The sequence below is a fragment of the Stenotrophomonas sp. YJH_SMC_10 genome (assembly GCF_059371555.1).
On the sequence record NZ_JCAFUS010000003.1, the window covers coordinates 56,976 to 112,965 of the forward strand.

Consider the following 55,990-nt stretch of genomic DNA (forward strand, 5'->3'; position numbering starts at 1 on the left):
TGCATTCGCCGTCGGCGTCGGTGGGTGACGTGGTCGGCGACCTCAACCGTCGCCATGGCCGCATCGCCCGCATCGAGGACCAGGACGGTCGCGCCGAGGTCAGCGGCTTCGCACCGCTGGCGCAGCTGGTCGGATATACGACTTCGCTGCGCTCGCTCAGCCAGGGACGCGCGAGCAGCGAGGCGCACCTGCATGGCTACGAGCCGGTACGCGCGGCATGAGCAAAGTGAGGGGAGCCCGTTCGCGGGCTCCCTTTTTTCTGTGCGTCCGGATTTCCGTATCCACGCATGGCGTTGATCTACCATGTGCTGGCGGGTTTCCGCATCCACGCATGGCGTGGAGCTGCCGGGTGACCGGGTCGCGAGCTCTGCAGTAGATCCATGCCATACGTGGAGGCAGTGCTGGCGGCGCGATTTTTGCACTGCATCGCAACAAAAGTGCAGAAAACGCTGGATTAAAGTGATGCCTCACGATAAATTGCGCACCCCCCGTTGCTCGCCGCCGCCCGCACCCTGCCCATGCGTGATGACAAAGACCCCGGAACCCTGGAGCTGACCCTGCCGCGCAAGCGCGGTCGTCCGCCCAAGTTCGGGTACGCGATGAGCGACGCGCAACGGGCCGCGCGCTACCGTGCGCGCAGGGCAGGGCAGGCCAACCACGCCGACGTCCGCTCCTGCAGCGACATGGTGCTGCTGGACAAGATCCGCGCCGCAGTGAGCGCGCGCGACACCGAGCTGGCCGGATTCCTGGTCCACGTACTCTGGCAGCGCTATCCGTTGCAGCTGAAATAGTTTGCCGGCGGGGTGGCCGTTGTCATCGTGCTTGTTGATAATGCGGGATTCAGGTTGTTCCCGCTGGCGTGCCCGGGATGGCAGGCGCGCATGATCGAACGGTTCCCAAGATGACCACCACCAGCGACACCACCACCGAAGCGGCGCCGAGCGGCGCTCCCCTGTTCTATACCCGTCCGGTGCCGCTGCAGGCCGATGTGCACGCCGATCTGCGCATCCTGCCGGGCAAGCTCGAGTTCGCCGCCGGCAACAACGCCATTCCGCTGGTGCTGGGCGAGTTCTCGCTGGCGCTGCACCACTTCCCGATCCTGTTCGCCGGCCCGGGCGCGGTCCCGATGGCTGCGGTGGGCGTGTCCGACCAGAACCTGTTCATCAAGGACGGGCTGTGGGAAGACGAGGCCTATATCCCGGCCTATCTGCGCCGCCACCCCTTCATCTTCATCGACACCGGCGCGGACAATGACTTCCTGCTGGGCATCGACGAGGAAAGCCCGCGCGTGGTCAAAGGCGGCGAAGAAGGCCAGCCGCTGTTCGTTGACGGCAAGGCCACCGAGATGGTGCAGCAGGCGCTGGAGTTCTGCGGCCAGTACACCCGCGAACACGAACAGACCCTGGCCTTCTCCAAGGCCCTGACCGACAACGGCCTGCTGGTCGAGCGCAACGCCACCGTGCGGACCCCGGATGGCCGCGAGTTCAACCTCAATGGTTTCCTGGTCGTGGACGTCGAGAAGTTCGTTGCGCTGCCGGAAGCGACCGTGGTCGAGTGGCACCGCAGCGGCTGGCTGGCGCTGATCCACCAGCACCTGATGTCGCTGGGTCGCTTCAATGACCTGACCCGTCGCCAGGTCGAGCGCCTGGCGGCCTGATCACGGCGCCTGCTGGGTTCCCGCGCCGCGGGAACCCTGTCCGGCCTGCAATAGGTCCAGCAGACGACGTGCGCCGGCCCAGTCCGGCGCTGCGTCATGTGCCAGATCGACCAGCTGCGCAGCGAGGGGCGCCTGCGCGTGTCGCCCCAGCATCTGCAGCGTGCCCTGCAGGCGATGTGCGTGGTGGCCCAAGCAGGGTGCGTCGGCGCGGCCGATGGCCTGCGCGATCTTCTTCAGCTCTTCGCGGATATCCGCGTCATAGGCCGCATCCATTGCAGCCACCGGTGGCACTGCATCCAGCCCCTCCGGCGCCGCAATACCGAGCGCAGCCAGCAGTTGGGCAGCGCGCAGTGGCTTGGTCAGCACTGCGTCGAAGCCCGAGCGGCGGCAGCGTGCGCGGTGACGGCGGCCGGTGCGCGCCGACAGCGCGATCAGGCGCAGCGGCTGCCCACCCTGGCGGCGCAGTTCGCGCGCCAGCGCATGGCCATCGACGCCACGCAGGCCGATATCGATCAGTGCGGCAGCGCGGGGCTGGCGCATCTGTTCGGCCAGGGCACTGGCCGCATCCTCCAGTGCACATACCTCTGCGCCCCAGCGCTGCAGTTGCGTGGCAAGCACGTGGCGATTGAGCGCATGGTCCTCGACCAGCAGCAGCCGCACGCCGGCCAGCGGCGTTCCGCCGACGGGCATGTCCTCGACGTCCTCACCGCTGTCCGCCGGACCGGTCGGCAGGCGCAGGATGAAGCGGCTGCCGCGCCCCAGCACGCTGTGCACGGTCAGGTCGCCTCCCATCGCACGGGCCAGCTCGCGCGCGATGGAGAGCCCCAGGCCCGTTCCGCCGCGCTGGTGGCCGCCGCTGCCCTGCTGGAATGGCTGGAACAGCGTGGCGACCTGGGCTGGCTCGATGCCGATGCCGCTGTCGATCACCTCCAGCAGCAGTTCCCGCGGCCGCGCGGCGGGCGTGAGCTGCAGGCGCAGCTCGATGCCGCCGACGTCACTGAATTTGACCGCGTTGGCCAGCAGGTTGCTGGCGATCTGGCGCACGGCATCGGCATCCAGCAGGATGAGGGTCGTCGCGGTGGACGGCGCATCCAGATGCAGCGTCAGGCCCTTGCGCTGCGCCTGCGGCCGGATCGCCTCCAGCGCCTGCCGGCAGACCTGGGCGATATCACAGGGATGCGCATGTGGCTTGAACGCTCCGCTGGCCAGGCGCGAAAAATCGAGTGCGCGGTTCAGCAGGCCGCGCAGTGATTGGCTGGCATGGCTGGCAGCCGCAAGCAGATCGCGCTCGCCTTTGCGCAGGGGCGATTGTCCCAGCAGCTCGATCGAGGTCAGCACCGCCTGCGCCGAATTGCGCATCTCGTGGCTGATGACCCCGATGGCCTGCGCGCTGCGCCGGTCGCCGCTTGCCTGCCGTTGCCGGAACATGCGCCACAGCAACGGCAGGGCGATCAGCACGGGCGCCAGCAACAGCCAGCCGCGCGGGGGCGCTGACCACATCCAGTCCAGGGCGCTCCCGGCCGCCGCCGGCAGCGTCTGTCCGGCCCAGAGATGGAGCAGTCCGGCATGCTCCTCCAGCGTGATCTGCCGCAATGCCTGGTCGATGCGCTGGAGAAGCTGCTGGTCTTCCTGGCGGACGAGCAGGTACAGGTCGGTGGAAAATCCGCTGTCGAATGGCTGCAGGCGCAGGCGTCCGTTGAAGTGGCGACGGACCAGCGGGCGCAGTGTCGACTCGATGCCGATCGCCATGTCCGCCAGCCCGGATTCGACGGCCGCCAGCGCTGCGTGCCGGTCAGGCATCTGCTTCAGCCGGATCTGCGGATGATGCGCGCTCAGCCAACCGGCGTAAGGCCCGCCTTCAACGACCGCGATGACCTGCCCGTCGAGCTCGCCCATCTGCCGCGGCAGCCACTCGCCAGCGCGCCCGGCCACCAACGTGGCGCCGCCGCGGAAACGGCCGGAGGCGGCGAGGCCGGGGCAGGCCAGCGACAGGTGTCGCGCGCCGTCAAACACCATGACCAGGTCGGCGTCGTGGTGGCACACGGCGAGGATCGAGGCGGCGGTCGTCGGATAGGGATGCTCCAGGAAGCGGAGCTGGGCGTGCCGGGCGACGAGGTTGGCGTAGCCATGGGCGAGCGTGGGCGGCGCTGTCGCATCGATCAGCGTCGACGGCACCGGACGCAGCGAGGGAGCGGTGGCCACCCGCACGCTGCTGCCCGGCAGCCAGCGCGGCGAGCGGATGTCTTCGGCCGACGCTGCGGGCAGAAGCAGCAGCGCCAGCAGGCCGATGGACAGCAGGCGCCGGCGCAACGGTGCCTGGCGGGTCACGGCGATTCCATCCGTTCGCGCAGCGCATAGATTTCCACATCGCTGCGCAATCCCAGCTTGCGCAGTACGGCGACCTTCTGGGTACTGACGGTCTTGATGCTGCGGTGCCGGCGCAGCGCGATCTCGGACACGGTCAGGCCCTGCAACAGCAGGCCCAGTACCTCGCGCTCGTTGCGGCTGAGCTCGCCGCGATCGCCGGCCAGCCGGACGTCCGGCGGCACCCGCAGCAACCCCTGCGACACGCGTACAATGGCATCCGACAGGGCGGCGAGCGGTTCGGCCTTGCTGACGAATCCGTGGAGCCCGGCATCGATCAGGCTGTTGAGGTTGGTGGTGGGCGAGAGCGTAGCGAACCCCAGCAGCGACGTGCGCGGGAAGTCCCGGCACAGCAGCGATACCAGCTCGATGCTGCACAGATCGCCGCGGGCCAGCGTGAGGTCGATGACCGCCACGTCCACCGGCGTGCAGCGCAGGCTGTGGATCAGGTCGCTGCTGCAGCCATGGCTGGCGACGATGTCGAATCGCAGGTCACCGGAGAGGTGCAGGGCGGTACCGCGGCGGACGACTTCATGGTCGTCCAGAAGCGCCAGCCTGAGCCGACGCGGTGCAGGAAATCCATTCATGCGCGGGAGGTGGTCGGCGCCCGTAGGCGTGGCCGCCATTCTGGCGCCGCTGTCGCGTCGAACATCGAATTCGTTGCGTTTTTACGACTATTCCTAAAGATCGATGGCTCTGATCCATCGATCCTTGTTCATTCATGAGCGCTACCTATCGTCAGGGCGGCGCAACACGCGTGAAACGCGGCCTAGCGCACCGACTGCGGCACGCGCCGCAGCTTCCCGGTGTCGTAACCCATGGCCGCAATACGCTGCACTGCCTGCTGGTAGTCGCGCTCTGACACCTGTGGTGTCCGTGCCATGAACCAGACATAGTCACGCTTGCTGCGCGCGACGATGGTCTGGCCATAGTCATCGTCCAGCCAGGCGATCACATACTCGGCCTGGATCGGCCAGATGAACTGCATGCCCCAGATCGCGCCGTTGCCCTCCTTCTCGACCCGTCCGATGGGGTGCATCGACTTCTGCGGGGCATCGAAACTGCCCTTGCGATAGGTGAACGTGGTCTGGATGCGTCCATCCGGTTTCAGCGCATAGCTTTCCACGGCGTCGAAGGCCTCGCGCTCGGGCCATGATGGAATGTGGGCAATGACGTACCAGTCGCCCATGAAGCGCGGCACCTCCACCGAGGGCGGGCGGGGCAGGGGTCGGGTCTCGCTGGAACTGCAGCCGGAACCGAACAGGCTCAATGCCAACAGGGGAAGCAGCGAACGGATGTGCATGTCACACCTCAGCGGGGACGGAACAGGTAATGGGCAACCAGCCATTGCTGGCCGTCGTCGTAGCCGAACAGCTCGGCACAGGCCATCCAGAACATGCGCCAGCGCTGCCACCAGATCTTCGCTGCGGCCTGGCCGTAGGTCGCGACCAGCACCGGCATCACCGCCTCGCGGGATGCATCCTGGTTGGCCAGCCAATGGTCGGCCGTGCGCTGGTAGTGGGTGCCGTCCAGCAACCAGCGCTGGTCAAGCCGCAGGTCGCGCTGGAAATGCAGCAGCGTGTCGGCCGCCGGCATCAGGCCGCCGGTGAAGAAATGGCGGCCCATCCAGTTGTCGCCGCCCTCGGTCTCGAACGGGTACATCAGCGTGCGGTGGGCGAAGATGTGCACGAACAGGGCGCCGTCGGGCTTCAGCCACTGGCCGATGCGCGCCAGCAGGCGCTCGTAGTTGCGCACATGTTCGAACATTTCCACCGAGACGCAGCGGTCGAAGCGTGCGGCGGGCAGTTCAAGCTGGTTGACGTCGCGGGTGATCACCTCGACGTTGTGCAGTCCCCTGGCCTGGCACTGCGCCATGATGTGCTGGCGCTGGCTGTGCGAGTTGGACACGGCGGTGATTGCTGCGTTGGGATAGCGCTCGGCCATCCACAGGGTCAGCGAACCCCAGCCACAGCCCAGTTCGAGGATCTGCTGGCCATCGGCCAGCTCGGCGCGCTGGCCGTACAGCGCAAGCATGGCCTCCTCGGCCTGGTCCAGCGTCTCGCGCCCGGTGGGGTAGTAGCAGCTGCTGTACTTCAGGCGCCTGCCCAGGCAGGCCTGGAAGAACGCCGCCGGAACTTCGTAGTGCTGGCGGTTGGCTGCCTCGGTATGCAGCGCCAGCGGGCTGTCGGCCAGCTCGGCGATGCGATGGCTGAAGCGCGCGGACTGGGCCTCGATGCCGCCCGCCAATTCCTCTTGCAGGCGCTGCGCGCACAGGCGACGGATGCCGGCACGCAGCGCCGCATCGGGAACCAGTCCGCGTTCGGCCCAGGCGATCAGCCCGGTTTCCGCGTCGTCGGCCGGGTTCAGTGACGGGATCGCGTTCATGCGGAATGCTCCTTGGAAGAATGGGGAAACCAGGGAAAGAACATCGGGGTGCTGCGCTGGTAGGCGCGATAGTCGTCGCCACGGCTGCGAAGGGCCTGCTTTTCAGTGAACGGAACACCGCTGAGGTAGCGCAGGAACACGTACATCAGCAGCGGGCCGGTCCACGCCAGCCACCACAGCGGTGAGCCGACGGCGAGCAGGACGTAGCTGAACCAGTGCAGCCACTCAAAGAAGTAGTTGGGGTGCCGCGAATAGCGCCACAGTCCTTCACGGCAGGTGCGGCCCTTGTTTGCCGAGTCCGCGCGGAAGCGGGCAAGCTGGCGGTCGGCCAGGGCCTCGCCGCCGACGCTCAGCAGCCACACCAGGCCTGTGCCCACGATCCACCCGGTCACGCCGGCCTGCGGGTTGGATGCCACGGCGACGAAGGGCAGGGCGAACAGCAGCACCAGCAGCGCCTGCGCCATGAAGAAGCCGAAGATCTTGCCCTGATGGCCCTGCCAGTGTTCGCGCAGGTAGCGGTAGCGGCCGTCTTCCGGTTCGCTGCGCACCCGGTGCCACAGGTGCAGGGCCAGCCGGCTGCCCCACAGGCCACCGAGCACGCCCAGCGCAACCCGCGGCACCAGCGCGCCTTCGCCGAGCAGCGCCAGCAGCACGGCCGACACCGCCACGCCCTTGGCCCAGAGCACGTCGACCACGCCGATGTTCTGCCGGCGGCGCTGCCAGGCCCAGCCCCAGCTCATCATCAGCACGGAGTACAGCAGGACCCACAACAGATGACTCATGACGGTGCTCCGGCCAGCGGGGGTGAGGGGGTGCGTGAACCGCGACGGGCGCACTGGCACAGCAGCGACAGCGCAATGCTCCAGCCTGCGCCCAGCACCAGCAGGCCCTGCCATGCCGGCGCCGTGAACTGCACCGCATCGAACCCGCGCGCCGCGGACAGATAGGCCAGCGGCGCCAGCAGCAGGCCGAACACGGCCGGCAGGACCGGGTGGCGCTGCAGGAAGCGCATCGAGGTGGTCAGCGTCATGGCAAAGGCAGCCCACAGCGCCAGGATCCATGGTGGCGGCGCCCAGCCGAGCGGCGCGGCGGCATAGCGCACGGTGCCGCTGGCGGCGGCGCTGGCATCCACCAGCCAGGCGCAGGCCAGCGCGAGCACCATCAGCCGCAGGTCCAGCCGCGGATGCGGCGAGGTCAGCAGCTGGCTGCCGATGTAGAGCGACGCCGCCAGCAGCGCCGGCCACTGCCAGCCGCGTCCTGCTCCCGCCACGGCACACAGCCAGACCAGCTGGTTGCCAATCAGATTGGCCCAGAACCGGCGCATGTCAGCCGGCCCGGCCCGCTGAGAGGGCTGGCCGATGCGAAGGGCGAGCGAGCAGCAGGTGCGAGACGCCGATCGAACGCTCGAGGAACCCGCCTTCGCAGTAAGCCAGGTAGAACTCCCACATCCGGCAGAAGCGGGCGTCGAAGCCCTGCGCCTGCACGCTCGGCAGCTGCGCCAGGAAGCGCTGCCTCCAGGCCCGCAGCGTCAGTGCGTAGGAGTGCCCGAAGTCCTGCTGGGCGATCAGCTGCAGGTCGCTGGCACGGGTCTTGGCCGCCAGGATCGCATTGATCGACGGAATGAAGCTGCCGGGGAACACATAGCGCTTGATGTAGTCGACGCTGCGCCGGGCCTGCTCGTAGCGATGGTCCTCGATGGTGATGGCCTGCAGCAGGGCCACGCCGTCCGGCTTCAGCAGCCGCTGCAGCGTGGCCATGTAGGTGTGCAGGTACTCCGCGCCGATGGCTTCGATCATCTCGATGGAGACCAGCTTGTCGTACTGGCCCTGCAGGTCGCGGTAGTCCTGCATCAACAGCGTGACGCGGTCCTGCAGGCCGGCGGCGCGCACGCGCTCGGCGGCCAGTGCATGCTGTTCGGCAGAAATCGTGGTGGTGGTGACATGGCAGCCGTAGTGCTGCGCCGCATGCACGGCAAAGCCTCCCCAGCCGGTGCCGATCTCGACCACGCGGTCGCCGGGCTTCAGCGCCAGCTGTTGGCAGATGCGGTCCAGCTTGCGCCGCGACGCCACCTCCAGCGGTTCGTCTTCATCGTCGAACAGGGCTGAGGAATACATCAGGTCCGGCGACAGGAACAGCGCGAAGAAATCGTTGCCGAGGTCGTAGTGCGCGGCGATGTTGCGGCGGCTGCCTTCCCGGCTGTTGCGGCGCAGGCGGTTCCAGCCGCGCAGCAGCCAGCCTCCCACGCGCGCCGGCCCGTGTTCCATGCCGTCGAGCAGATCGCGGTTGCGCACCAGCAGGCGGATCAATGCCACCAGATCGTCGCAGTGCCACTCACCCTGGATGTAGCTTTCACCTGCGCCGACGCTGCCCTGCGCGGCGACCTTGCGGTAGAACGCCGGGTCATCGATGGTGACCGTGACCTGCAGTTCGCCGCGCGCATCGCCCAGCCAGACTTCGCCGAGCGCGTCGCGCACGCACAGGCGGCCGTCGCGCAGCGGCGCAAGCTGGGCCAGCAGGCGGCGTCGCAGGAATGCATCCAACGCGCCGGGGCGCGGCAGCGCGACCGAAGGAGTGATCGAATTCATCGCGGTTTCTCGGCAAGGGTGGGGTGGTCGTGCACGGGATTGCGCTTCAGCCACAGGCGCAGTGCGTGCCAGTGGATGGCGGCCACCACCTGGGTGGTCATCAGTGGATAGCAGGCCAGGACACGGGCCAGCCCGCGACCGTCGATGGCGTGCCGCTGCATGGTCTGGGTGGCGTCGAACTGGCGCACGCCGTCGCGCCAGACCTGCATGTGCACGCGCAGGTCCGCATCGGGACGGTTGAACCGCCAGTCGTAGTGGCAGTCCATGGGCATGAACGGTGACACGTGGAAGCGCTTGTCGAACCGCCAGCGCAGGGAGCTGCCTTCGTCTGTGGCGGTGGCCGCCGGCAGCACATAGGCGTGCCGCTCCTTCCAGGGCGTGTTGGTGATTTCGGCAACGATGCACTCCAGCGTGCTGCCATCGGCCTGGTAGCAGTAGTAGAAGCTGACCGGGTTGAACGCGTGGCCGGCAAAGCGCAGATGGGTGAGCAGGCGTACCGGGCCGGCGGGCCGGTAGCCCAGGGTCACCGCGGCATGGTCGCGCACCGCATCGGCCAGCGGCTGTGCGGGATCGCCGAAGTAGTCGCTGCGCCGGAACTCGGCCAGGTTGCGGCGGTTGACCGACCACAACCAGCGCCCGGCGAACACCGTATCGAGTTCATCCAGATCGAGCAGCAGCTGCGCGATCGGGTAACGGAACGCATGCGGGTGCGGGTGATGCCGGCGGTGCATCACCTGCCCGAAGTAGAGGGCGCTGGCGCTCATGCGGCGACCTCGTCCGCGGCCGACGCCTGCCGATGCGGTGCGCAGGCCCGCAGCGCGTCCACCACCCGGCGGGCGCTGCGGATGCCGTCCTCGTGGAAGCCCCAGCCCCAGTAGGCGCCTGCGAACCAGGTATGGCGGCGACCCTGCACCTCCGCCCAGCGCTGTTGCGCGCGGACTGCGGCGTGGTCGTGGACCGGGTGCGCGTAGTGAAGGGTGCGCAGCACCCTGGCCGGATCGATTGCCTCGGTACGGTTGAGCGTCACCACCAGCGGTGTGTTGCCGGGCAGGCCCTGCAGCAGGTTCATGCAGTAGCTGACCGTGCAGGGTGAGGTGGGGTCCTCCGGCACGTGCGCGTTCCAAGCCGCCCATGCCTTGCGGTTGCGCGGCAGCAGCGATGCATCGGTATGCAGCACGGCTTCGTTGGATTGGTAGCGGATCGCGCCCAGCACCTCGCGCTCGCCGGCGTCAGCATCGGCCAGCAGGGCCAGCGCCTGGTCGCTGTGGCAGGCCAGGATCACCTCGTCGAACGCTTCCACGCCGGCCGCGCTGTGCACGCGCGCGCCCCAGGGCATGCGTTCGACCGCCGTGACCGGGCACTGCAGTCGCTCATGCACCCGCCAGCGGCGGCGCAGCGCATCCACATAGCGTGCCGAGCCGCCCTTGACCACGCGCCAGCTCGGTCGCCCGGTCATCTGCAGCATCTGGTGGTTGGCCATGAACTGGGCCAGGTAGCGGGCCGGGAAGTCCCGCACGGTGGCCGCAGGCGAGGACCACAGTGCCGAGGCCATCGGCAGCAGGTGCTCTTCGACGAAGGCCTCGCCATAACGCTGGCGGTGCAGGTACTCGCCGAGCGTCGGGCCTTCGGGTTCGGCCAGCAGCAAGGGCGCGTCCCGATAGAACCGGCGCAGATCGGCCAGCATGCCCCAGAAGCGCGGCGAGACCAGATTGCGGCGCTGGCAGAACAGGCCATCCAGCGACGTCGCGTTGTATTCCACGCCGCTGCGCTCGCTGTGCATGGAGAAGCTCATCGTGGTCGGCTGCGAGGCCACGCCCAGATCTTCAAACAGCGCCGTCAACAACGGATAGTGCTGCGGATTGAAGACGATGAAGCCGGTGTCCACCGCCATGGGAGTGCCATCCACCTGCACGTCGTGGGTGTGGGTGTGCCCGCCCAGGTAGTCGCTGGCCTCGAACAGGGTGACGTCGTGCTGGCCATCCAGCCACCAGGCGCTGGCCAGGCCGGCGATGCCCGAACCGATGACGGCGATGCGCATGTCAGTACCTCGCCTTGGCCAGCACCCAGTCGGGGATCGGCTTGAGTCCTTTGACCAGGCCCAGCGCCGCCATCGCACGCAGGCCGTACCAGGTCAGGTCGATTTCCCACCAGCGGAAGCCCTGGCGTACCGTGCCTGGGAAGAAGTGATGGTTGTTGTGCCAGCCCTCGCCGAAGGTCAGCAGCGCCAGCCAGAGGTTGTTGCGGCTGTCGTCGCGGGTGTCGAAACGGCGGCGGCCGAAGCGGTGCGCCAGCGAGTTGATGGTGACGGTGGCGTGGAAGAGCACCACGGTGGAAATGAAGAAGCCCCACACCAACAACTGCGGGCCGGAGGTGTGCAGGCCCGGGGCCCAACGTTCCAGTCGCGCGCCCAGCGCGTACAGCGCTGCAGCCAGTACGACCGGCACGGCGGTGTCGAAGCGGTCCAGCCAGCGCAGCTCCGGGTAGCGCGCCAGGTCGGGTACCCGCGACAGGTCGGTGGCAAAAGCCTCGCGCGTCAGGAACCAGCCCATGTGGCTGCGCCAGAAGCCGCCCTCGCGCGGCGAATGCGGATCAAGCGGCTGATCGGCGTGCCGATGGTGATGGCGATGATGGGCGGCCCACCACAGCGGGCCGCGCTGCACGCTGGAAGCACCGATCACCGCGAACACGAACTGCACCGGCCGCGATGCCTGGAACGTGCGGTGCGAGAAGTAGCGGTGATAGAACGCGGTGATGGCGAACATGCGCACCGCGTAGAGAGCGGCTGCGACGATCACCGCGGTCCAGGAAATACCCACCCAGATCACCGCGATGCACGCCAGGTGCATCAGTGCGAACGGTACCGCGCGCACCCAGTCGATCCGCCCGGGGCGTTCATCCGTGACCTCCGCGGCGTTGCCGGTATCGATCCAGCGCTGCAGGGTGCGCAGCAGGCGCCAGCGTCGACGGGGAAGGGGCGCTACAGAGGCCATGGCGGATCTCGGCGGGTTTCGTGTCTTCCTCTACGCGGCAGAAGGCGCACTGGATGCGGAGCACGGCAGGAAATTTCGATTTCACCTGGCGGTAACGGCGCAGCGATCTGTCAGCGGCTGTGCCCAGGCCTGCTGCCAGTCGCTGGCGGGGCGACCCGCCGCTGCAGCGATGAAGCGCACCGTTACCTGTGGGTAGGCGCCGCGTTGATCGCGCAGGTTGCTGGTGCCACGGAACTCCAGCAGGCGCTGGTCGGCGCTGGCGTACACCAGCGCAAGGCGTGGCGCGATGCCGCCGTACCAGGTGTCCAGGCTGACCTCGATCGACTGCGCATCGATCCCCTGCCAGCGCTGCGGGCCGGTGCGCCTTACCTGTACCGGGAAGTAGCGCTGCCGGGCTGGGACCAGGAAGGGCAGGGTCACACGCTCGCCACGCATGAGCGCCTGCCAATGCAGGCGCACCGCCGCGTCGAACCCTGCGTCGATGACCGCGCCCGTCGGCAGGTCGAGCTCGCGCTGCACCGGCGGGCTGCCGGCATCCTCCTTCCACGCGATCGAGACCCTGCCGCTGGCGGCCTCGACTTCGGCCTTCTGGCCGCTGCGCCGGTCCTCCAGGGTGTAACCGCGCGCCTGTGGGTTCGCGCTGGCCGGCAGGTGCTTGCGGGCGAAGGGCCGCCCGTCCGCGCACTGGTACAGCACCCAGCGCTCGGCCCCCTCGGCCGCATCGCGTCGCCAGTGCACCTCGCGGTAGAGCAGGTCGCCGCGCGCCGACGTTGCTACCCCCTCGCTTCGCAGCCAGGGCGCAGCCAGCGCGACATGGGGCAGGCACAGCAGCAGCCAGGCGGTACGCATCGCGTTCATCCGGAAAAGGAGGGCTGAGGTCATACGGCGGGGATGGGCGGTTGGATGCGCCTGCAGCGGCTGCATCCAATCACGGCCCCCGCGCGTACAGAGGACAGACCTTCACCCGCCCGCCGCGAACGCCGATGTACCCTGACGCCGCCAGCCACCCCCTCAACTTCGATACCGCACGCATCGTGTCCAGTTCACAGCAGCCGAGCAGCGAGCCGACGAACTGGGCCGGTGACATGGACGGCGTGGCGCGTCTTCGCGACCGCGACTGTTTCATGCGCATCTATGATTACTTCATGCCGCGGCTGTGCGTGTACCTGCGTGGCCTGGGCGTGCCCGACGCGGTAGCCGAGGAGCTGGCGCAGGAAAGCCTGTTGCGCCTGTGGCTGCGGGCGGCCGATTTCGATCCGGCGCAGGGCGCGCTGAGCACATGGCTGTATCGCATCGCCCGTAACCTGCACATTGACCGCATCCGCCGCGAGCGCAGCTGGATGCAGGTGCAGGCAGCCGTGGAGGACGCAGCAACCCTGGACGTGATCGAACGCAGCAGCGCCGAACAGTTTGCCGACCAGGCCCGGCTGCGCCAGCGCATCAACGAACTGCCCGCCGTGCAGGCGCGCCTGGTGCGCATGTCCTATTTCGAGGCCAAGAGCCACAGCGAGATCGCCGAGGCGATCGGCATGCCCTTAGGCACGGTCAAGTCGCATCTGCGGCGCGCGTTCCTGCAGCTGCAGGCCAAGGTGGGAGGTGCGCTGTGAACCCGCACCACCACCTGCACGAATCGACGTTGATGAGCTATGCCGCAGGCGCGCTGCCCGCGCCACTGAGCGTGGTCGCGGGTGCGCATCTGGAGCAGTGCCCGCACTGCCGCCAGCGCCTGCGCGAGGCCGAGGCGATTGGCTCGGTGCTGCTCGAGCAGACCCAGCCGCCGGCGCCTGAGCCGCGCCGCGAACAGCTGCGCGAGGCCATGCTGATGCGGCTGGCCACGGAAACGCCGATCACGCTGGCGGCAGCAGCTCGCCCGGCGCCGAGCGAGCGGCCCGAGGCCGATCCGGACCACCTGCCTGCCTCGCTGCACCCCTATTTCGGTGCGTCGCTCAGTGGGCTGCGCTGGCGCTGGATGGCGCCGGGCGTGCATTGCATCCGCGCCGAGCAGATGCCTTCGCTGATCATGCTGAAGATCGCCCCGGGCAAATGCCTGCCGATGCACAGCCACGGGCGCAGCGAGCTGACCCAGATCCTGCGTGGCTCCTACAACGACGCGCTGGGACTGTTCGCCCCCGGCGACGTGGCGGACCTGGATGAAGACGTGGAGCATCAGCCGGTGACCGCGCCGGGGGTGCCGTGCATCTGCGTGTCGGCGCTGGATGCACCGCTGGTGTTCAGCGGGTGGCTGGCGCGCAAGATCCAGCGGTTCGTGAAACTCTAGCGCGGCCCTGGCCATGGCTCAGGCACGGACATTGCGGATTCTCCTGACCGGCGCTGCAGGCCTGGTGGGGCAGGGCGTTGCCCTGGCCTGCCAGCGCTCGCCGCAGGTTGCCGGCCTGACCGCGCTGGTGCGGCGCCCGGGCAGTCTGCGCGGGCCCGGCAGCGAACGGGTCGTCCCGGATTTCCTGCACATCGACGCGCAGCGTGATGAACTGGCCGGGTACGACGCATGCTTCTACTGTGCCGGTGCGCCACCGGTCGGCACTGCCGAGGCCGAGTACCGGCGCGTGACCCTGGACACCACACTGGCAGTGGCCGGCGCTTGGGCTGCGGTGAATCCGCAGGGGTGCTTCCTGTATGTCTCCGGCGCAGGCGCGGACCCGCAGAGCCGGCTGATGCCGCTGCGGGTCAAGGGCGAGACCGAGGTGGCGTTGCAGGCGCTGCCGCTGCGCGCGGTGATGCTGCGTCCGGGTGGGGTCAGGCCGGTGCCGGGGACCGGTACCCGGCATGCCGTGCTGAAACCCCTGTACTGGGGCGGCGCACCGTTGATGAAACTGGCCGGTGCGCTCGCGCCCTCGTTGATGACCAGCAACCTGGCGCTGGGCATGGCCATGATCGCCCTGGCCGGAAGAGAAAACCCGCCGGCCACCATCGAGTGCGCGGATATCAACCGGATCGCGGCGGGCGTGCGCGATCCGTCCGCCTGACCTCAGCGCGGCGCAGCCTCCAGCGCGGTCCGCACTGCCAGCGCCAGGTCACTGCGGGTAAACGGCTTCGGCAGCAGGGCGGCTGCACGCCCCTGCGCGCCAACCGCATCGTGGTCGCGTGGATAGCCTGACGTGAACAGGACCGCGATTGCCGGCCATCGCTCACGCACTTCACGCACCAGCTCCCAGCCGGACATGCCTGGCATCACTACGTCTGAGAACAGCAGGTCGACCTTGGTGTCCGGCCGTTCCAGCAGCCGCAACGCCGAGGGGCCGTCGTGCGCTTCCAGCACGCGGTACCCCAGCAGGCGCAGCGCATCGACCGTATGCGCACGGACATCGTCGTTGTCCTCGGCCACCAGCACGGTTTCCTCGCGTGGCGAGTAGCCGGCCAGGCCCGTCTGCGGGACGCGAGCCTCGCTAGGCAGCGCCAACGGCGAGCGCGGGAACATCATGGTGATGCTGGTACCGCCGCCTTCCACCGAATCGATCAGCACGTGGCCGCCGGACTGCTTGACGAAGCCGTGCACCATCGACAGGCCGAGCCCGGTGCCGCGGCCGACCTGCTTGGTGGTGAAGAACGGCTCGAACACGCGCGCCAGGGTGGCCGCGTCCATGCCGTGGCCGTTGTCGCGCACCCGCAGCATCACGTACTCGCCGGGGGACGCATCCGGGAACAATGCGGCGTAGTCGTGGTCGAGGTGGCTGTTGTCGACTTCGATCACCAGGCGGCCGCCGTGCGGCATCGCGTCGCGCGCATTGACCGCCAGGTTCAGCACCGAGGCTTCCAGCTGGCTGATGTCGATCTCCACGCACCAGATGTCCTCGGCGGTGCGGATGTCCAGTTGCACCAGTTCGCCCAGTGCCCGCTGCAGCATGTCCTGCATGTCCAGCAGGCACTCGTTGAGGTTGGCTGCCTGGCTGCGCAGCGGCTGGCGCCGGGCAAAGGCGAGCAGGCGCTGGGTGAGGCTGGCGGCACGGCCAACCCCCTTCAGGGCATTGTCCAGGGCGCGGCTGGCCATCGCGCCGGGCTCGCCGGCCCGTTCGCTGAGCAGCATGGCGTGCTCGATGTTGCCGGAGATCACCGTCAGGATGTTGTTGAAATCATGCGCGATGCCGCCGGTGAGCTGGCCGACCGCCTCGATCTTCTGCGACTGGCGAAGCGCATGCTCGGCCTGCCGCCGCGCAGTGGTTTCCACCGCCTCCGATACCACGGCGGTGGCCACGCCGTCGGCGTCCAGCAGCGGGCGCAGCGAGACATCAAAGCTGCGCCGGCCGGTGGGCAGCTCCAGCTCGAGGGAATGCAGCGAGCTGCGACCCTGTGCCGCCGCGGCGACGGCCTGGTCAACCACCGCGCCGACGCCGTCGGTGTTGGCGAACCACAGGGATTCGCCGAAGCGCTGGCCGACAATGTCCCTCTTGTCCGCCAGCACGGCGGCCAATGAGGCGTCATTGGCATCGACCACGCGCCCGGACAGATCCAGCAGCACCTGATGCTGGAAGCTGGATTCGAAGATCGCCTGCAGCCGCCGCTTGCTGGCCCGGAGTTCGGCGGTGCGCGCCTGCACCTGCTGCTCCAGCGCCTGGTTGTCCTCACGCAGGGCCAGTTCGGCCTGCTTCAACACCGATACGTCGCTGCCCATGCAGATGTAGCCGACCACGCTGCCGTCGGCGGCATGCTCCGGCACGCAGTCCATCTGCACGAATCGTGACTCGCCGCTGCGATGCACGAGCTCGACCTGGAAGCTGGTGCGCTCGCCCTGCAGCACGCGTTCCAGGCTGGGGAGGGCATGTTCGAAGGCGCTGATGCCGCTGACATCGCGGGCAAGGCGGCCCAGCAGTTCGGCCTGGCTCACGCCATGCCAATCCAGGAACGCCTTGTTCGCGAAGCGGTAGCGGTGGTCCTTGTCGAGCCGGGCGATCAGCGCCGGAACGGCGTCGGTCACCTGCTGCAGCTGCGCCTGGCTTTCATTCAGCGCAGCCTGCGCCTGCACCAGCTGGTTGCGCTCGTGGGCCTCCTGCCGCGCGCGACGGATGGCATCCGGCAAGCGCTGCAGGCGCTGCTTCACCACATAGTCGCGTGCGCCGCGGGTCAAGGCCTGCACGGCCAGCTCTTCGGTCAGGGTGCCGGAGACGAAGATGAAAGGCGTGTGCGGGATGCGCTCGCGCGCCAGCGCAAGGGCGGCATCGCCATCGAATCCGGGCAGCACGTGGTCGGCCAGGATGATGTCGAAGGGGCGATTGTCGATCGCCTCGATGAACGCATTGCGGGTCCACAGCCGCTCGGCCTCGAAGTCGAGGCCTGCACGCTGCAGCTGTGCGCTGATCAGCTCCGCGTCAAGCGCGCTGTCCTCCAGCATGAGGATGCGCAGGCGCTCGCTGCGGCGCGATCCATCACGCATGGTGCTGCCCCGAACCGTTGGGCCGGTGCGGCGGCGGCTGGTTGGTGATGCCCCAGAACATGCCCAGCCCCTGGATGGCATCGAAGAATTCCTTGAAATCGACCGGCTTGACCACGAATGCATTGACGCCCAGTTCGTAGCTCCGCACCAGGTCCTGCTCCTCGCGCGAGGAGGTCAGCATCACGATCGGAGTGCTGCTCAGCTGCGCGTCGGCACGGACCTGCTCGAGCACCTCCAGGCCGTTCACCTTGGGCAGCTTCAGGTCAAGCAGCACCACGACCGGGCCGCCGTGCATGGCGCCGGCGAACTTGCCTTCGCAGCGCAGGTAGTCCAGCGCCTCGGCGCCATCGCGCACGTGGATGACGTCGTTCAGCAGCTGGCAGCGTGACAACGCGGCCATCGTCAGCTCGGCGTCTTTGGGGCTGTCCTCGACCAGGAGGATCGGCCGCAGGTCCCTCATGGGTGATCTCCTGTGGAACGGGGTAGGGTGAAATGGATCGTGGCGCCCTTGCCGGGCTCGCCCTCGGCCCAGGTGCGGCCGCCGTGGCGACCGATGATGCGGCGCACATTGGCCAGGCCAATGCCGGTGCCTTCGAATTCCTCGACGTGATGCAGGCGCTGGAATACGCCGAACAGCTTGTCCACGTAGCGCATGTCGAAGCCGCAGCCATTGTCGCGCACGAAGAAATGGTCTTCGTCGTCGTTGCGCTCGTGGCCGATCTCGATGACCGCCTGCTCGCGCTCGCGGGTGAACTTGATCGCGTTGCCCAGCAGGTTCTGCCAGACCAGGCGCAGCATGGTCGGATCGGCCTCGACTTCCGGCAGCGGCGCCAGCGTCCACTGCACGTCGCGGCCGGCATAGTCCAAGGCGAAGGACCTGCGCACGTCCTCGGCCAGCGCAGCCATGTCCAGCCGCACCCGGCCCACCGTCGAGCGGCCCATCTGCGAGAAGCTCAGCAGGTCATCCACCAACGTGCCGGCCGATTTCGCCGATTCCACGATGGTGTCGAGGAAGCGCCGTTCGGTGTCGTTGAGACGCTCGCCCGCAGAGCTGCCCAGCAGCTCCGAGTAGCCGACGATGTGGCGGAAGGGAGCGCGCAGGTCGTGGCTGACCGAATAGGAGAACGCTTCCAGTTCCTTGTTGCTGCGCACCAGCTGTTCGTTCAGCTCCGCCATTTCCTCGGCCTTGCGCAGCACGATGTCGACAATGGCGGTGCGCATTTCGTGCGCGGCATCGCAGTCGGCGTCACTCCACGGCAGGCTGCGCTGCTGCACGGTCTCCTTCCACGCCTCGAACGAGTTGCGCGGCGACAGGGCCACGCCGGGTGCCTCGGTCTTGCGCGGGTCGCCTCCCCAGCGCACGGTGCGCACGACCTCCGGCCGGAACCACATCAGGTAGCTGTGATGGAGCTGCGAGATCGACACCGCCAGCAGGCCACTGGCCACGTCGGTCAGGCGCGCGGCAGGCGGCCAGTCGGCGGCGAGATGATCGGTGCAGTACATGTCCTGCCCGGCGTGCTGGTTGGCCAGCCAGTCAGCCAGGGCCAGCACCTCGCTGGTGGGCGGGCACTGCCCCACGCGCATGCAGTCCCCCTTGTGCACGATGGCCGCGCCGGCCGCGCCGGTCAGGGACAGCAGGCTGGCCTCATCGTGGCGCAGCGCAGCCATGAACTCTTCGTCCCCGGCCATCCGTGCCAGCAGCTTGACCAGCACCGAGCGACGGGCCACGCGTTCCTCGATCGCGCGCGCGCGCTCCTTCAGCGCGATCTGCAGCGACAGGATCTGGCCCATGAACTCACAGGCCGTACGCACGTGGTACGGCAGGCGGCGCGGCTGCACCGTGTGGCAGGACACCAGGCCCCACAGCCGCCCTTCGTGCACCAGCGACACCGACATTGATGCCCCGGTGCCCATGTTGCGCATGTACTGCAGGTGCACCGGCGAGACGCTGCGCAGCACGGCCAGGCTCAGGTCGGTGGGAGGCGCGTCGCGATGCGCTTCCGCGCGCAGCAGCGGCGCAGGGGTGTAATCGCTGTCTGCGATCAGGCGCACCCGGTTGCGGCGGTACAGCTCACGCGCCTGGGCGGGGATGTCCGATTCGGGAAAGCGCAGGTCCAGATAGGAGGGCAGCAGGCCGTTGCCGTCCTCGGCCACCACCGTGCCATTCCAGCCTGCATCGAACTGGTAGACCAGAGTGCGGTCGAAGCCGGTGAGGCGTCGCACATGCGCGGCGGCCAGCCTGCACAGGTCTTCCACCGTCGCGGCGGCTTCGATGCCGGACATCAGCTCGCGGATCGCCGGGTACAGCTCTTCCAGCGAACCGGGCTGGCCTGGAACCGGTGCTTCCAGTTCAACCAGAAGGTCGGTCGCAGACCGGTGCACAAGCAGCTGGTGGCGGCCATGTCCATCCAGATGCACCGCGCCCACGTGCGCGCTGCTGCCAACCGTGGCCTGCTGCAACACCGCCTGGAACGGCGCCAGCACGCCACCCAGCACCTCGGCGACGTGGTGCATCAACGGCTCGCCGAACTGCTGCAGCAGGCCGGGGTGGCTGATGGCGCGCTCACGCACCTGCAGCGAGTGCGGTTCCACCACCAGAAGCACACCGTACGGCTGGATCGCGCCGGGGGTATGGATCGGTTCGCGCGCGCAACGCGACAGGGCGGCGTCGTGCGTGGGCTCAGCAGAAGGCATCAAGGGCGGGACTCATGATTCGTGAAGGGCAGGAAAGACCCAGCGGTGTATCCGGTAACCATGGATGGTGAAGCAAAAGAGCGTATCCGCCTACCTCCCTGTGCATGGGGCGCGTCCTCCCTCTGAAACTGAATTCTTCATACAAGCAGCGATGCACGTGCGGCAGGCGCCTTTGCCGGCTTCGCGGCCAGTGCATCTGCGCTGCACGCCAGCTCGACAGCGGCTGCCCTAGGGTGGCTCGACTTCCGTCGGATACCACGCCCGTGAACCTGCAGACCCTGCCTTCTACGCCGTACCGCATGCTGGCTGACAGCTGCCAGTTCGAACTGCTGGATGTGGATGCACTGCAGGACCCCGCCAGTGGCCGGTTGCTGCACCTGTATTCGCTGGTGGCCCGCTGCCTGTCCTGCGAGACGGTGTTCAAGGCCGAAGAAGGACAAGGCCTGGTCAGCCATTCGTCGGCGCGCGTGGTGCGTTGCCCCACCGGCTGCGGGCAGCAGGCGTTCAAGCCGGCGCTGCTGAGGAACTGGCGCCCCCAGGTCGTGGCCCAGGCGTAAGCGATGCGACGCGCTGTCACAGCAGCCCGGGGTTGGCACGCCAGACTGCGAAGTTGAGCGCAGAGGCGAACGAAATCCAGGCCAGGTAGGGCAGCAGCAGTACGGCTGCCATTGGGCGGACGCGCACGAACGCGAGCATGGTCGCGCACACCAGCGCCACCAGCACCAGGATGTCGACGAAGGCCAGGGCGCCCAGCTTCCAGCCGAAGAACAGCCAGCTCCACAGTGCATTGATGGCCAGCTGCGCCAGGTAGAGCCACAGCGCAGGCCGCGCGCCGCGCCAGCCGCGCTCCCGCCAGACCAGCCACGCCGCAAGCGCCATCATGGCGTACAGCAGGGTCCATACCGGGCCAAACAGACCGGCAGGCGGCCCCCATGCCGGCAGGACGAGCGTGGCATAGAAGCTGGCGGCGGACGTCGAGGCCCACGCGCCCAGTGCGGCGGCGGCGAAGGTGATCGCCCCCCATCCCAGAAGGCCATAGGCCTGTGTGCGCTTGTTCATTGCGTGCAACTCGTCGATTGGGGCGTTGGTGTATACGCACCGGGGCCGCCAATGGATGCAGGCGATTGCCTTCAGTCCGAAGAGCCGACGGCGCCCGTGCCCTGGCCCGCGGTCAGCAGGGAAGGCTGCTGGTCAAACCATTCGCGTGCCTTGGCCAGATGCCATTGGCGCCGGTCGCCGTCCAGCTCGATCCCTGCGCCCAGCAGCCCCCAGCGCAGGTAGAGATCGCCGCGCTTGCGCTGGTCCAGCAGATCCAGCCGCGCACGCACCGAAAGGCGATCGTTCTCGGCCTGCAGCCCGTCGATGACCAGATGGCCCGGACGCCAGCGCAGCGTCGCCTGGGCCTGTACCTGTCCGGAATCCAGCAGGGACAAGGTCCAGCGCGGGTAATCGGTGCGCTCTGCGAACAGCGCCAGCAACGGTCGTGCATCGCTGAGATCCAGGTCCGTGGTCGCATCCACCTGGAACGGCGACTGCGCATCGATGCGCCCACGCTTGAAGTCCACGCGGCCTTTCCATGCCGTCGAGCCCTGCGTGCCCGCTACCTGCACGTTGCGCAGCTCGACCGTGGTGCCGGACAGATCGAAATGACGCTGGCTGAAGTCACCGCGGCGCAGGGTTGCGTTGACGTCGATATCGCCGCCCATGTCCAGCCCCGCAACCCTGGCGCTGGCGTTGCGCCCCAACAGCCGGGCCGTGCCATGGCCGACGCGCCCGTCGGTATCGAGGGTCGCGTCACCGCTGACGGTGCCGGTGCCACGGAGCAGTCTCACCTGGGGCGAGCCCAGGTATCGGTTGTAGGCGGTCAGATCCGGGATGGTGGCTTCACTGAAGCGTAGCTGCGCGCGGACGCCTTTGCGCAGTTCCTGCAGGCGGCCATCGCCGGTCAGGTCCAGGGCCAGATCCCGGCCGTCGAACAGGCGCACGTCCTTGGCATCGGCTGGTCGCGCAGTGAAGCGGGGCAAGCGGACGGCCAGCCGCGCTTGGCTGGGCGTTCCTGCCTTCAGTTCGCCGTGCGCACTGGCCGTGCCCGCCAGGCGCACACCCGCCACCTCGGCCACGGCTTCGGCCGCAGGAATGTCCACGGTGCTGCCTTCGGTCAGTTCGCCGTTGCGAAGACGCAGGTCCGCCTTCAGCGTGCCGCCACCGTCCAGTTGCAGCCACGGCTTGCGCACGAACAGGGCAGGGATCCAGTTGAGGGAGGTGAACGCCCATTCGCCGCGCACGGTACCGGAGCTGCGCTCCAGCAGCTGGGCAGGTGCCTGGAACGGGATGTCGCGGCCGCGGATATGCAGGTCGGCATCCACTTCGCTGCCCGAGCCGGGGCGCGGGGGCAGGCGCGCCTGCAGGCGCAGGTCGTTGGCTACGTTGAGCTGCAGGGCCAACAGGCCGCGATCCGGGGCGCCATCGCCCAGATAGAGGGGCACCTGCCAGAGTGCATGGTCGCCGGGCTGCAACTGCCCATCGATCAGGTGGAGTGCGGCCTGCAGCCTTCCGGGCACTGGTGCGCTGGAGATCCTGGGCTTTGTGGCATGGGTGTCCATGCGCAGGCCCTGGCTGCGGGCATCCACCTCGAGCTGGGCATGCAGCAGCTTCAACTTGGCCAGGCCCGGCGCCTGGTCCCGATAGTGGCGCGGATAGCTGAAGCGCGCGGTGAGATTCATGGCGCCCAACAGCTGCACGCCGTCGAAACTGGTGTCGGCATCGCTGAATGTCACCTCGGATTCGAACAGTTCCGACGGACCGCCGCGCAACTGCTTGAGGAAGCCCACCGTGCCCTGGCCCTGGCCGATGATCAGCAGCTTGCCGAAGCGTGCGCTGCGAATGCTGTCGCTGTGGATGGCATCGAAGCGCAGGGTCCAGCCGCGGTCGCTGCGCGCCGGTGGCGGGATGGCGTCTTCCACGCGGCTGATCTCGGCCGAGACCCCGGTTGCCTGCAGCCGGGGCACCCGCACCTCGCGCCGGAACAGGGGCAGCACTGCCAGACGAGCGCTGGCGCGGTCGGCATGCAGCACGTAGACCGTGCGGTTCACATGGCCGCGCATGTGCACGTTCCAGGCGATCACGTGGCCGGGCAGCACGGTAATGGCCGGGCCGGTGGTCATCACGAACTTGTGCGGCTTGCGGTTGGTGACCTGGTCGAACAGCGGTGTGTTGAGGAAGATGTTGCCGGCCAGCAGGTACAGCAGGTAGATGCCCAGCAGAACGTAGGCAGGGACCCTCCACCGTCGAAGCCGGTGCGGGATGTGCGCGGAAACAGGGGGCATCTACTACTCTGAGGGCCGGAATATCTGCAACTATTGCGGAGCCGATGGCGGTGGCGCGTGAAGCAGCTACGGGGCAGGGGCTGGATTCTGGTAGTGTCCGGCCTGGTCATGGCCACAGATCTGCAGGAGTCGCATGGATATCCGGCCCGCCCGTGCAGGCGATTTCGACGTGATGTGGGGCATGTTCAAGCACGCCATTGCGACGCAGGATGCGCTGCCTTTTGCTGGCACGTTTGAGGTCGAGACCTTTCGCGCGCATTGGTTCCAGGCCCAGACGCCCTATGTGGCCGTGCTGGAGGACCGGGTTGTGGGCATGTACAAGATGGGCCCGAATTTCCCTGACCTTGGGGCGCATGTGGCCAGCGCTACGTATGTGGTCGACGCTGCGGCACGGGGGCGAGGCGTGGGCCGGGCACTGGTGGAGCACAGCCTGGAGCGGGCGAGGGCGGAAGGATTCCTGGCCATGCAGTTCAATTACGTGGTCAGCACCAACGGCCCGGCGGTGGCGCTGTACCGGAAGCTGGGGTTTGCGGTGGTTGGGACGCTGCCAGAGGCCTTCCGGCACCGGGAATCGGGACTGGTGGATGTCTTTGTGATGCACCGGTTCCTGTAATGCGCACAGGACGGCGTCACTGAAGAGTGCGGTCGGCGTGGCCAACGTCGCGCGTTGAGGTTCAATGATCCGTCGCTGACGCCGGCATCACGTCAGGTGCCTCAATAATTCGGCCCTGCGCGACACGCGCTGGCAGCGCCAGCGACTTTCGAAGGGGGTGACTGCCTTCATCGAACGCTCATCACTCGGCCAGCATCAATCGAAGGAACGCAAAGATGAACAACGGTGCGCGCATGCCTCGTGGACATGTCCTGGGCATCCTGGTGGCTCTCACGCTGCTCGACTCCGGCACTGCACTGGGTTCCAGTACTGCTGCTTCGCAGCGCACCCCGCCAGCGAGCGCGAGCAGGGCTACCGAGGACCTCAACCGTCGCGTTCTCTCCGAACTCGATTTCAGTGATCGTGCAGACTTCGACTCGGCCAATCGCGGATTGATCGCTCCGTTTGACGGGATCATCCGTGGCGACAAGGGCCAAGTCGTATGGGATATGCACTCCTACGCTTTCCTGCATGAAGAAGCAGCGCCGGCCACAGTGAACCCCAGCCTGTGGCGGCAGGAGCGCCTGAACCGCATTGCGGGACTCTTCAAGGTGACAGATCACGTTTACCAGGTGCGCGGGCTGGACCTGTCGAACATGACGATTATTGAGACGCCCAACGGGCTGGTCATCATCGACCCCCTCGTCTCAACGGAAACGGCCAAAGCTGCGCTGGATCTCTATCGAGCCCATGTAGGGCAGCTGCCCGTAAAGGCGGTGATCTACTCACACTCCCATGTTGATCACTACGGTGGCGTAAAGGGCATCGTCGACGAGCGTGACGTTCAGCGGGGGAGCGTTCGGATCTATGCGCCGGCAGGCTTCATGGAGCACGCGGTTTCCGAAAACGTCTATGCGGGCAATGCCATGACCCGCCGCGCGCAGTACATGTACGGCGCGTTGCTGCCCAAGGGCGTACAAGGCCAGGTGGGTGCGGGACTGGGCAAAACGACGTCGCGCGGGACTGTAAGTCTGATCGCGCCGACCGATACCATCGGCTCCGGCGGGCAAGCAGTGGAAAGCGTGACCATTGATGGCCTGCAGCTCGAGTTCCAGCTGACGCCAGGTACGGAGGCGCCAGCGGAGATGAATGTCTACGTGCCGCAGTATCGCGCCCTTGGCATCGCAGAAAACGCAACGAGAACGCAGCACAACGTGCTGACCATTCGTGGCGCCCAGGTCCGGGACCCAAAGGTCTGGTCGGAGTATCTGGACCAGACCATCAGCCGCTATGCAGCACGTTCGGACGTGGTATTCGCGCAGCACCATTGGCCCACATGGGGTGGGGCGGAGATCACCACCTTCCTGTCCGACCAGCGGGACATGTACCGGTACATCCACGACCAGACATTGCGGCTGGCCAACCGTGGCATGACGCCACTGGAGATTGCCGACACCCTGAAAGAACTGCCCGAGCCGCTGCGGAAACGTTGGTACAGCCGCGGATACTACGGCACGCTGTCTCACAATGTGAGAGCGGTCTACCAGCGCTATCTCGGCTACTACGACGGCAACCCCGCCAATCTCAATCCGCTGCCACCTTCGGATGTCGCGCAGCGTTACGTTGATTTCATGGGGGGCGAATCGGCAGTACTGGAGAAGGCACGGCGTTCTTTTGAACAGGGTGACTATCGCTGGGTCGCTGAAGTAGCCAAACACATTGTGTTCGCCAATCCGGATTCGCGCGAAGGACGCGCACTCCTGGCAGATGCGTTGGAGCAGATGGGATACCAGAGCGAGGCGGGCACATGGCGCAACGCCATGTTGATGGGAGCACTTGAGCTGCGCGATGGCGTACCGAAGGGCGGTGCCACCACCGCATCACCTGACGTGCTGAAGGCAATGACCGTCGGCATGCTTTTCGACTATCTCGCGATACGCCTGGACGGACCTGCGGCGGCAAGGGCAGGGAACGCGACCATTGCCTGGATCATTCCAGATTCCAAGGACCGCTACTTGATGACGCTGCGGTCGGGCGCGCTCTCCTATCGGCCGCTCGCTAACCAGGACCAGGCAGACGCGACCTTAGAGCTTCCCCGGAGCACACTCAACCAGCTTGTCATGGGGGCGCAGCCGGCGCACGAGCTGCTCGCCGGGCCGGCCGTGAAGCTGCATGGCAAGCGATCCGCAGTCGAGAACCTGTTTGCGAACGTAGAAACGTTCGACGTCATGTTCAACATCGTAACCCCATGAGCACCTGCCTCCGTCCCCTGGCCGCGCTCGCCGTTGCGCTTGCCGCAGTCGGGGCGCAGCCCGACGCGCGCGCCGATGGGGCGCGCGATTGGGAGAACGTTCCCATAGATACCAACCTGCTGTTCGTCTACTACACGTATGCGCGCAACGAAATCGCTTTCGACCCGTCGCTTCCGGTCGATGGCGCCCAGATTGAATCCCAGCTGGGAATCATTCGCTATGCGCGCACCTTCGCTCTGGGCGACCGCATCGCGGGCATCCAGGTCTTGGCGCCCTATGGCAAGGTAACCGGCAGTATCGGGGGCACACCGCTGCGCACATCCGCCTCCGGCATGGGCGATGCCACGGGGATCTTTCTGGTCAACGTGTTCGGGGCGCCCGCACTCACTCCGCAGGAATTCCGGGCCTGGGACGCGGGCGCCTACCTGACCGCGTCCGTCGCCGTGACCGCGCCCACGGGCAGCTATGACCGGGATTCCGTCCTGAATCTGGGAAAAAACCGCTGGTCCTACAAGCCCCAGTTGGCGTATGGGCTGCCTATGGGTGATGGGACACTGCTGGCCATCAACGGCAACGTTCAATTCTATGGTGATGCGGAAAAGCCCGGAGAGGCTGCGTTGGAGCAGAGGCCGCTCTACGGGTTGGATCTGCATCTAAGCAGGGATGTGGGCGAACGGGTCTGGCTGTCGTTAGATGCCAATTACGCACACGGTGGCAGGACCGGCTCCGGCGGCGCATGGAAAGACAACGGCCAGCGGACCTTGAAGATGGGCGTGAGTGGCAATTACGCGTTTTCGCCTCGAGTCGGGTTGAGCGTATCGGCCAATCGCACCGTTCTCAGGCGGGATGTCACACCGGCAGCGACGACTGTGTCGGTCAACTGCAGCTTCGTGTTCTGAGGCTGCACCGGACTCATCCTGCAGATACGGGGCGCGCAGGATCGTCGGTATTAACGTGACGCATCACGGCCATCAGGCGGCGATGGTCCCGGGGACTCCCAAAATCCTTGGTCCTGAACGCAAGGGGCCAAGCGCATGCGCGACTGGAGCCCCCGAAGTCTCGACATCAAGCTGGTGCAAGTTGCTATTCCGGACAGGCGCAGCTTTAGCGCGTACCGGCAGGCATGCCGAACGCGTTCTCGGGTGCTCGGCGGCCAGCCCAGCAGAGGCGCAGGAGCGGTAGAGTGAGGGGAACTTCGATCAAGAGCCGTAATCGCCAGGATCGGGGCGGGCACATGCCGCCGCAGGGCGGTGGCTGAGGCAAGAGAAGCTCACAATGGCTTGCTGGCCTGAACATAATATACATTATGCGAAATGCTGTATCGGGCTGCGGCCGCGTTCGTGTTCTCGGCGTGGCAATGGTGTCAGTTTTCTTGGTTCTTGTCCTTTTGCTTAGGATCGTGCCCCTTGTTGATTCTATTGAGAATTTTGAGGCGCTCAGGGACACGATCCTAAGCGCGCCATTGCCGATACACGACCGGCGATTCCTCACGATCAAGTGGTGGCGCGTGTGCAGGCGAGAATCGATGCGGCCAGGATACGTCGGAAAGCTGCAGAAGATTGATGCATCTCTTCGAGAACCCCTGGGCGGTTACGCTCACGTCGACTTCGGGCTCTGCCGCCGTGCGCGCGACGTTGGGGCCGCCGCCTTCGGTGCGTTCCGCTTAATGGCTGCCTCCAGCTGCGCCGGAAGTTCTCGCAGGCTGCTGAGTTGCTGCTCAAGGGCCTCGCATCTGCCCCGGAGAACATCAGTAGCTTGACCGGCCGAGATGGCTGCAGATTGGGCTGCATGCAGCTCCTTGCGTAGCTGCTCCTCAATTGCCCTCTGGGCTTTAGCCTGATTGTTGAGTTGAGTCTGGAGATCTTTCGCCTCCTGGCGAGATCGATCTACTTCGCTGAGCGTTCGATTCTCGACAGATCTGACGTACTCGGTCCAGTCCTCTCGCTCAGATTTCGCCGTTTCCAGCGTTTCATTAAGCCGGGCATCAAGTTGCTGTCTTGCTGCCTCAGATCGATCGGCTCTCCGAAGCTCGAGATCCCGCTGCTCCGTGAGCTCTGAGATCTGCAGGCGCAGCTGATCGACCAGCCGCTCCAGTAGAGTCGCCTCCCTAGCGTGCTTCAGCGCCAGCTCCCACCATTGCCCAGCCAGTTCCGCCAATACAGCTGGTGCGTCATCAAAGTCCGAACGCCGTGGCTGCAGGCGCGTGCTGAGCCGGTTCCACCACGTCTCCAGCCAGCGAGTGACGGTGTTCGGAGAGCCGGTCCCCAAGTGAGCCCGGATTCGATCAACGGTTGGGCGCTCGCCCTTGGCTACCAGCTCGTCGGCGGCGGTGTGAACGTCAGATTCGGTGATGCCGCGGGCCATGCGAAGTCTCCTGTACCGGCGCCCTGCTCTAGCGGCGGCGCAGCGAGATCGCCGCGGCCGACCTGCGCGACCTGCGCGACCTGCGCCGGATCGGTGAGGCGGGCTACATCTACCGCCTGGAGCACAGCAAGACCCAGCAGGCCGGCGTCACATCGAGCTCGACGCCGGACAAGCCGGTCCTCGATCGGGCCGCCCTCGCCCTGCAGGACTGGCTAGACACGGCCGGGATCACCGAAGGGGCGATCTTTCGACGTTTATGGAAGCAGCGGGTCGGCCCTGCCCTGTCCCCGGCTGCTGTCGGGGAGATCGTGCAGCGACGGGCGCGCCTGGCCGGGCTAGAGGGGGATTTTGGCGGGCACAGCCTGCGGTCGGGATTCATGACCGAGGCCAGCCGTCAGGGCGTGGCGCTGCCGGCAATCATGCAACTCACAGAGCACCGCTCAGTGTCGAGTGTGGTGGGGTACCTTCAAGCAGGTGGATCAACAGCCAATCCAGCTGCTCGTCTTCTGGAAGACTAAGAGAGTCCATGTTCTTTCTTTTGTAGAACGCGTCAGAAGTGAACTGAACCCAACCTCTTTAGGTTTAAAGAAAGCTGCTGCGTTACCTCGGCAGAAGGTACTTGCCACAAGTCACTGAGGGCCAGCACCGCACGCGAAGCCTCCCATGGCAGGATAGACCTGCCTTCGATTTGCACAAATGGGCCGTCAGATTCGGTAAGCACCTTCTCTCGAGGCATGTGATCCACTAGAGCACGGCCCTTCGAACTACTGAGCATCGCTGGGCCCACACTGAACCAACATCCCTGCTCCACCGCCTTGTCGACCTCTTTCACCGTGCCGCTGAACCAATGAAGGATAGGGATTCCAGCCCGCGGATGCTTTGCCAGCCGATTCAGAACATCTTTGCTAGCGCGGCGGCTGTGTAATGAGAGGATCCTGCCGCCCGCGCTGGAGCAAGCTGCAAGGATTCGCTCGAAGACTTCCACTTGGTCATTCCAGTGCGGTTTGAACTCAGGCGCCCCATCCAACCCAATCTCGCCCACGTATCGCGTGTGCCCCACCAACTGTTCGAAGAGCGGCAGCTCCGATTTGCGCAGATGGGCCACTTGGGGATGAAGCCCGAGGGCAGTTCTGATACGGCTCTTGCCCAACGCCAAGGCCGAGGTGCCATTCCAAGCCGATGGCGTGGTGGTGACCGACAGGACGTAGAGGCCCCGCTCCTGGCACGCCGCCGCGACCGCGTGCGGATCCGGATACAGATCCAAGTGGCAGTGAAAGTCGATCACGTTACACCAAGCTCGTTGTGCAGGCTCTCAAGCTCAGCGAGCCCACGTTGCACGAGCGCTCGGCGTGGTGCCCTGTCCCCCATCCGCGGATACGACAAGGAGGAAGAGAGCCAAGCATCGATTCCATCCGCCTTCACTTCAGCAATGGCCATGGCGACGGATCTTACGTCATCGAACTTCGCGTGATCGGTGTCCTTTCTGCCCAGGTTATTGAATTTGTAGCCCGTACCGTCCACATGCTCCCAGGCATTGATGGCCGCCCGACGGACCTGGCAAGGAACGCAGCGCCCGCAATGCTGGTAGCCAAACACGCGGTAACGGCCACAACTGACGGAAGAGAGAGCAAGTTCTTCGAGCAAGGCTTGATCCTTGCATTCATTCAACATCTGGCCTTTGGTCTTGTCTTCGTAAGGGTTCTCCAGCCGAATCCTCAGCCCCGCTGCTGCCAGAAGATCACGCAGCCTGTTCAAGAACTCAGGATGCGCCGTGCGGGTGCTCAGGCTACCCAGTCGCGTATGAGTGAGAGATGGATTAAGGGCGATGAATCCGTTCTCGCAGACAAACACGGGGACTTCCTCGCCTTCGTGATAGCGCTCGAGCGTGGTTGCCGCGACAACGGCGAATGCCAAAAAGATGATGGATCGAGCACGCTGTGAATCTTCCTTGTCCCACGGTGGGGTAGCGTTGTGATTGAGAGCTAAGCGCTTAAGGCCTCCACCGATACGCTCAGCGAAAACGCTCTGATTGTCCGCATCGCCTCGGACCACATTGCTCACCGCCATGGGCGAATAGCCCTTCTCCACCAAGTCGATCGCACCGACCAAGCTATCCAGCCCCCCAGAAAGCAACACCACGCAGTCTTCCTTGGGCCGAACCAACTTCGATGGCGCCTTGGGTGTGTGCCCACCTTCAACAAAACCGATGCTCCAGCGATCCGTGGACAGAAAGCCCAGCATTGCTTGGATGGCGTCGGATTGGGTGGACCAGAAACCAGGATCCGAAACGGCAACGACCAGCTCTATCTGGCGCGTCCACCCATCGGGGCTGTCACTGCGTGTCACCGAGACGTCTGCAGTCACCACCGCCAATGCCAGCGAGAGAAAGTCCCAGGCGCGTTGATCCGGCAGTAGTCCAGCGCGGTAAATTTCCCGCTGGACGGCTTCTCCCGCACTGCCCTGGTGATCGTTAGACCGGTTGCGCTGGCCGTAAAGCAGGACCTCTAGATCGTGGCCTTGCGGGACCGGACAACCCTTCGGTGCACAGAAGATCTTCAAGACACATACTCCTCGAACACCGTGAATGTCTCCCGCAGCGCGTCCCTCACCACTTGGGCGACCCTACCGGAACTCAGTTGGCGTCCTGCCTGCTTTAACGTCCGAAAAGAAGCGGACACCGTCTGCTTGATGTAGCTGCGAATTTCCTTAAGCCTCGCCAAACCCATAGTGGTGGTAGGCGCCTTTTCGATGATGACTTGGCCCGTATCGAGCTCGAACCGACGCACGATGTCGTTTGCCGTGAAACGCTCAATCGCGAATTCCCGTTGTTCGTCCGTCAGCTGCAGCAAGTTGGCGTTCTCGTAGCGCGCCAAGAGCTCGGACAAAGCGTCTCGAATCGCTGCTCGTGAGGCTTCCGCATCCTGGGTGCCGTCCACCGGCCGCACGGCTTCGACGATCGCATCCATGATCTCGTCGGCGTTGCGTCCGACCAGCAAAGCACGATCCAACACCGCAGTGGGATCGCGCGTCGCCCCTCCGGCCAAGCTGCTGAGAGCTGTAGACAGGGCCCCTGCGGTTGTTGCGGTGCTGCCCATCCGGCGAGACGCTGTGCCGGATCCTCCATACCCGCTACGCACATACCCTTTCAGCGCCCTACGCATCGACCTGCTGTCGCCGGTTTGCGCGTAGTCGCCCAAGTTCCTGCGGGTTGTCCCCCACCTACCCGGTGGTGCTGTCGGGGTGGGAGTGGGCGTGGGAGTTTCACCCGGCTGTCCGTCCTGTCCTGGGTCATCCCCAGGTGGATCGCTTGGCGCCGAGCCGTCCGCCCACGGTGGAATCATCGGCACGCCCGATCCAGGCCCTTTACTGCTCTGAGAGGTTCCCATCAGCTCGTCCTTTGCTGGATTGCTTTCTTCGCCGGACCACCGACGCCTTGTTTGAGCCAGTGCTCGAAAAGACTATCCGCCCACGGTTGGCCATCGACCTTCGGCACGATGCTGGCTTGGATTTGCGCGATCGGCCGATCACGAAGGAAGGACGCCAGACGCAGCCCCTGGGCAGAATCATGCTCCCCAACGACCAAGCAAGCTTCCAAGATCTCTGGGACGCCCCACTGTTGCTCCTGCCGAGCCCGATCCAAAAGGCGATCCATGATGATGGCAATCTCGGGACGGCTGATGACCGCCAAGCGTGGTTTCAGTGCACCCGCCATGTCTGGGCTCGCCAGCAATCCAGTCAACACGTCCGCAGCGTCTGACGACAGCCTGTCTTCGGGCATGATCAGAGGCGCATGCTCCCGGCCAACGTATAGCGCGCCACGAAGGTCTTCTTTGGCCAACGCAGGCGGCAACGTCAACCACTCTTGCACGAAAGACCCTTGCCAAGGTGCAGACAATTCAACAGCAATACCACTGGCAGCCTTCTCCTCCCATTCCGCGAGGATCGTTGGGTGACCGCTGTCATGCGAGCTCACCGAAGCAATGAGTTGGCCGTAAGCCTTTGGATCGCCCAGGCGCTCAAACAGCAGCAACTTAGCGAGAACGGCCTCATCGACGCCGACTCCTTGAGCCTTCGAAATCGTCATTCGTATCGAAAGCGCGTTGAGAAACCGCTTAATGAGTCGCGGATTGCCCGAAATGTCCGACGCGGCAACCATCAAAGGCGCCAACCGATCCGCTGTGTCCAGCTGACCGAGCAAACTAGGGGGAAGGTCAAGTTCCAGCGATTGGATGAAAGCACGATCCACGCGCTTTCCGAGCCAGCTCTGGCGCAGACGTTCTCCGACCTTCTGGTGGACAGTCTCCTTGACCGATGCTTCGAGCTCGCTGTTGTCCACGAACAACATCATCATGTATGCCCGAACTTCCTGCGTCCCCAGTGCAGGCACACGAATGGGCACCTGAATCAGCTTGTCGAAGTAGTTGGTGACCAGCGCATCGTCATCAAGACCCTCGAAATGCTTACGCACCGCGTGCTTGATCATTCCATCATCGGCAGCGATCACAAACGCCGTGTTCTTCAAGAACAGGAAGAGCCGGATAGCCTCAAGCGTCGAGATGGTGGTGGGCGGCAAGCACCGGTCCAGGTCGTCGATCAATACGACGAGCGTGATACCGAGCTCTTCCAGAGCTTCCTCAAAGCTATCGCGAAGCGCCTGAATTTCCTTAGGAGGTGAGTCGTCGGGTTTGGGCCCCAGTAGGGAACCTGCCTCGTCAGCTGCTGCCTTGGCTTGCTCCTTACCCTGCTCGAACTCCTTCTGACTAACGCCATCGGCCATGCCTTTGGCCGTGCGCCAGAGCCCGCCCAGCAGGCCGGTTGGAGCCAGTCCAAAGGCCAAGGCAATGGCGTCTCCAGTTACCAGCTTGGCTGCGCGAAACCACTTGATCCGTTTAATGAACTCTAGGACCTTGCTCTTGCCCTTCCCCCGCTTTTCAGCCTCGTCCTGCAACTTTTCGGCAATGACGTCCATCAGTGCCGCACGTGCATCGTCGTAGCCCTGGTAGAGCCACGCATTGAACTCCACGAAAACAAAGTCCCGATCACCGTTCTTCTTAGGACGGCCCGCCAACGACGCTCGTGTCAGTTTGATCAGCGAAGACTTACCCCTGCCCCACTGCCCTGATACGCCGATTGAAATCGGCTTACCCTGAGCCTGCGCGATGATTTCGGCAATGGTGTCCGCCACGCCGGAAAAGTTCAGGAAATCCCGTTCGGTTTCGTTATCTGTCCACATCGAGTACTGCTCTCCCCGATCTCTATACACCCTCGAAATGGCAGCCACCAGCTACAGCCCTATCTACCTTACTTTATCCAAGACTGGAGCATGAGTCACCGGTTCGGCTGACCGCTTATCTTCGAGTATAGTAGCTGATTACCTCTTGCGCTCCTCTTAGCGCCATACTTTTCATCGGACCCGGACCCGGACCCGGACCCGGACCGAGGCCACGTTCTTGTCTTCAACAGACGAATCGTCACTGCTTTGGGTATCCTGCCCCCGATCAGACCTCCTAACCCACTCGCTGGCACGATGTTCGCTTATTGTTGGGTGCTCGGCGCATCTATCAAAGCAGCCGCATAAAAGCCCACATACCTAGCTCCGTTGGCAGAAGATCTAGTTAAGGAGTAGTTAGGATATACGACGATCTGCGGCGAGCCGCGACGCCGATTTAGTCCCCGCAGCCGCAACAGGCCCAACCGAACTTACTAGGGCTCTGCTTCGAGGTCCGCTTTGGATCGACAGTTGCCATGCCCCTACCCCCGGTAAATCTTTCTAATCCCAGCGCGGCTGACGTCATATTCGGCCAGTTGAAGGCGCTTGAGTTCGGATTGATACAGCCGGCCGAACTTTTGCGCCACACGCAGAACGTCACTTCCGCGATGCTCATCTTGCGACAAATCTCACCGAATGCCGTCCTCAACTCGGCCTGCTTCAGCGCTGACGCGATTTCCTCTTCAGTAAAGCCGGACTTCTCAAGTCTCTGCTTCAATGGCCCCGTTCTCCGGTGGCGGGGGCAGGTCAGACCGCTAGACGCTAGCGGTTAGTCAAGATGTACAGGTCGTACGCCATTCAATTGAACGCATGCCGACGTGGCCTGCCCCGACCAGGCCCGACTAGACCCTACCCCGCCAAGGAGGCACGACAAGCGCACGTATGGCCCATCCACTCCCCTGCCGAAGCTCGCCACCGACGAGGCTTCGCTCGCCGCAATGTCTCCGCTACACTGCCGTTGGCCCACCCCGCCTTCGAGGCATACTTCCACCGATCGCCCGGTCGGTGGCCGCGTTTCCTAACCAACTTTGAAGATGTTGACGGGGCGGACTGACTGCCGAACATGCCCATGATCCTGAAAAGCATAAGCACATCCGCCCGCGTTTTCGAATCCCCTTTCGTCTTTTGTGGGGATGATTCACCATCGGATCCCGACCAGTCGTGGATCACGGTCCTCATCGGCGAGAATGGTAGCAAGAAGAGCCTGGCGCTCAGGGTTCTGATGGAAGCGGGTCTGGGTAGGACGGAACACCGCGGCCATGGTCATCCGCCCATCGAGTTTACGCCACAGTTCGAGGGCCCGCGCCCGTCGAACGTTATTGCCATCTCCAACACGCCTTGGGATCGCTTCCCTCGCGGCTACGAACTCAGCAGCCTATCAAAAATCGTGTCTACCGACGGCGGGCGCTACGTCTACATCGGGCAAAGGGCGGGCACCGGAAACGTCAGCCTGCGAAATAATGAAAAGCAGCTCGGGTACAGCCTGATCGAGAACGCCGCGTTTCTCGGCGAACGGGCAGCGGACCTTGAGCCGATTTTCTGGAAACTCGGCTTGGAGTTGTGTGCAGGCATTCGTTTCGTACCGAACAGGACCATCGGCCGACCTGATTTCGGCCCTTGGGATCGCCGATCCAAACAGGGGTTCGAGCACTACCTTTCCAAGTTACCTGCGGTCGTCCGGCAACTGCAGAAGGATCGCAGCATCTCCGCGTCGGACCGGGCCGCCGTGACCGCATACGCTAAGTCCCTGCTTGAAAATTCCAGCGAAGTCGAACGTGTTCGCGCGTTGCTCAACTCGCTGGTTCCTTCCAAGATCGCGTTTTGGTTGCGTCCGCGGGACCACAAGATCTTCTTCGGATACGACACGATCCTCGAGTGGCGCTACCTTCTATATCTGGGTTTGATAGAGATCGAGGGCATCAGCTTGATGCCGCTCGGCAAGCAGCATCTCGCGGACAAAGCCAACGAGGCTAAACGCGACAGCGATCTAAGTTCCGGCCAGTGGAACTGGCTGTTCAACTTTTCCAACCTGGTGTTCGAACTCAGGGACGACTCACTGGTGCTCGTCGACGAACCGGAGAACAGCCTGCATCCTGGCTGGCAGCGCGAGTACCTGCCCACGCTGCAAACGGTGCTGTCCACCCGGGCTGGATGCCATGCAGTCATCGCGACCCACTCGGCGCTAATTGCGGCCGGGCTCTCGAATAGCTGGGGGAGCATCCGCCGGCTTGAACCAAGCGAGACAGCAGATGGGGCCGTTCGCACGCGTCCTCTTGAAAGCCCGTTCGCATGGTCGTCCGACGATGTCTATCGGGACGTCTTCGGCATGGAATCTAGCCGGGCGCCTGAGTTCATCCAGGCGGTTGACCAACTCCTCGAACTCATAAGCAAGCCGGCGCAGGAAAAGGCTCATGCGCCCGAGTGGGCCATCGCCTACCTCCGCCGCGCCTTGGATGAGTTGCCGCCCCACGACGCGATGCGAAACGTCGTCGCCGCTATCCTGAGGCACTTCCAACAAGGCGCCGGACGTGACTAGGCCCGGCAGAAACCTCCATATCAGGGTGAACATCGGTCAACTCGACCGTTCGATTCAACGCAGTGTCCGTTCCAACCGGGGGAAGGCGTGGTCGACGACCTTACCCGGGATGTATGCGCTGAGAGAGTGGCTACTCGAGAAGCAGAATTTCCGCTGCGCCTATTGCCAGATGCCCATCACGTCCATGAGGCTGGGTCATTGCGAGCTAGATCACGTCCTGCCGAAGGCGCCTTCTTCCAATCTGAACAGGGAGCTAGCCCGTAGCAATGCTCTGGAGCATCGCTATCACACCTTCGGATACAAGCGATTCAAGTTCGTTCCGCAGAACTTGGCGGTCACCTGCAAGCAGTGCAACACGTTCAAGGGAAGTTTCGACCCCCTTTCCGATCGCGCCAAATCGCCGGGCAAGCTCCCGTACGTTGCCGATGCGTACTGCTGGGTCCACCCGCAGTTGCACAACTACGCGCGACACATTTCGATCGATCAGGAATGGTTTTACAAGGGTCTTTCGAAGCAGGGCAGCAACACTATTCGCGTGTGCAAACTGGACAAGGCCGAGGTGGTCTCGCGCAAGCGGCAAGCCGACGCGCTTGTCGCCCAAAGCGACGATCTTGAGGATTTCCTCATCAAGTATGGCGCCCAGTTCGAGAACATAGGAGCCACCCAAGGTATTGCTGCCTTGACGTCGAGCTACGGAATCGATGAGACGACTGCGGATGTTATAACCGCGATGTTCGCGGACTACAGCTTGTCCAAGGGCGCCGAGGCGTTTTGCCGAACACTTGCGGCCGCGTTGGAATGCGTGAGAAATGCTAGCGCCGCTGCGGCATCGCCACAGACCGTCAACGGGCACTGAAAGGACCGCGGGATGCTGGCCGACGCGTTGCTGGACGAATTGCGGAGCAGAGGAGAAGGTCCTCAGCTAGACTACAAGGCCGAGCGTTATGCTTTCGCCAAAGCCACTGCGGAGCGGAAGTCCGAGCTGCTCAAGGACATCCTGGCCCTGGTTAACACGCAGCGCAGCGGCAACGCCTGAGGACGACTGACCCCTCATCGTATTGGGCTCGACGACGGGCATCAGGATTTCGGGCGCGAGGCCCACGGTGGCGCCGACGACGCGTCCAATCTAGAACAAGCGCGGGCCTGTCTGTCTGCTAGCAGTACAGCTGGCCTTCCGCGCTAAGCAGCGCAACCAACGCATCAGTTTCTTCTCGTCAGTAGCGAGCACGCATTCGAGCTCACCTAGAATCACGTCGTGCGCTTGGTCTGCCCCGTTCTTACTGACACTTACAAGAAGGCCATTTCAGGTCATGAGTAGTGCTTCTTGCCCTGAGCTAGCGACCTACTTGGGTCGAGAGATACCCCTCCCCTACCCTCGATAAACATCCCTTATCGCTACTGCACTGATTTGGCGGGCAAAAAGGGTTTTCGCGCGAGCTCCAGCCTGCTCACGTCAGCCACAGGCACAAGAATTGCAGCCTTCTGCTCCGGCGCCCAAAACACATAGCTGTCCCCCAAGCGCCCCACCAAACCCAGGCTACCTTGCACCCTCTCATCAATAGTCACATTGACCGTGTGCTTGCTGCTGCCAGAAGTAATCGCCTTGGCGCGCTCGAAGCCAAGCCAGTTTGACGAGATCGGGACATAGACAATCATCACGAGCGCATAGACCAGCCATGGCGACTCCTTCACGGCGGCCGGCAACACTGGAGACAGGCGTACTGCCATTGCACATATGCCCGTCAGCGCCACACCTATCAAAACGGGCCAGGCATTGGACCACCAAAGCAAGGCACCCATTCCAACAAAACAAAGAGTCAGGATCAGCCACATCAGCAGATTGGCTTGGGACGGCGTCGTTGTCACCTTCCCCTCGACCCACCCTCCAAGCAGCAGCGCAATCAGTATGAAGAACAACACCATGCCGATCCCCGCAAGCCCTGCAAGCGCAAGCTCACTCACCGCAACAAACTGAAAGGGATCCAGGCCGAAGTGGCCCCAATACGCCTTCAGGTAGAAGGCGCCTTGAATCAATCCAAAGGTGACGAGCGCCGAACCCCACCCAGCAACATCAGCCATCGTTAGCGTCTTCTGCGTACGTTCCATGTATCCCCTTCCATCAATGCAGCCCCGCCACATAGTGGCATGCAGCGCTCCGTCCTGCAGAACCCACCTCATTAACGTGACGCGTCACGCTCGATACCCCGCCCATTGGCGCCCCACCCCTCCCCCACTACAGTTCCACCCCTCACAAGGACGAGGCGGCACACATGCCCTATATCGGAATCGGACTCCACGTACTGGCAGCCATCTACTTCGCGGTGCACGCCATCCGCTCGGGCCAGAGCCTCTATTGGCTCATTCTGCTCTTCTCGTTCCCGCTGCTCGGCAGCGTCGTTTACTTCCTGGCGATCTACTTTCCCGAAATCCGCCACTCGCGCGGCGCGCGGCAGGCAATCCGCTCCGCCAAGCAGCTCATGGACCCGGGCCAGGACCTGCGCAACGCGCGTGCCGAACTGGCGCGTACGCCCACCGTGCAGAATCGGGTTCGCCTGGGCATGACACTGCTGGATGCTGGCCAGGCGGAGGAAGCCAGAACCCTGCTTGAGCAGGCAGCCAGCTCGCCGCTGGGCGACGATCCCTACATTCTGACCGGCCTGGCGCGTGCCCGCCTCGATTCCGGGCAGCCCGCGCGGGCGGCGGAGACGCTGGACGGCCTGTTCGCCCGCCATCCGGATGTGCGCCGCAAGCCGGAACAGACCCTGCTTTACGCGCAGGCACTGGCGGCTGCCCAAGCGCCCGGCACCCGTGCCGCGTTCGAGCGAGCCGTGGAATGCGGAAACGATGCCGCCGCCCGCTGCCTGTACGCCGAGTGGTTGATGGCACAGCCGCAGCCCGACGACCGTGAGCAGGCCCGCAGCCTGTTCGCCAGCATCATCGATGATGCCCAGCACTGGTCGCGTCACGCACGCAGCCACAATGCCGCATGGCTGGAGCGGACCAAGGTCGCGTTGAAGGGCTACTGACGCCTGGCGACCTTTGGCAATCCTGTCGCATCTGCCTCGCTCACAGCCCCGCCGGGCAAATGCCGACACTCGTCAGGCTTGCACCACCGACATCGCCGACAGCCTTGCAGCGCAACGCTCCAGCCTCATTGCGCCATATGCAACGATTCTGAAAATGTTGAAAGTGGTGACGGCATCGGCCCTACTGCATTGGCATCGCGCACAACCGGGCGTATTCCTTTGCGTGCCACCGGAAACGGGTGGCCGGGATTCGAAACCCCGGTAGTTCGCTGAAGTAAACGCTTGCCAGCCGGCATCACCCTGTGTGGTGCCGGCTGGCAATCCGTCGGCCGGCTATGGCGGGCGGTGCGTGGAGGCCTTGTGCCTGCCGGTTTAGCGAACACCGGGTTTCGAACCTCGCACCGTCCGCCACCTTTATCGGTGGCGGCTTCTGCATGCACGCAAGGAGCCCAGCCATGACCCAGCCCCACTCCCCTGCCTCGCACCCGATCCACGACGCGCCCGCCAACGGTCCTGCCTTGGACCCGAACACGCTCATCGCCCTGCTGCACAGCATCGGCGCCGGTGCCGCCTCCGATGGCCAGCCCTGGCCGGAACGCCATCAGATGCCCGGCCGACGCATCGCCCTGGCAGATACCGATTGCTCGCTGGCGGGCCTTCGGGTGGTGCTGGAGATCCTGCTGGCCGCGCAGCGCGCCCGCGAGAACGGCGAGCTGGAGCAGTACGTTGGCCCGCGCGTGATGGAGGGCCTGATCATGGCCGGAATCGGCCTTACCGCACACGCCAGTACCCGGCTGCATCCGGAGGGCTGAGTGGCGTGGTGCCGCTGGGCGGCCAACGCGCTCTGTCTTGTGGTGGTGGTTGCGGCACAGGCGCAGTGGCCGGCGACGCCGGTGCCCTCGCCTGTCGCGTTCCAAAGCATCAACGACGATCGATTCTCACAACTGCGCCGCCAGGCGATGCAGTTCGTGGAGTCTCGGCCACGACAGGGCTTCCAGTTCGTCGAGCGGCGCCGAGATGCCGAGTTCCAGGTTCATTGCCGGGGCATACCCGTGCTGTGGCTGGAGAGGCGCTCGCACCATCTGCTGTTGCAGGGCTCACTGGACGCGGAGCAGCGGGCGCCCGCCGTTGTGCAGCTTGGCACGTTGCTTCAATGGCAGCTGGAGCCGGTGGGCTATCTGGAGCAGGTGCTGGCTGACGTGCCGGAACCTGTTCTGTTGGATCGGGTGCTGCAGATGTTCGGGGGCGAGGTGCCTGAGGGCGCGCGATGTGGCCCGCACTAGTCACCTGCGCGACAGGCATTGGCCCAATGACCATGCGGGTCACCTCCCGGCATCGATCCAACCCGCATCGCGCGCACGCGCAAGATCTTCTGGCGTATCGATATCCAGGCCCAGTTCCGGTGCCTGCAGGACATGCACCGTATCGACAGGAAGTTGCCGCAGGCGCGCTCCGAAACCGCGGTCACCGGATGCACCGACAGCGGTGAACCAGGCGCGCGGCACGACTGCGGGAACGCCAAGCGCATCTCCGTGGCGGGTGCCCGCGCACGTTGACGCTGCGGCGCGGGCACCCAAAAGCAGCGCCTGCAGATGGGAGCGCTCGATTGCGGGCTGGTCGCATGCCAGGATCATCACCGCGGTCACCGTGGGCAGCAGGTGTGCGCCGGCAACCTGCAGACTGCTCGCCAGGCCACGCTCCCAGTGGTGGTTGGTTACCGGAGTGGCATCCAGCCCGTCAATGCTGGATGTCACGGCCTGTGCGTTCGCGCCCACCACGACCAGTACCTGCGCTGGCGCGACCTCCCCCGCCAACCGCACCACGCGATGTACCAGGGTCTCGCCCTGCCGGGTGAGAAGCTGCTTGGGCTGGCCAAGTCGGGTGCTCCCGCCGGCAGCAAGCACGATGACCGCATGCGCGTCAGTCACCTGCCGTGCGCGCTTCGCCATTGCTGCAGCTGCGCGGCGATGCTGAGCGAAATCGCCTCTGGCCCTCGGCCGCCGATGTTCAGGCCGACCGGTGATCGAAGTCGCGGGGAAAGCCGGTGGCGCTGATCCGGTGTCAGCAGCTTGAACAGGTCCTCGCGCCTTCGCCGCGGACCCAGCAGTCCAATGAACGCGACGTTGGTATCAGCCAGGGCCACCAGCGTATCCCGGTCCAGTTCGAAATCGTGATGCATCACCAGTGCCGCGTCGCAACGGTCGCGATGAAGGGCATCGGCCGGGCTTGTCTGAAGATGCGCATCCGCGCACTGCCCGGCTGAGGCCCAGCGCGCTCGCCGTTCGGCCACGCTGACCCGCCACCCCAGGCCCCGCAGCAACGGAACCAGGAAGGGCGTTTCGGGACCGCCCCCCAACACCAGGGCCCGCGGAAGCCGGGGCAACGGCAAACGCCACGCACCCTCGCCAAAGGGCTGCGTACCCTCCATCGGATGCAGCTGCCACGCCTGCTCGCGATGGCCGGCACGGAAAATGACCTGCCCCGACGTGCGAAGGTCGCGCTGGAGTGACACACCCTCGCGCAACCAAGCCTCGATCACGTCGTCGATGCCGGCCATAGCACGCAATGGCAGGAGCGCAATCCGAAGCCGGCCGCGGCAGCCGAGCGCGGACCCGCTCAACAGGTCGTCGTCACTGCGGGTGTCGATCTCGATCCAGTCGACCCGTCCTGCCGCACTTACCTGCTCCGCGCGTCGCGCGAGCTCGGGCTCCAGGCATCCGCCGCTCAGCCAGCCGACCTGGCTGCCGTTGCAGAACAGCACCATGTCGCCGGCACCGGCGTAAGTGGAGCCATCGGTTTCCAGCACCAGCGCGAGCACGGCGTGCTCCCCCGCGCGCACGCGCGTCAAGGCCGTCTCGAGTACGCCGCGCGGGCTGCCTTCGGCGAGGAAACCCGGCGCTGCGGACAGGTCCTCGGCAAGATCGCCGGGCTCCCCTCCGCCTGCGGCGGAGACCTCCAGAATAGGCGAGGCTGCGGGTCGGTCCATGCGCACCGTCAGCCTACGTCGGGCAAGCCGGGCAACAGCTTGTCCAAGGTGATGGGATAGCTGCGCACGCGCACGCCGGTTGCGTTGTAGATCGCATTGGCGATCGCGGCGCCAACCCCGCAGATGCCCAGTTCACCCACACCCTTGGCCTTCATCGGCGAGATCACTGCATCCAGCGTGTCGAGGAAGACCACCTCCTGGTACGGGATGTCGGCGTGCACGGGAACCTCGTAGCCGGCCAGGTCGTGGTTGATGAACAAACCAAGCCGTTTGTCGACCACCAGCTCCTCCATCAGGGTCGCGCCCGCACCCATCACCATCCCGCCGATGACCTGGCTGCGTGCAGACAGCGGATTGAGGATCCGGCCGCCATCGCATACGGCAAGCATGCGGCGAATGCGTGTCTCTCCAGTGTAGGCATGCACGGCGACCTCGCAGAAATGCCCTGCATAGGTGCCGACGTCGTAGCCTTGTTTGAAGTCGCCGAAGGCAATGCCGTCCTCCGCCGACAGGGTTCCCGCCTCCGCCAGCTTGATGGTCCGACCACCCGCCTGGATGCGGCCATTGGCGAAGTCTGCGGTGTCGCCGTCGAAGCCGAGTTTCTCGCCCACCTTGCGGCGCAGGCTGACGCACGCCGCGTACACGCCCGCGGTGGAGCTTGCCGCGCCCCACTGGCCGCCGGAACCGGCAGAGGCAGGATGACGGGAGTCACCGAGGGTGACCTGGACCTGGTCCAGCGGCACGCCCAGGGTCTCGGCTGCCGTCTGCGCGATGATCGTGTAGGAGCCGGTGCCGATGTCGGTCATGTCGGTCTCGACAATCACCCCACCCTGGCCGTCAAGCCGGACCCGCGCCGCCGACTTCATCGTCGGTGCGCCGCGATAGCCCGCGGACACGCCCATGCCGACCAGCCAATGCCCTTCCCTGACCTGCGCCGGCCTGGCGTTGCGCTTGTTCCAGTTGAAGCGCTCCGCGCCTTCGCGCAGGCAGCGCACCAGGTTGCGGTCGGAGAACTTCTTGGACGGATCGCCGGGCACGACCTCGGGCTCGTTGAGGATGCGGAACGCGATCGGGTCGAGACCCAGCCTCTCGGCCATTTCGTCCATTGCCACTTCCAGCGCCATGTGGCCCGGTGCTTCGCCCGGTGCGCGCATCGCATTGCCTTCGGGCATGTCGAGCGTGGCGATGTAGTTGGCCACCAGGCGGTTGGCGCCTGCATAGAGCTTGGGCGTCTGCAGGGTGCCGTTCTCGCCATCCTCGCCGTTGATGTTGCCCGACCAGTTCTCATGGGCGATGGCGGAGATCCGGCCATCCTTTCCGCAGCCGATCCGCACGCGCTGGAGGGTGGCGTGCCGGTGCGTGGTGTTGTTGGGCATCAACGGGCGTTGCAGCGCGATCTTCACCGGTCGCCCGACCTGCTTGGCGGCCAACGCGGCCAGCACCGCGTCGGCACGGATGAACAGCTTGCCGCCGAAGCCGCCGCCGATATAGGGCGAGTCCACGCGCACCTTGGCAGGATCGATGCCGAGGATCGCCGCCATGCCCTGCCTGGCCCAGTCGATCATCTGGTTCGCCGTCCACAGCGTGAGCGTGTCCCCCTCCCATGCGGCGATGGTGGCGTGCGGCTCCATCATCGAATGACTTTCGTCGGAGGTGTGATAGGTCTCGTCGAGCTTGACCGCGGCACTCGCGTAGGCGGTGTCGAAATCGCCCAACGTCTGCCGGTCGGGCTTGCCGTCGCGCCCCTTTGCCAGCGGTGCGGACGGTGCCAGGGCCGGGAAATCGAAGCGGCCCTTGCTGCGCTCGTAGCGGGTGCGGATCAGCGCTGCGGCGGCGCGGGCCTGCTCGAAGGTCTCTGCCACCACGCAGGCGATGGCCTGGTGGTAGTGGGCCACTTCGGGTCCGCCGAACAGCGGCGCATTGTTCCAGTTCGATTTGCCGACCGGCTTGGTTTCCGGTGCGGTGATGACCGCCAGTACGCCGGGCGCGGCACGTGCGCGGGAGGCATCCATCGAAATGATGCGCCCCTTGCCGATGCCCGCACCGACGATGTAGCCGTAGGCCTGGTTTGGGGCCACGTCGTGGCGCTCGTAGGCATAGGGGGCGGTGCCGGTGGTCTTGCGTGGACCGTCGATGCGCGGCGTCGACTTGCCGACGACCTTGGCCTTGTCGAACAGGTTGTCGCCGGCGGGGGCGTTGAATTCAAGGGGCATCAGCGCTCTCCTTCCACCAGCACGGCTGCGAGGGTGCGCTCGGCGAGCGCGATCTTGAACGCATTCTCCCGCGTCGGACGGGCACCGGCGAACACCTGCCGGGCCGCGGCCTTTACGCCGTCGCGCAGCAGCGGTTCGGCTGCCTCGACGCGCCACGGCTTCGGCGCAACTCCACCGAAGGCGAACCGCGCCGAGCCGTCTCGCTGCACGACCGCGGCGACCGACACCAGTGCGAACGCATAGGACGCGCGGTCACGTACCTTGTGGTACACGTGCCGACCGCCCAGGGGCTTCGGCAGCGTGACGTGGGTGATCAGCTCACCGCGCTGCAGCACGTTGTCCTGCTGCGGCCTGTCGCCGGGGGAACGATGGAAATCGGCAATCGGGATGCTGCGCGTACTGCCGTCACCGCTGACGGTCTGGATCGAGGCGTCCAGCACCCGCAGGGCCACCGCCATGTCGCCCGGATAGGTCGCGATGCAGCTGTCCGAGGTGCCGATTACGCCCATCTGCCGGGAGAACCCCTCGAGTGCGCCGCAGCCTGATCCGGGCAGGCGCTTGTTGCAGGGCAGATGGGGATCGTAGAAATACGGGCAGCGCGTGCGCTGCAGCAGGTTGCCGCCGGTGGTGGCCTTGTTGCGCAGCTGCCCGGAGGCGCCTGCCACGATCGCGCGGGTCAGCACCGCGTAGTCGCGGCGCACGCGCACATGCGAGGCCAGCGCGGTATTGGTGACCAGCGTGCCGATGCGCAGGCCGCCCTCGTCGGTGGGTTCGATCCTGTCCAGGCCGATGTCCTGCACATCGACCAGGTGCGCTGGCGTCTCGACCTCCAGCTTCATCAGGTCGAGCAGGTTGGTCCCTCCGGCCAGGAACTTCGCGCCCTCGGTACCGGCGACGGCCTTGGCGGCCTCGGCCGGGGATTTGGCGCGTTCGTAACTGAAGGCCCTCATGAGCGCCTCCCTGCAGAGGTTACGCCAGCGACTTCTTCCATCGCCTCGGCAATGTTGGAATAGGCCCCGCAGCGGCAGAGGTTGCCGCTCATGCGTTCGCGCATTTCCATGTTGGTGGCCCGGGGCCGTGCACTGACGTCCGCCTGTACATGGCTGGGGACACCCCGCTTGATCTCGTCCAGTACCGCCACTGCCGAGCAGATCTGCCCTGGCGTGCAGTACCCGCACTGGTAGCCGTCATGCTTGATGAAGGCGGCCTGCATCGGATGCAGGTCATCGGGGGTTCCGAGGCCTTCGATGGTGGTGATGGCATCGCCCTGGTGCTGCACCGCCAGGCTGAGGCAGGCATTGATGCGCTCACCGTTGACCAGCACGGTGCAGGCACCGCATTGACCGTGGTCGCAGCCCTTCTTGGTCCCGGTCAGCTTCAGATGTTCGCGCAGCGCATCGAGCAGCGTGGTCCGGGTGTCGAGCTCAAGCTCCCGCCGGCTGCCGTTGACGGTCAACGCCACCGTGCTGACGACCGGCGGCCTGGGCGGCGGGGGCGTCGCCAGTTCGGCGGCGAGCGATGCCGCCCCCGGTGCGGCGGACATTGCCACGGTCGTGACGCCGCCGGCGATCACCTGGCGACGCGTCAACTTCACTCCTTCATCACAAATTGGCACAGTGACCTCCTGGCGTTCGGGAAAATCCCGTGGCTGGATGGACGCGCTCACACTACCCAAGGGGCACTATGCCCATCTGCGGAGTACAGGCCTGTGAAGTCGGCGAAATGTGCGACCCTGCCAAGGCAGGCAACCGCGACTTTTACTCTTCAGCGCGGCACTCTTGAGCCATGCGCATGCCTCATTGGATGGCTCACAGTTCTGCTTGTCTCTCACGGCGCTGGCTTCGAGGGTTCGGGCTCGTGGACGGAGCCCTCCAACAAGGCAACGTAGGTATCCAGCCGGGTGCGAAGGCCGATCAGCATCCAGCCCAGCAGGTACAGCAGCACCATGGCGAAGATAAGCAGTGCGCCTAGCAATCCAACATCGAAAGCGCCCGCCCAGTCGCCCCATTTCCATCCGCGGAACTGCAGGTAGAGGGCAATCAACAGCGGGAATGGCCCGAGCCGCTGCAGCCCGCCATACATCATGCCCATGCGCTCAATCATGTTTGTGCGCAGGGTGCTGACGAATTTGAGTCGCCGCTCGCGCTGGACGCGCGGGAATCCGCGAAGCTCGGTCACCACCGATTGCCAGTGAGCGAAGTCTTCATCCATCTCCCGGGCGTGCGAGAGCCGCGGTTGGCTGAACTGGCGGATACCTCTGCGGGCGGCCAGGACGCCACCGACAATGAACCCTCCGATTTCGATTGCCAGGCAGGCAACAACCACCTGAAGCACTGCGCCAACAGGCAGCCATCGATCCGGAAGCTGGCCAGTGAGAATGCCGATGACCGCCGCACCCATGCCGATGCGGAACGCCCACGTCTCCACCCTGCCCGCTTTCGGGTAGATGCTGTGCTCAACCAGCCCCTGCACCCGCTGGTAGAGCCAGTGGAATGTCAGTTCCTGCGAATCGGTCGTTGCCGGCGGATCGACGCCGCCCCCTGCCTGCATGTCCATTGCACCCCTGCCCCGGCCGGCGCAGATGCCGGCCGCCCCATCGTACCTGAGCACGCTTCGAAAGGCGCCCCAGCGGGAATCACATGCCCAGCTCCGACAACCCCGGGTGATCATCCGGGCGACGCCCCAGCGGCCAATGGAACTTGCGGTCGCTTTCCTTGATCGGCAGGTCGTTGATGCACGAGAAGCGGCGCTGCATCAGGCCATCCTCGCCGAATTCCCAGTTTTCGTTGCCATAGGAACGGAACCAGTTGCCGGAGTCGTCGTGCCATTCGTACGCGTAGCGGACCGCAATGCGGTTTTCAGTAAAGGCCCAGAGCTCCTTGATCAGGCGGTACTCGAGTTCCTTGTTCCATTTGCGTGCCAGGAACTGCCGGGCTTCCTCCCGGCCGTTGGTGAATTCGACACGGTTACGCCACTGGGTGTCGAGCGAATAGGCAAGCGCCACCTTGTCGGCATCGCGGGAATTCCAGCCATCCTCGGCAAGACGCACCTTCTGCGTGGCCGATTCGAGGGTGAACGGAGGAAGCGGCGGACGGGGTTGTTCTGCGGACACGGGGAGACCTCCAATCGAAATGGATACACGGGTTGCTTCAAAGGATCTGGCGTACCCAGGCGCTAACGCTTGGCCTGTTCCAACAACAGCTTCGCGACATCCTTCGCGGTGTCTGCGGCGTCGAGATCACCCATCACGCGCGACAGGGTGATGGCGCCTTCCGTCAGGATCAGTAGCTGGCGGGCCAGGTCCGCCGGCTGCTCCACATCCAGTTGTTCGGTAAGTTCCAGCGTGTAATCAAGCAGCTTCTGCTTGTGATTCCGCGCGATCTGCCGGATCGGATCGGCCGGATCGCCGACCTCCCCCGCGGTATTGATGAACGCACACCCGCGATAGCCCTCGGACTGGAACCAGCTCTTGAGCGCGGTGAACATGCCGAGGATGCGCGCTTCCGGGCTGTCGGCCTTGTCGCACTCCTGCCGGAACCAGGCCAACCAGCGCACGTCGCGCGCCTTCAACGCGGCGGCGGCCACGTCGTCCTTGTTCTCGAAGTGGCGGTAGATGCTCTTGCGCGCCACGCCCGAGGTCTTCACCAGCAGGTCCATGCCGGTGGCATGGATCCCGTTCTGATAGATCAGCGCCTCGGCCGTGGCCAGGATCTTCTGTTGCGTGTCGGTGGTGACCTTGCTCATGGCTGCAAGGTAGAACGGTCGTTCTACCTTGTCAACAGGCAATCGCGAGCGATGGGCGCGCACATCCATGCAAGACGATCTATCAAGAAATCCGGACACTTCATCACCCGGACGCCTGATCACAGGCGCAAAGTACGTCTCACCACCCACCCATGAGAGTTCCCGCATGAACACCTTCGCCCGTACGCTGGCGGTTGCCGCCCTCGCCCTCTCGGTCCAGGCCGGCCTGTCCGCGCAGGCCGCCGAACCGGCCAAGCCGGCTCCGGTCACCGCCATCGCGCGCACCGCCAGCTACATCACCACCGCCGACGGCGTGCAGCTGTACTACAAGGACTGGGGCCCGAAGGACGGCCCGGTCGTGACCTTCAGCCATGGCTGGCCGTTGAATTCGGACAGCTGGGAGTCGCAGATGATCTTCCTGGCCAACCATGGCTACCGCGTCATCGCGCATGACCGTCGCGGCCACGGGCGCTCCAGCCAGCCATGGGACGGCAACGACATGGATCACTACGCCGATGACCTGGCCACGGTGATCAATACCCTGGACCTGCACGATGTGACCCTGGTGGGCTTCTCCACCGGTGGCGGCGAAGTGGCGCGCTACATCGGCCGGCACGGCACCGGGCGGGTGAAGAAGGCCGTGCTGATCAGCTCGGTGCCGCCGTTCATGCTGAAGACCGCCGACAACCCGAACGGCCTGCCGATCGAAGTGTTCGACGGCATCCGCAAGGCACAGATGGAGAACCGCGCGCAGCTGTACCGCGACATTCCGTCGGGCCCGTTCTATGGCTTCAACCGCCCGGGGGCGAAGGTGTCGCAGGGGCTGATCGATGCGTGGTGGGCGCAGGGCATGCAGGGCGGCCACAAGAACACCTACGACTCGATCGCCGCGTTCTCGGCCACCGATTTCCGCGCCGACCTGAAGAAGTTCGATGTTCCTACCCTGGTGATCCACGGTGACGACGATCAGATCGTGCCGATCGATATCTCTGGCCGTCAGTCAGCGAAACTGATCAAGGGTGCCAGGCTGATTGTCTACCCGGGTGCGCCGCACGGCCTGACCGACACCCACAAGGACAAGGTCAACCAGGACCTGCTGACGTTCCTGCAGGAAAAGTGACTGGCCAGGGCTCCGGCGCCGTGCCGGAGCCCTCCTGTTGCCTGGCGCCCACCTTCATGTGCGCGCCGCGGTCGGCATCTGGAATGTGAACATAGTGCCGTCGCTCTCACTCGACCGCACGTCCAGTGTTCCGCCGTGGGACTTGGCAATTTCCGATGCAATGTAGATGCCCAGGCCAAGCCCTGGCCTGGGCAGTTCGCCCTGCTCACGCGAAAATGGGCTGAAAATCGTCCCCAGCCGCTCAGGCGCAATGCAGCCGGCGTTATGCACATCCAGCGTGAGGCGATGGGATGCGGCCTGGACTCTCAGCGTGACAGGCGCGGAGCGCTCGCCGTGCTGGGCTGCGTTGGTCAGCAGGTTGGCCAGCAGCTGCGACAGCCTGCCGGGATCGCAGACCACGCTGCCCTCGATCCGCATCTGGACGTTGATGTCCTGCCGACCGGTAGCGATCGCCACTTCTTCTGCAACCTGTTCAAGCTCCGCCTGCAAGGTGTGGCTTTCCTGGAGCGAGACCGGAATGCCTCCTCCCAGCCGCCCCCTGGCGAAATCAAGCACATCACCGATGAGGCCATCCATCCGGGTGACGCCGGCAGCGATGTGCGCGAGCATCCGCTGCTGGCGCTCGGATGTTGCCTCACGTTCCAGCGAATCGGCGGCCACGCTGATGGCCTGCAGCGGGCTGCGAAGGTCATGGCCCAGTACCGCGATGAACTGATCGCGCAGATCGGAAACACGCTGTGCCGTTGAAAGTGCTGTCTCTGCCTCCAGCAGCTGATCCTCTTTGTCGAGGTAGTTGCCAACGAGGTCGGCAAGCAGCTCCATGGATCGCTGGACGTGCGCCTCATCGAAGTTGCCCGGCGACGAATCAATGGCACACAGGGTGCCGAAGAAGCTGCCATCCGGCCGATGGATCGGCACGGAGGCGTAACTCTCCAGCCCGTAGATCCTGGGCGTATGGTGTTCGGAATACAGCGGGTGTGCACTGGCGCGCGCGAACACCACGGAGGTCGATGACTGCCTGATCTCGTCACAGAGGGTGGTTTCGAGGACCAGTTGCCCGCCCGGAACGAGCCCGAACCCCAGGGTATCCAGGGTGGCGCAGGCGGTCCACGTGGTTTCTGTCACCCGGGCAATCGCGGTGAATCTTGAGCCTGTGATATGGGCGACGGTCTCAAGGATGCGCGGCACTGCTTCAATACGACCGATCTCAGCGATGTCATTCAGCAGGTGGGGATCGGTCAGTGTGTGCATGTAGTGGCAGTCGGGCGCAGTGGTGCATCATCCCACGAATCAGCCCGGGCAGCAGACACGCCCCTGGATGCCTGCTGGACTGCGGTGCTCGCTGGCGCGCCATCAGATGCGGGGTCGCCGCATCTGATGGCGGACACCGGCGGCTCGCCCTTACCAGCGCACCTGCAGGCCGAGGTTGCCGAACGCGCCTTCCCGGCTGGCACCACTGCCGTTGCCCATGGAGCGCTCGCGCCCACCAGAGATCTGCAGGTTGAAGCGCTCATTCAACCGGACGTTGACGCCAGCGCTCAACGACGCTCGGTTTCCACCCGCCTCCAGGGGAATCTGGTCCTTGCCGGCGTACGTCACTGCCGAGCGCGCATCCGATTCATGCCACACATCGGCGGCGAGGTACGGCGCCCACTGCACGCCGCCCGCGCTCTGGAACTGCCAGCTGCCGTTGATGCCCAATCGCCCGCTCAGCCCCTGGGTGCTGCCAAGCGACACCCGCCCTGCAGCATCCTGCCCTGCATCGAAACGCACCTTCTGCCAGACCAGCTGGACTTCAGGCTGCAGCGTGAACTGCCCGGTGCCGGCCTGCATGACAAACGGATAGCCGGCCTCGAGCGATGCCAGGTAGCCGTCGCCACGGGTGTTGAGGCGAACCGGGCCCGCGTTGGCGGAACCGCCGTAGCGGGTCAGCTGGACGACGGCATCCAGATAGCCGCCTCGGCTGCCAACGCCGGTCAGGGTCAAACCAGCGCTGGTGGCCTGCAGCTCGACGTTGCCGGTCGCCCCACGCACATAGCGGGTCCGCTCATCATTGGTATAGATGCCGTCGACCTGCACATTGCTGCTCGCGTGCGACAGGTAGCCGCCCGCCTGCCAGCGGGCGCCTGCCGACGGGACGGTCTGCCAGAAATCACTTCCAACCTGCAGCGCGTTGAGCCTGCCCTTGGCTTCCGGCGCAACCATGGATTCGTACCGGTTGTGCAGGTCGCGGGTTGCCACACGCACCCAGGCAGCACGCGGCCTGTCGCCCGCAGCGGCGGCCTGCGCCCTGTCGCGCCGGTTGCCCATCGCCAGTGCACCCAGTTCGCGCGCCAGCGGCTGGACCGTACCGTAGGTCGCCAGCTCGCGGCCGAAGATGGGCAGGGCCACCGGAGGCACCGGGTTGGTCGGGTTGGTCGGGTTGGTCGGATTGACCGGGTTGATGGGATCGACCGGATTGACCGGATCAGTCGGATCGACCGGCTTGATCGGGTCAGTCGGATTGACCGGGTCCGTCGGATCGACCGGCGGCTGCACGACGAAGGCGTTGCGCAGGTACCAGTTTTCGGCCGACTTGCCTTCTAGGTCGCCGCGGAAGAGTCCATACCCGAATGCGCCGTTTCGTGCATAGTTTCCGAGCTTGAAGGCATCGGCCGACGTGGTGGCGCCATTGATGGCGGCAACCACCAGGATGCCGTCCCCGACGGTGTGGCCTTCGGTGCCGCTGGTGTTGTGAACGCGCACGGTGGTGCTGCCGCTGGCGCTGCCGCCATCGATCACCAGCTGGCTGCTGGGCGATGCGTCGTCGCCCAGCCAGGTGTTCAGTTCCAGCTGCCCCTGCTGGCCCACGTAGTTGCCCTGGATGGTCAGGCGACCGTAGTCATTCCCGCTGCCCGGACGGATCACGCCGGCGTTGACCACGTCACCGTGAATGGTGCCGTTGCCGCTCAGGGTGGCATTGCTGGCCACTTCGGTCGCCGACCGGAGGCTGCCATCGACCTGAAGTGCACCGGCAAGCACACGGGTGGCACCGGTGTAGGCCTGGTCATCGGCGATGCGCAGGGTCCCCGTGCCCATCTGCACCAGGCCGCCCGTTCCGCTCACCGCATTGTCCAGCAGCACGTCGTCGCTGCGGTTGAATTCCAGCCAGCCCTGGTTGTCGATTGCACCGGTCACGCTGCCGCTGGTGCCACCGTTGCCCAGGCGCAACGCACCGGCCGCGATGAACGTGCCGCCGGCGTAGCGGTGGTCAGCGTCCAGCACGGTGGTGCCCGATCCGATCTGGCGCAGCGCGCCATCGCCGGCGACACGCGCCGAGAGCAGGAACGTATCGCTGCGGTCCACGTCCAGGTAGGTGCCACCGGCCAGGCTGACATCGCCGCCCAGCGTGCCGCGCGAGCCGCCGTCACCGATCTGCAGGGTGCCGGCCGCCACCCGGGTGCCGCCGCTGTGCGCGACGTCGCCGGACAGCACGACAGTGCCGCCACCTGCCTGCAGCAGCTCGCCGCTGCCGGCGATGTTGGCGGACAGGGACATGCGGTCACCGCGGTTGAGGGTCAGCCGCGCGTTGTTGACGATGTCGCCCGCCACGTTGCCGGCTGCGCCGCCATCGCCCAGCACCAGTTCACCCTGTTCGATGCGGGTCACGCCCGTGTGGGTGTTGTCTGCGGTCAGGGTGAGCGCGCCTTCGCCGCGCTTGATCAGCTGGCCGCCTTCGCCGTGTAGCGCCGTGGCCAGGGTGACAGCGTTGCCGTTGGTGTCCAGCACCGCGCCCGCAGCCCCCAGCGCTTCCAGTCGCGCGGAGATGTCTTCGTCGCTGCCTGCGGCCCACTGCAGGCCGCCGCCATCCAGGACAATGCTGCCGGCGCCCAGGTTGCTGCCGGACTGGAATCGGATCAGGCCCTGATCGACGCGCGTCGAGCCGCTGTAGGTGTTGGCACCGGTCAGGGCCAGCACGCCCTCGCCGGTCTTGGTCAGGGTGCCTGCATTTCCGCTGACCTGCCCGCTGACGGTCATCACGGCATCATTGCCATCGACGCGGAACGCATGCTCGCCGCTTGCGGCCAGCACCACCGGAACATCAACCTGCATGTCCTGGCCTGCGGCACGGTTGCCCAGCACGCCATCGTTGAAGTTGATCACGCGCGTGCCGGCGCCGGCGCCCGCCAGGATGCTGCCAGCATGCAGCGCACCCCCGTCGAGGGTGATGTTCGAGGACACGGTCCCTCGGGTGCCGGTGCGGTTGCCCAGGGTGATGGCATTGGCCAGCACGGTGCCGCCCTCGCCAATGGAGAGGCGACCGTTCGAACCGCCGGTGCCAGCGGTGCTGCTGCGTTCGCCGATCATGATGGTGTTGGCTTCGAGCACGCCCCGGCCCAGGCTGAGGGTGCCCGTTGCGGTGGCATCGCCATAGGGCGCGCCCGCGATGTTCAGCGCGTCCACCTTTGCATCAAGCACGCCTCGGCGCAGGTCGACAGTGCCGGTGGCACCGGTGTAATTGCTGCTGTTTCCCGTACCAATGTTCCAGGTGCCTACGGCGCTCTCCCCGTCGGAGCCACGCAGGGTGAGGGTTCCGTCCTTGACCGAGTCCTGGAAGACCAGGGTGCCGCCGCTCTGGTTGCCGCCGAGCGTGATGCTGTCGGCGTTGATCGTGTTGTTCTGGCCCAGGCGCACGGTGCCTTGATTGGTCGCCGCTGCACTGATGTTGCGGCCGACATCGCCAATGCCAAGGTGCGATGCGCGGATGAGGTTGGTATCCGAAGCCAGCACGACCGTACCGGTGGTGGTCCCGGTCTGATCCCGTGTGCCGCCCATGACGCGGCCACCGACGTTGAAGTCGAGGCTGGCATTGTCGAACACGTAATGAGAGAGCCCGCTGAGGTCCAGATTCTGGGCGGCGCGGTTCGCGGTGCCGCCGATGTAGAAGGCATTTCCCTGCTGGACCAGCGTACCGCCGTTGCCAACGACGACGCCGGTGGCGCCATTGGCAACAATGATGTCCTCGACAACCCGCGTGCCATCGGCAACATCAACCGGGGCGCCGGGGAACTGCAGCGTCTCTGCACCTGCGGCACCGCCCCATGCCAGCGCGACAGCGACGGCCAGCTGCAGCGGGCGAAGCACGGTACGGCTGCCCGCGTGGGCGCGACGGCGACGGGTGGCGAATTCGGAGGCGACGACCCATCGACCGGCGGCCGCATTCCAGACGATTGAATGAATCTTGTTCATGAGGCTCTCCTCGAAGTGAAATGAAGGCTGGAGGGCTTCCTGGAGCGTTCGGAGGAACCGAAGGGGAAGCACTCAGCGGACACTTGCGAGGTTAGTGAGGGCCACCTGGGAGTCGAATCGGACTCGTCCCAAAAGCGGGGGGACGCGGCGCTTCAGGCCTGCCCGAGGCGCTGCGCGCGTGCGCCGCCCGCCCCGGCAGATGCCACCAGGGTGCGTTGCAGCGACCATGCCTGCTGGCAGACGTCAAGAATCGTGTTGAGAAGCGTTCTGCTTTGCAGGGCCCCGTGCCGGGCCCGAAGCTTGGCCCGCTTCGCTGTCACTGCAGCGGTCCTGCCATTGGCGGCGCAGCGCTCGGCGCAACTGCGGCGAGGCAAACAGGTACTGATTGAGGCAGTCCAGGAAGCTCGCCTGCGAGCTGGCCGAAAGCTCGCTGAATCGAAGCAGCAGCAGCGTTACCAGAAAATTGGGGTCGGGCACGTGGTCACCGGTTACAGGGGTGTGCCCCACCGAGAATACGAACGCTGCAGCGCAAGACCATCGGACAATGCCTGAATCAGTCCGATTCTCCACCGGCGCCTGCACGGGCGCTCTGCGATGCCTGGACTAGCCCATGCGCCAGCGCGTACTCGAACACGTCCGCGTCTCGCTCCAGGCCAAGCTTGCGCATGGCCGCCATTTTCTGCGTGCTGACGGTCTTGCTGCTGCGCCCTACCCGCTCGGCGATTTCCCGGATGGTCAATCCTTCGGCGAACATGCGCAGCACTTCTGTTTCCCGCTTTGACAGTGCGGACGCACCAGTGGCAGGTGCTTCGGCCACGTGGGCGAGCAAACGCTCAATGGCCGGAGAGACGAACGGCTGGCCGGACCGGGCCGCATGCACCGCAGGAACCACGTGCTCGAGCGAATCGCTCTTGCTCACGATGCACGTCACCCCGGCGGCCTGGATGGAGCGCAGGACCAGCGGACTCTCCATGCCGGTGAGCACCACCAGCTTCAGGTTGGGAAACCGCCGCTGCAGGAATCTGAGCAGGGTCACGCCATCGCCGTAGCGCCCGTTCGGCATCGAAAAGTCACAGACGGCCACGTCCACCGATGCGGCGCTCAGCAGCGCAACCAGTCCGGTCGAGTCGCTGGCCAGGCCAGCGACCGCGATGCCGGGTTCGGAGCGCAGCAGCATTTCCATGCCGGCCAGCATCACGGGATGGTCGTCGGCAACGACCAGGTTCAAGGCCATACAGTCATCCTCTTGGTTGCAGGTATCGCCGAGCGTGC

General features: G+C 65.3%; 51 protein-coding genes and 1 pseudogene (1 of these 52 running past the window's edge). 18 read left to right on the top strand and 34 right to left on the bottom strand.

Annotated features, from left to right (window positions below):
• The 3 genes from fusA to AC5P9C_RS05905 all read left to right on the top strand — a co-directional run.
• On the top strand, positions 1-221 hold the end of the coding sequence (gene fusA, locus AC5P9C_RS05895) for an elongation factor G (RefSeq protein ID WP_197639169.1). The gene continues 1,816 nt to the left of window position 1, outside the view; the window shows 221 of its 2,037 coding nt (coding positions 1,817-2,037); its start codon lies beyond the left edge, outside the window; it ends in the stop codon at positions 219-221.
• A gap of 297 nt (positions 222-518) precedes the next feature.
• The gene (locus AC5P9C_RS05900) at positions 519-791 is read left to right on the top strand and encodes a hypothetical protein (RefSeq protein ID WP_005409616.1); all 273 of its coding nucleotides are present in this window, start codon (positions 519-521) and stop codon (positions 789-791) included.
• 110 nt (positions 792-901) lie between these two features.
• Entirely contained in the window at positions 902-1,657 is a 756-nt protein-coding gene (locus tag AC5P9C_RS05905; RefSeq protein ID WP_049467690.1) for a SapC family protein, read from the top strand.
• Here the strand turns inward: AC5P9C_RS05905 and AC5P9C_RS05910 are convergent, their stop codons facing one another.
• The 11 genes from AC5P9C_RS05910 to AC5P9C_RS05960 all read right to left on the bottom strand — a co-directional run bounded on the left by AC5P9C_RS05910 (position 1,658) and on the right by AC5P9C_RS05960 (position 12,830).
• A complete protein-coding gene (locus AC5P9C_RS05910) occupies positions 1,658-3,985 on the bottom strand; it encodes an ATP-binding protein (RefSeq protein WP_343543331.1) in 2,328 nt (775 codons plus the stop codon).
• Complete coding sequence (locus AC5P9C_RS05915) at positions 3,982-4,608, bottom strand: LuxR C-terminal-related transcriptional regulator (protein WP_182068531.1); 627 nt, start codon at positions 4,606-4,608, stop codon at positions 3,982-3,984. Before AC5P9C_RS05915 ends, AC5P9C_RS05910 begins: the two co-directional genes overlap by 4 nt.
• 182 nt (positions 4,609-4,790) lie before the next feature.
• Positions 4,791-5,324, bottom strand: a complete 534-nt coding sequence (locus AC5P9C_RS05920; RefSeq protein ID WP_049467685.1) for a lipocalin family protein — start codon at positions 5,322-5,324, stop codon at positions 4,791-4,793.
• An 8-nt stretch (positions 5,325-5,332) separates the two neighbouring features.
• On the bottom strand, positions 5,333-6,406 hold the full coding sequence (locus AC5P9C_RS05925; protein WP_343542701.1) for an SAM-dependent methyltransferase: 1,074 nt from the start codon (positions 6,404-6,406) through the stop codon (positions 5,333-5,335).
• Positions 6,403-7,188, bottom strand: a complete 786-nt coding sequence (locus AC5P9C_RS05930) for a DUF1295 domain-containing protein (protein ID WP_343542702.1) — start codon at positions 7,186-7,188, stop codon at positions 6,403-6,405. Before AC5P9C_RS05930 ends, AC5P9C_RS05925 begins: the two co-directional genes overlap by 4 nt.
• Positions 7,185-7,730 carry a DUF2878 domain-containing protein gene (locus AC5P9C_RS05935; protein ID WP_343542703.1) on the bottom strand — a complete coding sequence of 182 codons (546 nt, stop codon included), beginning with the start codon at positions 7,728-7,730 and terminating at the stop codon, positions 7,185-7,187. Before AC5P9C_RS05935 ends, AC5P9C_RS05930 begins: the two co-directional genes overlap by 4 nt.
• Position 7,731: 1 nt before the next feature.
• Positions 7,732-8,991 carry a class I SAM-dependent methyltransferase gene (locus tag AC5P9C_RS05940; RefSeq protein WP_343542705.1) on the bottom strand — a complete coding sequence of 420 codons (1,260 nt, stop codon included), beginning with the start codon at positions 8,989-8,991 and terminating at the stop codon, positions 7,732-7,734.
• On the bottom strand, positions 8,988-9,755 hold the full coding sequence (locus AC5P9C_RS05945) for a DUF1365 domain-containing protein (protein ID WP_343542706.1): 768 nt from the start codon (positions 9,753-9,755) through the stop codon (positions 8,988-8,990). Before AC5P9C_RS05945 ends, AC5P9C_RS05940 begins: the two co-directional genes overlap by 4 nt.
• The gene (locus AC5P9C_RS05950) at positions 9,752-11,029 is read right to left on the bottom strand and encodes an NAD(P)/FAD-dependent oxidoreductase (protein ID WP_343542708.1); all 1,278 of its coding nucleotides are present in this window, start codon (positions 11,027-11,029) and stop codon (positions 9,752-9,754) included. The genes AC5P9C_RS05945 and AC5P9C_RS05950 overlap by 4 nt, the downstream gene beginning before the upstream one ends.
• Position 11,030: 1 nt before the next feature.
• Positions 11,031-11,981 (bottom strand): acyl-CoA desaturase, encoded by a 951-nt coding sequence (locus tag AC5P9C_RS05955; protein ID WP_343542710.1) that lies wholly within the window; start codon positions 11,979-11,981, stop codon positions 11,031-11,033.
• Positions 11,982-12,062: 81 nt separating this feature from the next.
• Positions 12,063-12,830: a hypothetical protein gene (locus tag AC5P9C_RS05960; protein ID WP_057495044.1), complete on the bottom strand. Its 768-nt coding sequence runs from the start codon at positions 12,828-12,830 to the stop codon at positions 12,063-12,065.
• Positions 12,831-12,964: 134 nt separating this feature from the next.
• Here AC5P9C_RS05960 and AC5P9C_RS05965 point away from each other — a divergent pair, with 134 nt between their 5' ends.
• Genes AC5P9C_RS05965 through AC5P9C_RS05975 form a run of 3 tightly spaced genes read left to right on the top strand, consistent with a single transcriptional unit; the run spans position 12,965 to position 14,965 of the window.
• Positions 12,965-13,588, top strand: coding sequence for a sigma-70 family RNA polymerase sigma factor (locus tag AC5P9C_RS05965; protein ID WP_049467672.1), 624 nt, complete (start codon positions 12,965-12,967; stop codon positions 13,586-13,588).
• Positions 13,585-14,259 carry a ChrR family anti-sigma-E factor gene (locus AC5P9C_RS05970; protein WP_150826597.1) on the top strand — a complete coding sequence of 225 codons (675 nt, stop codon included), beginning with the start codon at positions 13,585-13,587 and terminating at the stop codon, positions 14,257-14,259. Before AC5P9C_RS05965 ends, AC5P9C_RS05970 begins: the two co-directional genes overlap by 4 nt.
• A 13-nt stretch (positions 14,260-14,272) precedes the next feature.
• Positions 14,273-14,965, top strand: coding sequence for a Rossmann-fold NAD(P)-binding domain-containing protein (locus tag AC5P9C_RS05975; protein WP_414614967.1), 693 nt, complete (start codon positions 14,273-14,275; stop codon positions 14,963-14,965).
• Between the two features lie 2 nt (positions 14,966-14,967).
• Here AC5P9C_RS05975 and AC5P9C_RS05980 read toward each other — a convergent pair whose 3' ends face one another.
• Genes AC5P9C_RS05980 through AC5P9C_RS05990 form a run of 3 tightly spaced genes read right to left on the bottom strand, consistent with a single transcriptional unit; the run spans position 14,968 to position 20,061 of the window.
• A complete protein-coding gene (locus AC5P9C_RS05980) occupies positions 14,968-17,367 on the bottom strand; it encodes a response regulator (protein WP_414614968.1) in 2,400 nt (799 codons plus the stop codon).
• Positions 17,360-17,827 (bottom strand): response regulator, encoded by a 468-nt coding sequence (locus AC5P9C_RS05985; RefSeq protein WP_343543020.1) that lies wholly within the window; start codon positions 17,825-17,827, stop codon positions 17,360-17,362. The genes AC5P9C_RS05980 and AC5P9C_RS05985 overlap by 8 nt, the downstream gene beginning before the upstream one ends.
• Positions 17,824-20,061, bottom strand: a complete 2,238-nt coding sequence (locus AC5P9C_RS05990; RefSeq protein ID WP_262231815.1) for an ATP-binding protein — start codon at positions 20,059-20,061, stop codon at positions 17,824-17,826. Before AC5P9C_RS05990 ends, AC5P9C_RS05985 begins: the two co-directional genes overlap by 4 nt.
• Positions 20,062-20,324: 263 nt before the next feature.
• Here AC5P9C_RS05990 and AC5P9C_RS05995 point away from each other — a divergent pair, with 263 nt between their 5' ends.
• The gene (locus AC5P9C_RS05995) at positions 20,325-20,618 is read left to right on the top strand and encodes a hypothetical protein (RefSeq protein ID WP_014647137.1); all 294 of its coding nucleotides are present in this window, start codon (positions 20,325-20,327) and stop codon (positions 20,616-20,618) included.
• A 16-nt stretch (positions 20,619-20,634) separates the two neighbouring features.
• On the opposite strand, the gene AC5P9C_RS06000 is transcribed toward AC5P9C_RS05995, so the two are convergent.
• Complete coding sequence (locus AC5P9C_RS06000; RefSeq protein ID WP_057495035.1) at positions 20,635-21,120, bottom strand: TspO/MBR family protein; 486 nt, start codon at positions 21,118-21,120, stop codon at positions 20,635-20,637.
• A 71-nt stretch (positions 21,121-21,191) separates the two neighbouring features.
• Positions 21,192-23,387: a translocation/assembly module TamB domain-containing protein gene (locus AC5P9C_RS06005; protein ID WP_495205108.1), complete on the bottom strand. Its 2,196-nt coding sequence runs from the start codon at positions 23,385-23,387 to the stop codon at positions 21,192-21,194.
• A gap of 133 nt (positions 23,388-23,520) precedes the next feature.
• Here AC5P9C_RS06005 and AC5P9C_RS06010 point away from each other — a divergent pair, with 133 nt between their 5' ends.
• From AC5P9C_RS06010 to AC5P9C_RS06020, 3 genes are all read left to right on the top strand, one after another.
• On the top strand, positions 23,521-24,000 hold the full coding sequence (locus tag AC5P9C_RS06010) for a GNAT family N-acetyltransferase (protein ID WP_057495033.1): 480 nt from the start codon (positions 23,521-23,523) through the stop codon (positions 23,998-24,000).
• Positions 24,001-24,215: 215 nt separating this feature from the next.
• Complete coding sequence (locus tag AC5P9C_RS06015; protein ID WP_495205109.1) at positions 24,216-26,231, top strand: alkyl/aryl-sulfatase; 2,016 nt, start codon at positions 24,216-24,218, stop codon at positions 26,229-26,231.
• Positions 26,228-27,130, top strand: a complete 903-nt coding sequence (locus AC5P9C_RS06020; RefSeq protein ID WP_495205110.1) for a transporter — start codon at positions 26,228-26,230, stop codon at positions 27,128-27,130. Before AC5P9C_RS06015 ends, AC5P9C_RS06020 begins: the two co-directional genes overlap by 4 nt.
• Positions 27,131-27,827: 697 nt before the next feature.
• Here AC5P9C_RS06020 and AC5P9C_RS06025 read toward each other — a convergent pair.
• Positions 27,828-28,595 (bottom strand): DNA-binding protein, encoded by a 768-nt coding sequence (locus AC5P9C_RS06025; protein ID WP_495205111.1) that lies wholly within the window; start codon positions 28,593-28,595, stop codon positions 27,828-27,830.
• Between the two features lie 32 nt (positions 28,596-28,627).
• Between AC5P9C_RS06025 and AC5P9C_RS06030 the strand changes: the two are divergent.
• Positions 28,628-29,113: pseudogene (locus AC5P9C_RS06030) on the top strand (tyrosine-type recombinase/integrase); the annotation flags it as partial.
• A gap of 32 nt (positions 29,114-29,145) precedes the next feature.
• Here the strand turns inward: AC5P9C_RS06030 and qatD are convergent.
• From qatD to AC5P9C_RS06050, 4 genes are read right to left on the bottom strand one after another with little or no spacing between them, the layout of a single operon-like run.
• Entirely contained in the window at positions 29,146-29,880 is a 735-nt protein-coding gene (qatD, locus tag AC5P9C_RS06035) for a Qat anti-phage system TatD family nuclease QatD (protein ID WP_197638646.1), read from the bottom strand.
• Positions 29,877-31,154: a Qat anti-phage system QueC-like protein QatC gene (qatC, locus tag AC5P9C_RS06040; protein WP_495205112.1), complete on the bottom strand. Its 1,278-nt coding sequence runs from the start codon at positions 31,152-31,154 to the stop codon at positions 29,877-29,879. The genes qatD and qatC overlap by 4 nt, the downstream gene beginning before the upstream one ends.
• Positions 31,151-31,981 (bottom strand): Qat anti-phage system associated protein QatB, encoded by an 831-nt coding sequence (qatB, locus tag AC5P9C_RS06045; RefSeq protein ID WP_414614973.1) that lies wholly within the window; start codon positions 31,979-31,981, stop codon positions 31,151-31,153. The genes qatC and qatB overlap by 4 nt, the downstream gene beginning before the upstream one ends.
• Positions 31,981-33,828, bottom strand: coding sequence for a KAP family P-loop NTPase fold protein (locus AC5P9C_RS06050; protein ID WP_414614974.1), 1,848 nt, complete (start codon positions 33,826-33,828; stop codon positions 31,981-31,983). Before AC5P9C_RS06050 ends, qatB begins: the two co-directional genes overlap by 1 nt.
• A 1,105-nt stretch (positions 33,829-34,933) precedes the next feature.
• On the opposite strand from AC5P9C_RS06050, the gene AC5P9C_RS06055 reads away from it, so the two are divergent.
• Genes AC5P9C_RS06055 through AC5P9C_RS06065 form a run of 3 tightly spaced genes read left to right on the top strand, consistent with a single transcriptional unit; the run spans position 34,934 to position 37,436 of the window.
• Positions 34,934-36,400 (top strand): AAA family ATPase, encoded by a 1,467-nt coding sequence (locus tag AC5P9C_RS06055; protein ID WP_414614975.1) that lies wholly within the window; start codon positions 34,934-34,936, stop codon positions 36,398-36,400.
• Positions 36,401-36,425: 25 nt separating this feature from the next.
• Positions 36,426-37,256, top strand: coding sequence for an HNH endonuclease (locus AC5P9C_RS06060; RefSeq protein WP_414614976.1), 831 nt, complete (start codon positions 36,426-36,428; stop codon positions 37,254-37,256).
• Positions 37,257-37,268: 12 nt separating this feature from the next.
• On the top strand, positions 37,269-37,436 hold the full coding sequence (locus tag AC5P9C_RS06065; protein WP_414614977.1) for a hypothetical protein: 168 nt from the start codon (positions 37,269-37,271) through the stop codon (positions 37,434-37,436).
• A gap of 359 nt (positions 37,437-37,795) precedes the next feature.
• Here AC5P9C_RS06065 and AC5P9C_RS06070 read toward each other — a convergent pair whose 3' ends face one another.
• A complete protein-coding gene (locus AC5P9C_RS06070; RefSeq protein ID WP_197638652.1) occupies positions 37,796-38,506 on the bottom strand; it encodes a hypothetical protein in 711 nt (236 codons plus the stop codon).
• Positions 38,507-38,670: 164 nt separating this feature from the next.
• On the opposite strand from AC5P9C_RS06070, the gene AC5P9C_RS06075 reads away from it, so the two are divergent.
• The 3 genes from AC5P9C_RS06075 to AC5P9C_RS06085 all read left to right on the top strand — a co-directional run bounded on the left by AC5P9C_RS06075 (position 38,671) and on the right by AC5P9C_RS06085 (position 40,709).
• Positions 38,671-39,426 (top strand): tetratricopeptide repeat protein, encoded by a 756-nt coding sequence (locus AC5P9C_RS06075; RefSeq protein WP_414614978.1) that lies wholly within the window; start codon positions 38,671-38,673, stop codon positions 39,424-39,426.
• A 455-nt stretch (positions 39,427-39,881) separates the two neighbouring features.
• The gene (locus AC5P9C_RS06080; RefSeq protein ID WP_053443018.1) at positions 39,882-40,238 is read left to right on the top strand and encodes a hypothetical protein; all 357 of its coding nucleotides are present in this window, start codon (positions 39,882-39,884) and stop codon (positions 40,236-40,238) included.
• Entirely contained in the window at positions 40,239-40,709 is a 471-nt protein-coding gene (locus tag AC5P9C_RS06085; RefSeq protein WP_414614979.1) for a hypothetical protein, read from the top strand. It begins immediately after the preceding gene.
• A gap of 39 nt (positions 40,710-40,748) precedes the next feature.
• Here the strand turns inward: AC5P9C_RS06085 and AC5P9C_RS06090 are convergent, their stop codons facing one another.
• The 8 genes from AC5P9C_RS06090 to AC5P9C_RS06125 form a co-directional block, all read right to left on the bottom strand.
• The gene (locus tag AC5P9C_RS06090) at positions 40,749-41,375 is read right to left on the bottom strand and encodes a nucleotidyltransferase family protein (RefSeq protein ID WP_495205113.1); all 627 of its coding nucleotides are present in this window, start codon (positions 41,373-41,375) and stop codon (positions 40,749-40,751) included.
• Complete coding sequence (locus AC5P9C_RS06095) at positions 41,351-42,412, bottom strand: XdhC family protein (RefSeq protein WP_414614981.1); 1,062 nt, start codon at positions 42,410-42,412, stop codon at positions 41,351-41,353. Before AC5P9C_RS06095 ends, AC5P9C_RS06090 begins: the two co-directional genes overlap by 25 nt.
• Before the next feature lie 8 nt (positions 42,413-42,420).
• Positions 42,421-44,625, bottom strand: coding sequence for an aldehyde oxidoreductase molybdenum-binding subunit PaoC (gene paoC, locus AC5P9C_RS06100; protein ID WP_414614982.1), 2,205 nt, complete (start codon positions 44,623-44,625; stop codon positions 42,421-42,423).
• A complete protein-coding gene (locus AC5P9C_RS06105; protein ID WP_414614983.1) occupies positions 44,625-45,575 on the bottom strand; it encodes an FAD binding domain-containing protein in 951 nt (316 codons plus the stop codon). The genes paoC and AC5P9C_RS06105 overlap by 1 nt, the downstream gene beginning before the upstream one ends.
• Positions 45,572-46,219 (bottom strand): aldehyde dehydrogenase iron-sulfur subunit PaoA, encoded by a 648-nt coding sequence (gene paoA, locus AC5P9C_RS06110; RefSeq protein WP_414614984.1) that lies wholly within the window; start codon positions 46,217-46,219, stop codon positions 45,572-45,574. Before paoA ends, AC5P9C_RS06105 begins: the two co-directional genes overlap by 4 nt.
• 233 nt (positions 46,220-46,452) lie before the next feature.
• A complete protein-coding gene (locus AC5P9C_RS06115; protein WP_197561100.1) occupies positions 46,453-47,181 on the bottom strand; it encodes a hypothetical protein in 729 nt (242 codons plus the stop codon).
• A 79-nt stretch (positions 47,182-47,260) separates the two neighbouring features.
• The gene (locus AC5P9C_RS06120) at positions 47,261-47,737 is read right to left on the bottom strand and encodes a nuclear transport factor 2 family protein (protein WP_262231804.1); all 477 of its coding nucleotides are present in this window, start codon (positions 47,735-47,737) and stop codon (positions 47,261-47,263) included.
• A 62-nt stretch (positions 47,738-47,799) separates the two neighbouring features.
• Entirely contained in the window at positions 47,800-48,369 is a 570-nt protein-coding gene (locus AC5P9C_RS06125) for a TetR/AcrR family transcriptional regulator (RefSeq protein WP_343541780.1), read from the bottom strand.
• 166 nt (positions 48,370-48,535) lie between these two features.
• Here AC5P9C_RS06125 and AC5P9C_RS06130 point away from each other — a divergent pair, with 166 nt between their 5' ends.
• Complete coding sequence (locus tag AC5P9C_RS06130; protein ID WP_134966731.1) at positions 48,536-49,489, top strand: alpha/beta fold hydrolase; 954 nt, start codon at positions 48,536-48,538, stop codon at positions 49,487-49,489.
• A 54-nt stretch (positions 49,490-49,543) separates the two neighbouring features.
• Here the strand turns inward: AC5P9C_RS06130 and AC5P9C_RS06135 are convergent, their stop codons facing one another.
• From AC5P9C_RS06135 to AC5P9C_RS06150, 4 genes are all read right to left on the bottom strand, one after another.
• Positions 49,544-50,740 carry a GAF domain-containing sensor histidine kinase gene (locus AC5P9C_RS06135; RefSeq protein WP_150826622.1) on the bottom strand — a complete coding sequence of 399 codons (1,197 nt, stop codon included), beginning with the start codon at positions 50,738-50,740 and terminating at the stop codon, positions 49,544-49,546.
• Between the two features lie 150 nt (positions 50,741-50,890).
• Complete coding sequence (locus AC5P9C_RS06140) at positions 50,891-54,718, bottom strand: autotransporter outer membrane beta-barrel domain-containing protein (RefSeq protein ID WP_414614985.1); 3,828 nt, start codon at positions 54,716-54,718, stop codon at positions 50,891-50,893.
• A 243-nt stretch (positions 54,719-54,961) separates the two neighbouring features.
• Entirely contained in the window at positions 54,962-55,195 is a 234-nt protein-coding gene (locus AC5P9C_RS06145; protein WP_141098705.1) for a hypothetical protein, read from the bottom strand.
• A gap of 76 nt (positions 55,196-55,271) precedes the next feature.
• Positions 55,272-55,952, bottom strand: coding sequence for a response regulator (locus AC5P9C_RS06150; RefSeq protein WP_414614986.1), 681 nt, complete (start codon positions 55,950-55,952; stop codon positions 55,272-55,274).
• Positions 55,953-55,990 lie beyond the last annotated feature (38 nt).

Bases quoted from the DNA above. Each gene is read 5' to 3' on its own strand.
- AC5P9C_RS05900 (WP_005409616.1), top strand. From the start codon at position 519: ATGCGTGATGACAAAGACCCCGGAACCCTGGAGCTGACCCTGCCGCGC.
- AC5P9C_RS05905 (WP_049467690.1), top strand. From the start codon at position 902: ATGACCACCACCAGCGACACCACCACCGAAGCGGCGCCGAGCGGCGCT.
- AC5P9C_RS05915 (WP_182068531.1), bottom strand. From the start codon at position 4,608: ATGAATGGATTTCCTGCACCGCGTCGGCTCAGGCTGGCGCTTCTGGAC.
- AC5P9C_RS05920 (WP_049467685.1), bottom strand. From the start codon at position 5,324: ATGCACATCCGTTCGCTGCTTCCCCTGTTGGCATTGAGCCTGTTCGGT.
- AC5P9C_RS05925 (WP_343542701.1), bottom strand. From the start codon at position 6,406: ATGAACGCGATCCCGTCACTGAACCCGGCCGACGACGCGGAAACCGGG.
- AC5P9C_RS05930 (WP_343542702.1), bottom strand. From the start codon at position 7,188: ATGAGTCATCTGTTGTGGGTCCTGCTGTACTCCGTGCTGATGATGAGC.
- AC5P9C_RS05935 (WP_343542703.1), bottom strand. From the start codon at position 7,730: ATGCGCCGGTTCTGGGCCAATCTGATTGGCAACCAGCTGGTCTGGCTG.
- AC5P9C_RS05940 (WP_343542705.1), bottom strand. From the start codon at position 8,991: ATGAATTCGATCACTCCTTCGGTCGCGCTGCCGCGCCCCGGCGCGTTG.
- AC5P9C_RS05945 (WP_343542706.1), bottom strand. From the start codon at position 9,755: ATGAGCGCCAGCGCCCTCTACTTCGGGCAGGTGATGCACCGCCGGCAT.
- AC5P9C_RS05950 (WP_343542708.1), bottom strand. From the start codon at position 11,029: ATGCGCATCGCCGTCATCGGTTCGGGCATCGCCGGCCTGGCCAGCGCC.
- AC5P9C_RS05955 (WP_343542710.1), bottom strand. From the start codon at position 11,981: ATGGCCTCTGTAGCGCCCCTTCCCCGTCGACGCTGGCGCCTGCTGCGC.
- AC5P9C_RS05960 (WP_057495044.1), bottom strand. From the start codon at position 12,830: ATGCGTACCGCCTGGCTGCTGCTGTGCCTGCCCCATGTCGCGCTGGCT.
- AC5P9C_RS05965 (WP_049467672.1), top strand. From the start codon at position 12,965: ATGTACCCTGACGCCGCCAGCCACCCCCTCAACTTCGATACCGCACGC.
- AC5P9C_RS05975 (WP_414614967.1), top strand. From the start codon at position 14,273: ATGGCTCAGGCACGGACATTGCGGATTCTCCTGACCGGCGCTGCAGGC.
- AC5P9C_RS05980 (WP_414614968.1), bottom strand. From the start codon at position 17,367: ATGCGTGATGGATCGCGCCGCAGCGAGCGCCTGCGCATCCTCATGCTG.
- AC5P9C_RS05985 (WP_343543020.1), bottom strand. From the start codon at position 17,827: ATGAGGGACCTGCGGCCGATCCTCCTGGTCGAGGACAGCCCCAAAGAC.
- AC5P9C_RS05990 (WP_262231815.1), bottom strand. From the start codon at position 20,061: ATGCCTTCTGCTGAGCCCACGCACGACGCCGCCCTGTCGCGTTGCGCG.
- AC5P9C_RS06000 (WP_057495035.1), bottom strand. From the start codon at position 21,120: ATGAACAAGCGCACACAGGCCTATGGCCTTCTGGGATGGGGGGCGATC.
- AC5P9C_RS06005 (WP_495205108.1), bottom strand. From the start codon at position 23,387: ATGCCCCCTGTTTCCGCGCACATCCCGCACCGGCTTCGACGGTGGAGG.
- AC5P9C_RS06010 (WP_057495033.1), top strand. From the start codon at position 23,521: ATGGATATCCGGCCCGCCCGTGCAGGCGATTTCGACGTGATGTGGGGC.
- AC5P9C_RS06015 (WP_495205109.1), top strand. From the start codon at position 24,216: ATGAACAACGGTGCGCGCATGCCTCGTGGACATGTCCTGGGCATCCTG.
- AC5P9C_RS06020 (WP_495205110.1), top strand. From the start codon at position 26,228: ATGAGCACCTGCCTCCGTCCCCTGGCCGCGCTCGCCGTTGCGCTTGCC.
- AC5P9C_RS06025 (WP_495205111.1), bottom strand. From the start codon at position 28,595: ATGGCCCGCGGCATCACCGAATCTGACGTTCACACCGCCGCCGACGAG.
- qatB (WP_414614973.1), bottom strand. From the start codon at position 31,981: ATGGGAACCTCTCAGAGCAGTAAAGGGCCTGGATCGGGCGTGCCGATG.
- AC5P9C_RS06050 (WP_414614974.1), bottom strand. From the start codon at position 33,828: ATGTGGACAGATAACGAAACCGAACGGGATTTCCTGAACTTTTCCGGC.
- AC5P9C_RS06055 (WP_414614975.1), top strand. From the start codon at position 34,934: ATGATCCTGAAAAGCATAAGCACATCCGCCCGCGTTTTCGAATCCCCT.
- AC5P9C_RS06065 (WP_414614977.1), top strand. From the start codon at position 37,269: ATGCTGGCCGACGCGTTGCTGGACGAATTGCGGAGCAGAGGAGAAGGT.
- AC5P9C_RS06070 (WP_197638652.1), bottom strand. From the start codon at position 38,506: ATGGAACGTACGCAGAAGACGCTAACGATGGCTGATGTTGCTGGGTGG.
- AC5P9C_RS06075 (WP_414614978.1), top strand. From the start codon at position 38,671: ATGCCCTATATCGGAATCGGACTCCACGTACTGGCAGCCATCTACTTC.
- AC5P9C_RS06080 (WP_053443018.1), top strand. From the start codon at position 39,882: ATGACCCAGCCCCACTCCCCTGCCTCGCACCCGATCCACGACGCGCCC.
- AC5P9C_RS06090 (WP_495205113.1), bottom strand. From the start codon at position 41,375: ATGGCGAAGCGCGCACGGCAGGTGACTGACGCGCATGCGGTCATCGTG.
- AC5P9C_RS06095 (WP_414614981.1), bottom strand. From the start codon at position 42,412: ATGGACCGACCCGCAGCCTCGCCTATTCTGGAGGTCTCCGCCGCAGGC.
- paoC (WP_414614982.1), bottom strand. From the start codon at position 44,625: ATGCCCCTTGAATTCAACGCCCCCGCCGGCGACAACCTGTTCGACAAG.
- AC5P9C_RS06105 (WP_414614983.1), bottom strand. From the start codon at position 45,575: ATGAGGGCCTTCAGTTACGAACGCGCCAAATCCCCGGCCGAGGCCGCC.
- AC5P9C_RS06115 (WP_197561100.1), bottom strand. From the start codon at position 47,181: ATGGACATGCAGGCAGGGGGCGGCGTCGATCCGCCGGCAACGACCGAT.
- AC5P9C_RS06125 (WP_343541780.1), bottom strand. From the start codon at position 48,369: ATGAGCAAGGTCACCACCGACACGCAACAGAAGATCCTGGCCACGGCC.
- AC5P9C_RS06130 (WP_134966731.1), top strand. From the start codon at position 48,536: ATGAACACCTTCGCCCGTACGCTGGCGGTTGCCGCCCTCGCCCTCTCG.
- AC5P9C_RS06135 (WP_150826622.1), bottom strand. From the start codon at position 50,740: ATGCACACACTGACCGATCCCCACCTGCTGAATGACATCGCTGAGATC.
- AC5P9C_RS06140 (WP_414614985.1), bottom strand. From the start codon at position 54,718: ATGAACAAGATTCATTCAATCGTCTGGAATGCGGCCGCCGGTCGATGG.
- AC5P9C_RS06150 (WP_414614986.1), bottom strand. From the start codon at position 55,952: ATGGCCTTGAACCTGGTCGTTGCCGACGACCATCCCGTGATGCTGGCC.